Raw genomic sequence first — 56,459 nt, forward strand, 5'->3', positions numbered from 1 at the left:
CAGTAGTGCGGCTGCCTCGCCGGCGGGGCGCAGGCGGGCCGTCACTGTTTTGTTCGCCCCGGTGTCGACCTGCACGTCCGCCACCCCCTTGAACCGCTCCCATGGTCCCTGTGTCAGCCGCACGCTCTGTACCTTCGCGTGCGGTACCAGGGACAGGCGGCGGCGCAAAAGGCCGTGCCGTGCCGCGAACACCGTGTCCGTCACCGTGAGGCCGTACCCCTTCCACCACACCGGGAGGCACCATGCGGCCCGCGCGGGAGGGCGGACGAGCTCAGCCGCCGCCGGCACCTGGACACCTGGCAGAATCCGCGCGATCACGTCCTCCGCGACCTCCCGCGGCGCGACGGGGACCAGAACGCCGTTCGACGAGCCCGCCACGTCGAGCTCCACCCGCACCCAGCCCCGCCGCCGCCACAGCCACGGCTCCACGACGCGCACCGTCTGCACCCGCCCCGGGGGGACCGTCTCGTGCGCCTTGTCGAGCAGGCCGTGGTCTATGCGCAGGCCGTCGGGGGATTCGCCGACCTTCCAGTCGTACTCCCCGATGAACCGCCCCACACTGCTCGCGAACGCGCCGCCCAGCATGGGAAGCCCGGTCGCCAGGACTGTCCACAGGTTGTGGGTGGCGAACCAAAGGAAGGGCGGCACGATGAGTGCGGCGACGAGCATGGCCCATGTGGTTCCGGTCAGCAGCAGGGAGACCGCGAGCATGCGCGGCTGTACGTGCACCAGGTTGTTGACCGGCGCCTCGCCGACCTCGCGGGCCGTCTCGGGCGCGAAACCGGCCGCACGCGCGAGGAGTTCGGCCCGCAGGACCGAGGCCTCCTCCTGGCCCAGATAGGCCAGTTCGTCCTTCTTCTCCGTCCCGACGACGTCCAGTTTGAGCTTGGCGACGCCGACGATCCGGGCCGCGAGCGGCTGCGTCACGTCCACCGCCTGGAGCCGGTCGAGTCGGATGTGCGCGGTGCGGCGGAAGATCAGTCCTGTGCGGATGCGCAGTTCGGTGTCGGTGACGGCGAAGTGCGTGAACCACCAGCTCATGAAGCCGTAGAGGGCCCCGCCCAGCAGGACGGCGGCGATTCCGGCGAGCAGCCCGGTCACGGGGAGCTCGGAAACCCTCCGCTGCGTGCCGTTCGGGTCGTGCACCGCGAAGCCCACGAGGACCGCGACCGGCGCCCAGGCCCGGCGCAGGGGCGTGACGGGGTGCAGACGCCGTTCTCGTACGTCCTCGGCGCCAGGGGCGCGTTCTTCCCCGGCCACCTCCCGTACGCCGCTCACAGCCCCGCCGAGCGGGCCTCGCCCAGCTCGGTGAGCCGGTCGCGCAGCCGCTCGGCCTCCTCGGGGATGAGACCGGGGATCCGGGCGTCCGTGGCGGCCGCCGCCGTGTGCAGCTGCACGCTCGCCAGGCCGAAGTGCCGCTCCACGGGCCCCGACGTCACCTCGACGAGCTGCATCCTGCCGTACGGAACGATCGTTTCCTCGCGCCAGAGCACCCCCCGGCTGATCAGCAGGTCGTCGGCCCGCTCCGCGTACCGCCACGAGCGCCAGTTGCGTCCCAGCATCGGCCAGCCCCACGCCACGAAGGCGAGCGGGATGGCCGCGAAGGCGGCCCACGCGGGTCCGGCGAAGATCCACAGGAGTACCCCGACCGCCGCCGCGAGCGGCACCAGCCACACCACGAGCAGCAGTCGCCGCATCCGCAGCAACCCTCGTGGCAGCCCGGTCCACACCGGCTCCGCGTCTGACTCTTCCGGCTGCGCCGGCCGTGCCGGTCCCGCCGTCCCCGTTTCCATGCCTCAAGCGTACGTAGCGATGTGACAGTCGCGTATGAGCGCGCGTACGAGAGAATGCGCGCATGAGCCCCACGACGGAGACCACGCTCGGCATCGGCGGCGCCGCGGAGAGCACCGACATGGTGCTCAACATCGGCCCGCAGCACCCGTCCACGCACGGCGTGCTGCGGCTGCGCCTCGTCCTCGACGGCGAGCGGATCCAGCAGGCGGAGCCGGTGATCGGCTATATGCACCGCGGTGCGGAGAAACTCTTCGAGGCGCGTGACTACCGGCAGATCGTGGTGCTCGCCAACCGGCACGACTGGCTGTCCGCGTTCTCGAACGAACTCGGGGTCGTCCTCGCCGTGGAGCGGATGCTCGGCATGGAGGTGCCCGAGCGCGCCGTCTGGCTGCGCACGCTCCTCGCTGAGCTGAACCGCGTACTCAACCACCTGATGTTCCTCGGCTCGTATCCGCTCGAACTGGGCGGAATCACCCCGGTGTTCCACGCGTTCCGGGAGCGCGAGGAGCTCCAGAACGTGATGGAGGAGATCTCCGGCGGCCGCATGCACTACATGTTCAACCGCGTCGGCGGCCTCAAGGAGGACCTCCCCGCGGGCTGGTCCACGCGCGCGCGTGCGGCTGTCGCCTCAGTCCGCTCCCGCATGGACGTGTACGACAAGTTGGTGCTCGGCAACGAGATCTTCCGGGGCCGTACGCGCGGCGTCGGCGTGCTGTCCCCTCAGGCGGTGCACGCCTACGGAGTGAGCGGTCCCATCGCCCGCGCCTCCGGAGTCGACTTCGACCTGCGCCGTGACGAGCCGTACCTCGCGTACGGGGAGCTCCAGGACACCCTGAAGGTCGTCAGGCGTCAGGAAGGCGACTGCCTGGCCCGCTTCGAGTGCCTCCTGGAGCAGACCCACAACGCGCTCGACCTCGCCGACGCCTGCCTGGAGCGGCTCGCCGAGCTGCCGCAGGGGCCCGTCAACCAGCGCCTCCCGAAGGTGCTCAAGGCCCCCGAGGGCCACACGTACGCGTGGACCGAGAACCCCTTGGGCATCAACGGCTACTACCTGGTCTCCAAGGGCGAGAAGACCCCGTACCGCCTGAAGCTCCGCTCGGCGTCGTACAACAACATCCAGGCCCTGGCCGAACTGCTTCCGGGCCAGCTGGTCGCCGACATGGTGGCGATCCTGGGGTCGCTGTTCTTCGTGGTCGGCGACATCGACAAGTAATCGACGAGTGATCGACAAGTAGGGGCCGCTCCAGAAGGAGGGGCCGCTCCAGCCCTCGAGCAGGGGCCCGCTCAAGCCTGCAGCGGGTTCGCGATGCCCACCGGCTGGGTCAGCCACCCGAAGTCGCCGAGCCCGCCCTCGGCGGTCAGTTCGGCCGCCTCTCCCGCGCGCGTGAGGGCGCGGACGTACTCCGCCGGATCGCTGGAGGCCAGGGAGAGCGGCGGGCGGCCGCCGCTGACGCCCAGGGCGTGCAGGGCCGCGCGCTGGGTGAGCAGCCGGGCTCCGGGCAGCGCGCACGCGTCGAGTGCCACATGGGCCGTGATGTCGCACGTGCCGTCCGGCACGGGCTTGGTCTCGCGGCCCGCGCGGAAGCCGGTCAGCGTGCCGAAGGGCGGCCGTCCGGCGCGGTCGTGCGCGTAGTCCACCGCGACCGCGAGACCGCGCTCCAGCGTCGCCGCGGCCGCCGCCCACGCCTCGTCCCTGGGAAGCCCGGTCTCCGCGCGCAGGCCGGGCTCCGGGGCGAGCGGCCACCAGCGCGCGAGCCAGGAGGCGTCGGCGCCCTCCACCGTGTCGCCCAGGGATTCAGTGCCGTCGGCGCCCACGAGTACGTGTCGCACCAGGCCGTCGGGGTCCACCTCGACGACGTCCAGGGGGACGTTGTCCAGCCACTCGTTGGCGAAGAGCAGTCCGGTGACGCCGGCGGGCGGCTGGTCGCGCCACCCGATGCGCGGGTCGAGTCCTGCCGGGCGCCCGGCCCGCTCGACGGCACAGGCACGCACGCGTGGCGCCACGTCGGCGGGCAGCGCGGCGAGGACGGCCGCGGTCAACTCGCCTCGCCCTGCGCCAAGATCGACGAAGGCCAACTCGTCCGGGTGGTCGAGCGCCTCGTCCACGCGGCACAGCAGCCGGGCCACCGCGCCCGCGAAGAGGGGCGAGGCGTGCACCGACGTACGGAAGTGTCCCGCGGGTCCCTCGGGGCGCAGATAGAAGCCGTCAGGCCCGTAAAGAGCGGCCTCCATGGCCTTTCGCCAGCCACGCCGCACGTCTCGCCGCTCACCTCGGACCTCGTTCGTCACGCGAGAAGGCTAAGCGGGCCTCCACCTTGGGGAGTACACGCGAGCGGTACGGATCGGACCTCCGGTTGACCCCGGAGGGCCGTCACGCTGCCTACGCTGGGTTACGTGCAGCGCGTCTATGACTTCTTCCGCAGACACCCGACCGGGGTCGATGGCTTCTGGGCCCTCGTCCTGTTCGGGATCTCCGGCGTCGGTCTCGTCTCCATGGCCGCGGCGGAAGGCCGGGAACCCGTCTCGTCCGTCGTCGTCATCCTCGGCATGTCCGTCGTGGTGGCGCTGCGCCGCAAGTACGTCGAGAAGATGCTGGTCCTCGCCGCCGTTCTCGGCGTGGCCCAGCTGATCTTCGACATCCAGACGATGCCGGCCGACTTCGCGATGCTGGTGATCATCTACACGGCCTCGGTCGAGGGCACGAAGTGGGCCTCGCGGTTCGCCCTCATCGGCGGTCTGTGCGCGGCTCCGCTGTCGTCGCTGCGCTGGCCGGAGGAGAGCATAGGCACCTTCAGCAGCATTCTCTTCACGGTCTTCCAGATGGTGCCCTTCGCCCTGGCCTGGGTGCTCGGCGACTCCATCCGCACCCGCCGCGCCTACTTCGCGCAGCTGGAGGAGCGAGCCGACCGCCTGGAGAAGGAGCGGGCCGCGCAGTCCAAGGTCGCGGTGGCGGCCGAGCGGGCCCGGATCGCGCGCGAGCTGCACGATGTCGTCGCGCACAACGTCTCGGTGATGGTCGTCCAGGCCGACGGCGCCGCGTACGTCCTTGATGCGGCCCCCGAGCAGGCCAAGCAGGCCCTGGAGACCATCTCGGGCACAGGACGGCAGGCACTCGCCGAGATGCGCAGGCTGCTCGGCGTGCTGCGCACCGGCGAACACCAGGAGAGCGGTGAGTACGTCCCGCAGCCCGACGTCGAGCAGCTCGACGAGCTCATCGAGCAGGTGCGCACGGCCGGCCTCCCGGTCGACTTCAAGGTCGAGGGAACCCCGCGTCCGCTGCCCAGCGGCGTCGAGCTCACGGCGTACCGCATCGTGCAGGAGGCGCTCACCAACACCCGCAAGCACGGTGGCGAGAACACCGGAGCGAGCGTGCGCCTCGTCTACTTCGACGACGGTCTGGGGCTGCTCGTCGAGGACGACGGCAAGGGCGCCCCGCACGAGCTGTACGAGGACGGCGGCGCCGACGGCAGCGGACACGGCCTGATCGGCATGCGGGAGCGCGTCGGCATGGTCGGCGGCACGCTGGACGCGGGACCGCGGCCGGGCGGCGGCTTCCGCATCAGCGCGCTTCTCCCGCTCAAGCCCGCACATTGACACCTGTCACCGGTACGTCCACGCCATACGCTCTTGACCACGTCCGTTCCATCCGTTCGCTCACGAACCGTTCGCTCACGAAACACATCCACGAAGGGGCCTTTGATGTCGATCCGCGTCATGCTCGTCGACGACCAGGCGCTGTTGCGCACGGGGTTCCGGATGGTGCTCGCCGCACAGCCGGACATGGAGGTCGTCGCGGAGGCGGGCGACGGGGTCGAGGCGCTTCAGGCGCTGCGGACGACCGAGGTCGACGTGGTGCTCATGGACGTACGCATGCCGAAGCTGGACGGCGTGGAGACGACCCGGCGCATCTGCCAGGACGAGAATCCGCCGAAGGTGCTGATCCTGACGACCTTCGACCTCGACGAGTACGCCTTCTCGGGGCTGAAGGCGGGCGCATCCGGCTTCATGCTGAAGGACGTGCCCCCGGGCGAGCTGCTGGCCGCGATCCGGTCCGTGCACAGCGGTGACGCGGTGGTCGCGCCGTCCACGACGCGGCGCCTGCTCGACCGCTTCGCGCCGATGCTGCCGAACGCCGGCGGGCAGCCGCAGCACAAGGAGCTGGAGCGGCTCACCGACCGCGAGCGCGAGGTCATGATCCTCGTCGCCCAGGGGCTTTCGAACGGGGAGATCGCGGCGCGGCTCGTCCTGTCGGAGGCCACGGTGAAGACCCACGTGGGCCGCATCCTGACCAAGCTCGGCCTGCGGGACCGGGTACAGGTGGTGGTCCTCGCGTACGAGACGGGCCTGGTGCGGGCGGGCGGCGGGGCGGCCTGACGGAGGCCGGCGGGGCCGGTACGGGGCCGGTACGGGGTCGGCCGGGTCAGCGCAGGATGCCCTCCAGGAAGTCGCTGCCCAGGCGGGCCACCACGGTGACGTCCAGCTGGTGCATGACATACCGGCCGCGCCGTGCCGTGGTGATCAGGCCCGCCTTCTTCAGGAGCGCGAGGTGCCGGGAGACCTCCGGTGACGTCAGTCCCGTCGCGTGGGCCAGCTCGCCGGTGCTGTAGGGCGCGCGGGCCAGGTTGCGGCACAGCCGCAGACGCACGGGGTGTGCGAGGGCCGTGAGCCGCCGCTCCAGCGTCTCCACCGAGGTGGGCTCGGCCAGGTCCGGGGTGGACACGGGGTAGTGGATCACCGGGCGCCAGCCCGGGGCGTGCAGGACCATCAGGTGCGGCCACGCGAAGTGCGAGGGCACGAACGTGAGCCCCGCGCCCAGGGAGTGGTTCAGGGCCGTCGCGTTGCCCGGGCACAGCTTGTCCGCGGTGATGCGGCGGTTGTCCGCGTCCACCGAGAGGGCCGTCGACACCGAGGTCAGCACGTCGGCGAGGCCTTTGTGGCGCAGTATCTCGGTCTTGTGCCGGGCGTCGGCGGCCAGTTGGACGCGCACCCGGCGCCAGGTGTCCGCGAAGAAGGCCTCGTCGCAGTCCTCAAGGAGGCGGCGCAGCCAGGCCCGGACGGTGTGCGGTTCGGTCAGGAGCCGCTCGGCGAAGTCCAGTTGCCTCGTGCCGCGGGTGGCGGCGAGCTCCAGGGCGCGGGCGCCGCGGGTGGGGTCGGTGAGCGGCGAGGGACCGCCTTCGTTGTACGTCGTGCCGCAGGTGAACTCCAGGGCCGCCATGACGAATCGCTCGTCGTCCAGGCGGTCGAGCAGGTCCAGCTCGTCGGCGAGCGTCGCCCCCGGCCTGCCGTCGCCGTCGACGAGCCCGGCGAACGGCATGAAGACGTCCGAGAACGTGTTCCGCCACAGGAAGTCGGCCTCGCACAGCCGGTCGGCGAGGTCCGGCTTGAGGCAGGCGGTGGTCGCCGTCGCCCAGCCGTGCAGCCCCGGGTGGTGCCCCGGTTCGGCCAGCGCGTGCAGGGCAACGCCCAGCTCCGCAAGGGGCGAAGGGTCGAAGAAGATCCGCTCCTGCGGCAGGCCCGCGATGTCGATGTGCACGCTCATGGACCCATCGTGCACCTCGCCACCGACAACCCGGCGGCCGATTGACGACCGGCGTCAATCGGCGCGACGGGGACGTGCCGGCGGAGGCAGTCTGTGCTGACCGGGCCGTACTCGGCCCGTGCTGACCACGCCCCGCGGCAGCGTCGCCGCCGGGCTGGCATCCACCACGACCCACCCCTCGACCCACCTCTGTGCCGACCCTGCTTCCCGTCGACCCAGCGGTGCCCGATAAGTACTCTTTGTCTAGAGAGGCGACCTCGTCATGAGCATCACGCAGCAGTACCTCCTCGACAGCTACCGCGCCGCCCAGCACGACGAGCGGACCCCGCCCGCACCTGGTCAGCAGGACTGGCAGGTCATCCGCGAGGTGCGCGACTACGGCCGCTTCCGTGCCGTCGTCGAGGAACGCCCCGTCCAGGGACGGTTCCGCGCCGCCGTGGCCCGGTTCATCCGGGGATCCGCCGCACAAACTCCGCGACCGCATCATTGACGTCGTCGGGCGTCCACTCCAGGCCCGCCTCGGTCACGGTGACCTCCGTGACCGAGAGGCCGGGCGGCCCGTCCGGGAACCAGCGCCCGAACAGCTGGGTCTTGGTCTCCTCGGCCTGCGTCAGCGCCGCCTCGGTCAGCGCCTCGGCGTCGTACGGCAGCCAGACCTGGAACTGGTGGGTGTGCGGCCGCTCCGGGTGCACGCGCGACCAGGGGACACCGGCGGCCGCGAACCCTTCGCGCAGCGCGTCGGCGACCACGCGCGCGTGGGCGACGTGGTCCGGCAGCCGCGGGAGCGTGTTCTTCAGGCCGAGCAGGGCGGCGACGGCGGCCGGGTACTGCTGGAAGACCTGGCCGCCGTAGCGGTGCCGCCAGGTCCTCGCCTCGTCGACCAGGGTGCGCGGGCCCGCGAGCACCGCGCCGCTCAGGCCGTCGAGGGACTTGTAGAACGACACGTACACGGTGTCCGCGAGCCCGGCGATCTCCGCGAGGGGGCGCCCGAAGTGCGGTGTGCACTCCCACAGGCGCGCTCCGTCGAAGTGCACGACGGCGTCGCGTTCCCGGGCCGCCTCCACGACCTCTTCGAGCTCCTCCCAGGACGGCAGCACGAAACCGGCGTCCCGGAGCGGCAGTTCGAGCATCAGCGTCCCGAAGGGCTCTTCGAAGTCCCGCACCTCGTCGGCCGTGGGCAGCCGCGGCTCCCTCGTCGGATGTACGGTGCGCAGTCTGCTCACCGCCCAGAGGGCGCCCCCTTCGTGGACCTCGGGATGGGCCTTCGGATGCAGGGCGACGGTCGCGTTGCCGGTGCGGCCCGCCCAGCAGCGCAGGGCGACCTGCTGGGCCATCGTGCCGGTCGGGAAGAAGGCGGCCGCCTCCTTGCCGAGCAGCCGCGCGACCTCGTCCTCCAGGCGGGCGACGACCGCGTTGCCGTAGATGTCGGCGGGCTCGTCCGGGTCCACGACCTCCGAGGCCGCGTCCGCGAGCGCCGAGAGCCGTGCGGTGAGCGGGAGGTGCCCGGACCAGCGGTGCAGGATGCGGGAGGCGCCGAGGGCGGCGGCGCGGCGGCGGGCGGCGAGCAGGTCCTGCTCGCTCACCTCGGTTTCTCCGTCGTGTGAAGTCATCCCCCGAGCATGGCGTGCGGTCGGTCGCCGGTCATACGAATACCCACAGCCTGTGGACAGCCGAGGACGCGGCGCGGACCAATCGCGTTAGCATGACGAGAAATCGTCCGGTACCCCGAGCGGACTGGAACGGGAAGGCGTCATCGCGTGAACGCACCTCATCAGCCAGACCCGCGGGACCGTCCCGCGAGGCTCACGGTGGGCGTCGTGGGAGCGGGCCGTGTCGGCCCCGCGCTCGCCGCGGCACTCCAGCTCGCCGGGCATCGTCCGGTCGCCGCGTCCGGGGTCTCCGACGCCTCCGTACGACGCGCGGCGGCCCTGCTGCCCGACGTCCCCCTCGTCCCGCCGGCCCAGGTGCTCGAGCGCGCCGATCTGGTCCTTCTGACCGTGCCGGACGACGCCCTGCCGGGCCTCGTCGAGGGCCTCGTGGAGACCGGGGCGATCCGCCCGGGCCAGCTCCTGGTGCACACGTCGGGGCGGTACGGCGCCAAGGTGCTGGAGCCCGCGCTGCGCGCGGGCGCCCTGCCGCTGGCCCTGCACCCCGCCATGACGTTCACCGGCACCCCCGTGGACGTGCAGCGCCTCGCGGGCTGCTCCTTCGGCGTGACCGCTCCCGATGAGCTGCGCCTGGCCGCGGAGGCGCTGGTCATCGAGATGGGCGGCGAGCCCGAGTGGATCGCGGAGGAGTCGCGCCCGCTCTACCACGCGGCGCTCGCGCTCGGCGCGAACCACCTGGTCACGCTGGTCGCCGAGTCCATGGAGCTGCTCCGGGACGCGGGCGTGGCCGCCCCCGACCGGATGCTCGGACCGCTGCTCGGCGCCGCCCTGGACAACGCCCTGCGCTCCGGCGACGCAGCCCTGACCGGGCCCGTCGCGCGTGGTGACGCGGGCACCGTCGCCGCGCACGTCGCCGAGTTGCGCAAGCACGCCCCGCAGACCGTGGCCGGATATCTGGCGATGGCCCGCGCGACCGCCGACCGCGCGCTCGCCCACGGACTGCTCAAGCCCGAGCTCGCCGAGGACCTCCTGGGAGTCCTGGCCAACGGCGGGGGCGGGGCCGGCGACGCGGAGGGAGGAGCCCGATGACCAGCCTTGTGCACGCCGCCGAACCCCTGCGTACGCGCGCGCGTGGCGGCCGCCGGGTCGTCGTCATGACCATGGGCGCCCTGCACGAGGGCCACGCCACCCTCATCCGCACCGCACGCGACATCGCGGGCGACGAGGGCGAAGTCGTGGTCACGGTCTTCGTGAACCCCCTCCAGTTCGGTGCGGGCGAGGACCTCGACCGCTACCCCCGCACCCTGGACGCCGACGTCAAGATCGCCGAACAGGAGGGCGCGGACTTCGTGTTCGCCCCGTCCGTCGACGAGGTCTATCCGGGCGGCGAACCGCAGGTCCGGATCAGTGCGGGACCCATGGGCACCCTCCTCGAAGGGGCCACGCGCCCCGGCCACTTCGACGGCATGCTCACGGTCGTCGCCAAGCTGCTGCACCTCACCAGGCCCGACGTGGCGTTGTACGGCCAGAAGGACGCCCAGCAGCTCGCGCTCATCCGCCGCATGGTGCGCGACCTGAACTTCGGCGTCGACATAGTGGGCGTACCCACCGTGCGCGAGGACGACGGGCTGGCTCTCTCCAGCCGCAACCGCTACCTCTCCCCGGACGAGCGGCGCACCGCGCTCGCGCTCTCCCAGGCCCTCTTCGCGGGCCGCGACCGGCACGCCGCGCAGGAGGCCCTGCACGCGCGGGCCGCGCTCGCCCCCGTCACGCACGCGCGCGCCGCCGCCCTGAACGCCCTGGGGGAGTCCCGCGCCGCCGCCGACACCCACGCGCTCGCCCAGTCCGTCACGCCGACCGTGCCCGGCGGCCCCGCGGCCGTCCGCGCCGCCGCCCGCCACGTCCTCGACCAGGCGGCCCGCAGCAGGCCCCCGCTCGAACTCGACTACCTGGCGCTGGTCGACCCCGCCGACTTCACGGACGTACAGCCGGGCCATACCGGTGAGGCGGTCCTCGCCGTCGCGGCCAAGGTCGGCGCGACCCGGCTGATCGACAACATCCCGCTCACGTTCGGAGCCACCCCATGAGTGCCACCGGAATACGGCTGCACGCCCCCGCGCCCGGCTGGTCCCTGGAAGCCGACATCGTCGTCGTCGGCTCCGGAGTGGCCGGACTGACCACGGCGCTGCGCTGCTCGGCGGCGGGCCTGAAGACCGTCGTGGTCACCAAGGCCCGCCTGGACGACGGCTCCACGCGCTGGGCCCAGGGCGGCATCGCAGCGGCGCTCGGCGATGGCGACACCCCCGAGCAGCATCTGGACGACACCCTCGTGGCGGGCGCGGGCCTGTGCGACGAGGAAGCCGTGCGCACCCTGGTCACCGAGGGCCCCGATGCCGTACGCCGCCTCATCGAGACCGGCGCCCACTTCGACACGGGTCCCGAAGGCGCCATCGAGCTGACCCGCGAGGGCGGCCACCACCGCCGCCGCATCGCGCACGCGGGCGGCGACGCGACCGGCGCGGAGATCTCCCGCGCCCTGGTCGAAGCGGTCCGCGCGCAGGGCATACCCACGGTGGAGAACGCCCTCGTACTTGACCTGCTGACCGACGCCGAAGGCCGGACCGCGGGTGTCTCCCTGCACGTCATGGGCGAGGGCCAGCACGACGGCGTGGGCGCGGTCCACGCCCCCGCGGTCGTTCTCGCCACCGGCGGCATGGGCCAGGTCTTCTCGGCGACCACGAACCCCTCCGTGTCGACGGGCGACGGTGTCGCGCTCGCCCTGCGCGCGGGCGCCGAGGTGAGCGACCTGGAGTTCGTGCAGTTCCACCCCACCGTGCTCTTCCTGGGAGCCGACGCGGAGGGCCAGCAGCCGCTGGTCTCCGAGGCGGTGCGCGGCGAGGGAGCCCACCTCGTGGACGCGCACGGCGTGCGCTTCATGGTCGGCCAGCACGAGCTCGCCGAGCTCGCGCCCCGGGACATCGTCGCCAAGGGCATCACGCGGCGCATGCAGGAACAGGGCGCCGAGCACATGTACTTGGACGGCCGGCACTTCGGCGCCGACATGTGGGAGAACCGCTTCCCGACGATCCTCGCCGCCTGCCGTTCCCACGGCATCGACCCGGTGACCGAGCCCATCCCCGTCGCCCCGGCCGCGCACTACGCCTCCGGCGGCGTCCGCACCGACGCGCACGGCCGCACCACGGTCCCGGGCCTGTACGCCTGCGGCGAGGTCGCCTGCACCGGCGTGCACGGGGCGAACCGCCTCGCCTCCAACTCCCTTCTGGAGGGCCTGGTCTACGCCGAGCGCATCGCGGCGGACATCGCGGCACAGCACGCGGAGAAGGCCCTCCCCGCCCTCTACGCCGCCGTGCCCGTCGCTGTGCCCGCGCCCGCGCCGGCCGCCCACTCCGCCACCCCGGCGCACCCCCTGCTGCCCCCCGAGGCCCGCTTCGCCATCCAGCGCGTGATGACCGAGGGCGCCGGAGTGCTCAGGTCCGCCGACTCCCTCTCCGAGGCAGCGGCCCGGCTCGCCCGCATTCACGCCGAGGCAGCGGGCGCGCTCGCCGAGGACGGCAAGACCGCCGAGCCCGGCGTCGACACCTGGGAGACCACCAACCTGCTGTGCGTCGCCCGCGTCCTGGTCACCGCGGCACAGCGCCGCGAGGAGACCCGCGGCTGCCACTGGCGCGAGGACCGCCCCGACCGCGACGACGAGACCTGGCGCCGCCACATCGTCGTACGCCTCAACGCGGACCGGACCCTGGCCGTACAGACCACCGAGACCGCAGACTTCCCTCCGACGACCAGCCCTCAGGAGAAGTGACCGTGAGCACCCCCGACGACCTCCCTCTCGCCCCCACGGGCGGCGGCTGCGGCGATGCCTGCGGCTGCGGCGGAGACGACGCGTACGACCCTCTGGAGTGCGGCCTCGACCCCGCTCTCGCGCAGCTCCTGACCGAGGCGGGGCTCGACCCCGTGCAGGTCGAGGACATCGCGCACATGGCGATCGAGGAAGACCTGGACGGCGGCGTCGATGTCACCTCGGTCGCCACCATCCCCGAAGAGACGGTCGCCACCGGCGACTTCACCGCGCGCGAGGCCGGCACCGTCGCGGGCCTGCGCATCGCCGAAGCCGTCATCTCCCTCGTCTGCACCGACACCTTCGAAGTCGAGCGGCACGTCGAGGACGGCGAGCAGGTGGAGGCGGGCGACAAGCTGCTCAGCGTCACCACCCGCACCCGCGACCTGCTCACCGCCGAGCGCAGCGCGCTCAACCTCCTGTGCCGCCTTTCGGGCGTGGCGACGGCCACGCGCGCGTGGGCCGACGCACTGGAGGGCACGAACGCCAAGGTCCGCGACACCCGCAAGACGACGGCCGGGCTCCGCGCCCTGGAGAAGTACGCGGTGCGCATGGGCGGCGGCGTGAACCACCGCATGTCGCTCTCCGACGCGGCTCTGGTGAAGGACAACCACGTCGTGGCCGCCGGAGGCGTGGAGCAGGCGTTCAAGGCCGTGCGCGAGGCCTTCCCGGAGCTGGCCGTCGAGGTCGAGGTCGACACCCTCCACCAGCTGCGCGAGGTCCTGGACGCGGGCGCCGACCTGATCCTCCTGGACAACTTCACGCCGGGCGAGACCGAGGAGGCCGTGGCCCTCGTGCACGGCCGCGCGATCCTGGAGTCCTCAGGACGCCTCACCCTGGAGAACGCCCGTGCGTACGCGCAGACGGGCGTGGACTTCCTCGCGGTGGGCGCCCTCACCCACTCCTCGCCGATCCTGGACATCGGCCTCGACCTTCGCGCGGCGGAGTGACGACGACATGCTGCTGACCATCGACGTCGGAAACACCCACACCGTCCTCGGCCTCTTCGACGGCGAAGAGATCGTCGAGCACTGGCGCATCTCCACCGACGCCCGCCGCACCGCGGACGAACTCGCCGTGCTCCTCAACGGGTTGATGGGCATGCACCCGCTGCTCGGCGACGAACTGGGCGACGGCATCGACGGCATCGCCATCTGCTCGACGGTCCCCTCCGTCCTGCACGAACTGCGCGAAGTCACCCGTCGCTACTACGGAGACGTGCCCGCTGTCCTCGTGGAGCCCGGCATCAAGACCGGCGTCCCGATCCTCATGGACAACCCCAAGGAGGTCGGCGCCGACCGCATCATCAACGCGGTCGCGGCGGTCGAGCTCTACGGAGGCCCCGCCATCGTCGTCGACTTCGGTACGGCGACGACGTTCGACGCGGTCTCCGCGCGCGGGGAGTACACCGGAGGCGTCATCGCCCCCGGTATCGAGATCTCCGTCGAGGCCCTCGGGGTGCGGGGCGCCCAGCTCCGCAAGATCGAGCTGGCCCGGCCGCGGAGCGTCATCGGCAAGAACACCGTGGAGGCCATGCAGTCGGGCATCCTGTACGGCTTCGCGGGCCAAGTGGACGGCGTCGTGCAGCGCATGGCCCGCGAGCTCGCGGGCCCGGGCGGCGACCCCGACGACGTGACGGTCATCGCGACCGGCGGCCTGGCGCCCATGGTGCTCGGCGAGGCCACGGTCATCGACGAGCACGAGCCGTGGCTGACCCTCATCGGCCTGCGTCTCGTATACGAGCGGAACGTCTCCCGGAGCTGAGAGCCGAGCGTCCCGGCCGAGATCCGCGGCCGGGGCACCGGCTCATAACGGTCGGCTCATAAGCGGGGGTTGCGCACACAACCCTGCGCCCCATACAAGAGTCTGCGCAGGGACGGGACTTGAGAAGGTTCGAGCGGGCGTGGAGCAAATGGGGCGTAGGGGAAGACTGGTCGCGGCCGTGGCGGCCGGGGTGCTGGCAGGCCTTGCCGGTCCTGCCGCGACGGCGAGCACGGCCAGCGGGTCCGAGGGCGGTCGTGCCGTGCACGCGGTGAGTGTCCTGGCCGCGACGCCCGCTCCGTCCACCACCTCGAGCACGACCCCCACGTCATCCCCCACCTCAAGCACGACCCCTGCCTCCAGCACCTCACCGGACAGGGAGGAGCGCGGCCCCGACGGCACCATGGCGGACACCGGAGCGGGCGTGCTCCCCTGGATCGCCGCCGCCGCGGCAGGGGCCCTCGGAGTCGGCGCGGTCGTCTTCGCGATGATCCGCCGCCGCTCGGAGTGAGTGCGTAGGAAGCCACGCCACACATTGGCGTTAACACGCCACACATTGGCGTTAAGCCGATTTTGTCCACTTTGCACGTATCGTCAGTCCATGCCCACGCCATACGGATCTCGCGGCGGCATGGCCTTCGGTGCGGAGGAACTGCGTGTGCTCCGCCGCGCTCTGGGCCTCGCCCTGCATCCCAGCCCCGTCTCCGACGAGGACGTCCAGGACTGCCTACGCCTCGCCGGCGCCGTCGACGAAGCGGTGAGCGAGGGCGCCAGGCTCCGCGCCTTCCTGCTGGCCGACCTCGCCCGCTACCGGACGGCCCTGCCCGGCACCGCAACCGGCTACCTCGCGCTCCTGGAGGACGCCCTCGGCTCCGGCTACCAGCCGGGCGCCGACGATCTCGCCGCGCTGCGCGCCCTGCGCGGCAACCCGGTCGCCGCCGCCCTCCTCGCCCGCTGCCGGGCCGTCGCCGAACAGGCCGTACGCGCCCGTCTCTCGGGCCGGTCCCATGCGACCGTCCCGGCGCCCCGCCCGCTCGTGCCCGCCTCGCGCACACGCCTGCTCGCCCTCCCCGGCGGCCGGAGCGGGGCGGACGACCGTGCGGCGCCGAAGCCCAAGACGCCGAACTCCCCACCGGCGAAACCGGCCACTCCGGAGCCGCCCCGCCCCGTGCCGACCCCGGCCGAGGTCTTCCCTCCCAAGCGCCGTCCCGCGGACCCGCCGCACCAGCGCGCCGCGGGCTAGCTACTCTGGGGGGCATGGAATACGTCTCCGCGCTCCTGCCCCCCGTAGTGATGGCCGTGTTCTTCGGCGGTCTCATCGTGACCATCGTGAAGACCCAGGGCGGCGCCAACAAGGCCAAGGAGGACGCGGCCGTCGACGCCGTGATCTCCCGCGCCGAGGGCGCCCGGCAGACCCCCAAGGCCTGACACCCCACCCAGGGCCGACTGGCGTACGACTCGCTCACATTCCGAGTCGTACGCCCTTTTTGTTGGGGAAATGGCACCTCCGCCACGTCCGTCACGCCATTAGTGACATCTCCCACTATTGTTCTGGTGTGCCTCGCCCCTTGGGAGAACTCGAAGACTCAGTCATGACACGGGTGTGGAAGTGGAACCGCCCCGTGACCGTTCGAGAAGTCCTGGAAGACCTTCAGCAGGAACGGTCCATCGCGTACACCACCGTCATGACCGTTTTGGACAATCTTCATCAGAAGGGCTGGGTGCGCCGTGAAGCGGAAGGCCGCGCCTATCGATATGAGGCGGTCTCCACTCGGGCCGCCTACGCCGCCGCACTGATGAACGAAGCATGGTCGCAGAGCGACAACCCGGCCGCCGCTCTCGTCGCGTTCTTCGGGATGATGTCGGCGGAACAGCGCGAAGCACTCAGTGACGCGATGCGGATCGTGGGCCCGGACTCTCAAACCCCCATCTCCGAAGCGCCGATCTCCCGAGCCCCCGCCACTCAAGCCCCCGGTACTCAAGCTCCCGCCACTCAAGCCCCGGAGAACCCCGGCGAGGCGGAGCCGGAAGCAGAGCGATAGCGTCCGGTCATGCCAGCGGAACCCCCTGAACTCAGCGCTAAAGCAGTCTCCGTACGCCGGGCGCGCACAGCCGATGTGCCGGTCGTACGCAACCTCCTCGACTCCTACACCCGTCAGGGGATCCTGCTCGACAAAGCGACAGTCGCCCTTTACGAGTCCATCCAGGAGTTCTGGGTGGCGGAACGCGATGACAACGCCGAGGTCGTAGGCTGCGGCGCCCTGCATGTGATGTGGGAAGACCTCGCGGAAGTGCGCACTCTCGCGGTGAACCCCGACGTCAAGGGCGCCGGAGTGGGTCATCAGCTGTTGGGGAAGTTGCTCCAGACCGCTCGCTGGCTCGGTGTCCGGCGGGTTTTCTGTCTCACCTTCGAAGTCGACTTCTTCGCCAAGCACGGCTTCGTGGAGATCGGGGAGACGCCTGTCGACGGAGATGTCTACAGCGAGCTGCTGCGTTCCAAAGACGAGGGTGTCGCGGAGTTCCTCGGCCTCGAACGAGTGAAACCGAACACCTTGGGCAACAGCCGGATGCTTCTGCATCTGTGATCGTTCGCCGGTATTCCGAGCTGCCTGCTGCCCCGGTTCCCTATGTCCGAAACGCGCATGTTTCCTGGCTTCTCGGGGCCCCCGGTCTCTCCCGGGGGTTTGTGTTTTTCCAGCAAAAGCGGTTTGCTTTCCGACGTACTGCAGTACTGCATATAACAGGGGGCGGCGATTCCGCGGCTCGTGCCGTGCGATCCCGCCCTAAGTTATCGATGAAAGGAAATCCGGTGGCACAGAAGGTTCAGGTCCTTCTTGTCGATGACCTCGACGGTGGCGAGGCAGACGAGACCGTGACGTTTGCGCTGGACGGCAAGTCGTACGAGATCGACCTCACCACGTCGAACGCGGACAAGCTCCGCGGTCTCCTTGAGCCTTACCTCAAGGGTGGTCGTCGTACCGGTGGCCGTGGTTCGGCCGGGCGTTCCAAAGCCCGTGCCTCCGCCGCGAGCGGCGGTCAGGACACCGCGGCGATCCGCGCCTGGGCGAAGGACAACGGTTTCGAGGTCAACGACCGCGGCCGCGTCCCCGCTTCCATTCGCGAGGCCTACGAGAAGGCCAACGGCTGACGACGGGTCCGTCGCAATCGGACCCGGTGGCACTGCGTTGCCGCCGTGTCCACAAGTCGTACGAGACCGGAGCCCACGGCGGGGTCGCTGTGGGGCATGGTGCCACCCCCCACGCACGACAGGGACGGCAGTGCCGGCAGCGTCGGCTCCACCTCGCACCCGGGCTCTGGGGGTCGCAGCCATACGGCGGCCCCCTGCGTGCCGGACCACCCCGGAGGCGTGGGCGCGTCGATCCGTCCGCCCGCACCAATGGCCGTGAGGTCCAGGGGGATGCCGCCCCACTCCAGCCACTCCAGGAGCCCCGGCAGCTCGTCGGCGCTCCCCGCGGCCACGAAGAGCCGCATCGAGTCTCCACGCAGCGCCACCGGAGCCTTCGGCCCGAGATGGCGCAGTGCGGCGAAACCGGCCTCGGCGGGCAGCTGCAGTACGTCGAAGCGGAGCCCCGTCAGGAGCCGCACCGGCAGCCCGGGAAGGCGGTCGTCCGTCGCCCAGCCGAGTTCGTTCGCGTACCACCGCCGCACCGGGTCGCTCTGCTCGACCGGTACACGGGGCTGGGGAACGGTGAAGGCCATGCAGGGAGCAACCGGCCGGAAGGGTCTCGGGTTACGCAGCGTGGTGTTGCGATTGCGTTCAGTGCCCGGAAAGAGGGCGTAAAGGCGTGTTCGGCCGCGCAAGGGTGTTCGCCCGTAGCGGAGGGAACCGGCGCGCGCCGCATGGAGTGTCAGTCGTTGCGGGTAAGACATCCCTAGTGGGGAGGGGCGACACACGCGCAAGGCCGTCTCACGTTCGCCATCGGCGTAGTGGTGGTGAGGGTAAGTGCTTGGCCTGCGGGAACATCGTCTCGCACCATCGGGTTGGAGCAGTTGTCGGCGTTCGGGGTCAGGAGGCACCTCTTGTTCTCGGCCGGGTGTCGGCAGTTGGAATGAGCGGTCCCCGCTTGCGGGACTAAGCTGCGGAAGGACAGGGAGGGGACAGCCCCCTTACTGCCTGACCGCTCTGAGGAGCGATTAACGATGTTCGAGAGGTTCACCGACCGCGCGCGGCGGGTTGTCGTCCTGGCTCAGGAAGAAGCCCGGATGCTCAACCACAACTACATCGGCACCGAGCACATCCTCCTGGGCTTGATCCACGAGGGCGAGGGTGTCGCCGCTAAGGCCCTGGAGAGCCTCGGGATTTCGCTCGAGGCGGTCCGCCAGCAGGTGGAGGAGATCATCGGTCAGGGCCAGCAGGCCCCGTCCGGGCACATCCCCTTCACCCCCCGTGCCAAGAAGGTGCTGGAGCTTTCGCTCCGCGAGGCCCTTCAGCTGGGCCACAACTACATCGGCACGGAGCACATCCTGCTCGGCCTGATCCGCGAGGGCGAGGGCGTCGCCGCCCAGGTCCTCGTGAAGCTGGGTGCCGATCTCAACCGGGTGCGGCAGCAGGTCATCCAGCTGCTCTCCGGTTACCAGGGCAAGGAGACCGCCACCGCAGGCGGTCCTGCGGAGGGCACGCCCTCCACGTCCCTGGTGCTCGACCAGTTCGGCCGGAACCTCACCCAGGCCGCTCGTGAGTCCAAGCTCGACCCGGTCATCGGGCGCGAGAAGGAGATCGAGCGGGTCATGCAGGTGCTGTCCCGCCGTACGAAGAACAACCCCGTGCTCATCGGCGAGCCCGGCGTCGGCAAGACCGCCGTCGTCGAGGGCCTGGCGCAGGCCATCGTCAAGGGCGAGGTGCCCGAGACGCTGAAGGACAAGCACCTCTACACGCTTGACCTGGGCGCGCTGGTCGCCGGTTCGCGCTACCGCGGTGACTTCGAGGAGCGCCTGAAGAAGGTCCTCAAGGAGATCCGCACCCGCGGCGACATCATCCTGTTCATCGACGAGCTCCACACCCTGGTGGGTGCGGGCGCCGCCGAGGGCGCGATCGACGCCGCGAGCATCCTCAAGCCGATGCTGGCGCGAGGCGAGCTGCAGACCATCGGTGCCACGACGCTGGACGAGTACCGCAAGCACCTGGAGAAGGACGCGGCCCTCGAGCGCCGCTTCCAGCCCATCCAGGTCGCGGAGCCGTCCCTGCCGCACACCATCGAGATCCTCAAGGGTCTGCGCGACCGTTACGAGGCCCACCACAGGGTCTCCATCACGGACGAGGCGCTGGTGCAGGCCGCCACCCTGGCCGACCGGTACATCTCGGACCGCTTCCTGCCGGACAAGGCGATCGACCTGATCGACGAGGCCGGCTCCCGGATGCGCATCCGCCGGATGACCGCGCCGCCGGACCTCCGCGAGTTCGACGAGAAGATCGCGGGTGTCCGCCGCGACAAGGAGTCCGCGATCGACTCGCAGGACTTCGAGAAGGCCGCCTCTCTGCGTGACAAGGAGAAGCAGCTGCTCGCGGCGAAGGCCAAGCGCGAGAAGGAGTGGAAGGCCGGCGACATGGACGTCGTCGCCGAGGTCGACGGCGAGCTCATCGCCGAGGTCCTCGCCACGGCGACGGGCATTCCGGTCTTCAAGCTGACCGAGGAGGAGTCCTCGCGTCTGCTGCGCATGGAGGACGAGCTCCACAAGCGGGTCATCGGCCAGAAGGACGCCATCAAGGCGCTCTCGCAGGCGATTCGTCGTACGCGCGCCGGTCTGAAGGACCCGAAGCGTCCCGGTGGTTCGTTCATCTTCGCCGGCCCGTCCGGTGTCGGTAAGACGGAGCTTTCCAAGACGCTCGCCGAATTCCTCTTCGGTGACGAGGACGCCCTGATCTCCCTCGACATGTCGGAGTTCAGCGAGAAGCACACGGTCTCGCGTCTCTTCGGTTCGCCGCCCGGATATGTCGGTTACGAAGAGGGCGGTCAGCTGACGGAGAAGGTCCGCCGCAAGCCGTTCTCGGTCGTCCTCTTCGACGAGGTCGAGAAGGCCCACCCGGATATCTTCAACTCGCTGCTCCAGATCCTGGAGGACGGTCGCCTGACCGACTCCCAGGGCCGGGTCGTGGACTTCAAGAACACGGTCATCATCATGACGACCAACCTCGGCACGCGTGACATCTCCAAGGGCTTCAACCTCGGATTTGCCGCCGCGGGTGACGTCAAGACGAACTACGAGCGCATGAAGACCAAGGTCAACGACGAGCTGAAGCAGCACTTCCGCCCGGAGTTCCTGAACCGTGTCGACGACACGGTGGTCTTCCACCAGCTCACCGAGGAAGACATCATCCAGATCGTCGACCTCATGACCGACAAGGTCGACGAGCGTCTCAAGGACCGCGACATGGGCATCGAGCTCAGCGGTGACGCGAAGAAGCTCCTGGCCAAGAAGGGTTACGACCCGGTCATGGGCGCCCGGCCGCTGCGCCGGACGATCCAGCGCGAGATCGAGGACATCCTGTCGGAGAAGATCCTCTTCGGCGAGCTCCGCCCCGGCCACATCGTGGTCGTCGGCACGGAGGGTGAGGGCGAGGAAGCCAAGTTCACCTTCCGCGGCGAGGAGAAGGCGGCGCTTCCGGACGTCCCGCCGATCGAGCAGGCGGCTGGTGGCGCCGGGCCCAACCTGAGCAAGGAGGCGTAGCCCGCCGGGCTTACGCCGTAGAGGCTCACTGGGGCTGCCCCGGACCGTTTCTCATGGTCCGGGGCAGCCCCTTTTGCCTTGACCTTTGGCTGCGGGTGCCTTGTGGCTGGTCGCGCAGTTCCCCGCGCCCCCTTACGGGGCGCTCCCCGCCCCCTACGCCGTGATCGTGACCCCCTCCGGGACGTTCCGCATGCGGGGCAGGCGGGGGTTCACTCGCAGCACGCTCAGGTTCGGGAAGCGCGAGAGCCACGAGACGTCCGTGTCGGCCAGCTCGGCGGTGATCCACAGGTGGGTGAGCTGGTCGTGCTCCAGGCCGTCGAGGAGCTCCTCGGTGCGCATCACGCCCACCACCTGGATCCACGGCCGCCCGCCGAGATTCCGCAGCGCCGCAAGCTCGGCGGGGTCGGAGACCGGGTAGTACAGGCCGACCGGGTCGAGGTGGGCGATGATCTCGCGCGCGTACCGCTCGGTGTCGAAGTGCCGCCACGGTCGGACCAGTTCCAACCGGATGGACAGCGCCGAGCGGTGGCGCAGGCGGGCGAGGTAGTCGATGGCGGCGTCGTCCTGGACGCGGGTGGCCGTGATCGCCAGGAGGAGCGCCTGCTGGTCGCTCGGCACCTGCTCGGGGTCCGGCAGCTGCTCGAGGACGATCGGGCCGACCCAGCCGAGGCTGCGGGCGGCCAGTTCCGTCTGGGGCCGCACCAGGTTCTTCGTACGGTCGTGGACGAGCTGCTGCACCGCAGGGTCGAGTTCGGTGACGTGCTCCAGGCAGGCCGCTGCCATCAGGCGCCGGTGGTTCACGTGCGGGCGGCGTAGGTTCGGGGCGGCGGCAAGGAGCCGCTCAAGGAAGTCGGCGCACTCCTCGGGCCGGGCGTGGGCGGCGGCCATGCGGATGACCTCCTCCCACTCGGCGCGGTGCGCGTGCTCGACCAGGGTGCGGAACTGGCCGCGGGCCACTATCTCCTTGGCGGCCAGATAGTCCTGGAAGGTGCGGTGGATGAAGTCCACCGAAAGCCCGGCCTGTTCACGCAGCAGGCCCGTGCGGTGCAGCAGATGGCGGAAGATCTTCTCGCCGTCGCCCTCGGCGCGTGCGGAGGGAATGGCGGGCAGCGCGCCGTCCAGGATGGCGACCACGCGCTCGCGCGGCAGCTCCGAGACGCCCTCCTCCACCATCGCGTGGGCCAGCTTCCGCAGGAGCAGCTCCCGGGGACCTTGCTGGAGCCGCACATCATCGGCGTACAACACGTCGCGCTCGGGGTCGCGGCGCTGGAGGAGCATCTCCAGGGCGGCGTCGTACAGCTCCTTGCGGCCCTTGGGGAGGGAGCCGGAGCGGTCGCGGTTGAGGGCGCAGATCAGGCCGCACATCAGGGGGTTGGTGGCGAGCTGGCGCAGCTCGCGGTAGATGCGCACGGAGTGCAGGAGGCGCTGTTCGTACTCCCGCAGCTTGTCGCGCTCCGCCTGTTCCTTGCACTGGTCGTCGCTCAACGCGGCCGCGTGCCAGTCGTGGACGAAGTGGGTGACCTGGTCGCGGGACATCGGCGCGAGGGAGAGTTCCTTGAAGCCCTCTTCGGCGAGGCGCTCCTGGGCGAGCCAGCCGTCCTCGACGGCGGAGGGGCGGGACGTCACCAGGCAGCCGTTGCCGGAGAAGATGCGAAGCAGGCGGCGCAGCTGGTTGCGCAGTTCGCCGCGGGTGGCCTCCGGGGCCTCGTCGATGCCGTCCACGAGGAGCATGGCGCGGCCCGCGAGGAGGGTGCGTACGACCCAGCCCTCCGGGGCCCGGTCGGCCAGCGGGTGGCGGATGGCGTGCAGGAAGTCGTCCGGGGCGGGGAAGCCCTCGCGGGCGAAGCGGCGTACGGGCAGGACGAAGGGCACGCGGGCGCCCTCGCGTGCCGCGGCCACGGCGAGCCACTGCACGAGGGTCGTCTTGCCCGAGCCCGCGTCGCCGCGAAGGAGCACCCGCTCGTGCCCCTCAAGGGCCCGGTCGGCGAGCAGCACGGTGCGCGGCTCGCCCGGTACGCCGCTGCCGCTGCTCTCCTCGGCCTCCAGGCTGAGGTAGGTGTCCTCCAGGGGCCAGCGGTCCGGCGCGTTGGCGAGGTCCACACCGACGATGGTGAGCCAGCCGTGCTGACGTACGACCTCTTCGCCGTACGCGGCCTCGAAGTCCCGGTCCTCCTGGGAGCGTTCGGGCTGGCGGGAGGCGGCCTCCGCGTCGTTCAGGTCGATGAGCTGGCGGATGCGGCTGGCCCGCTCGGCCATGTGCCGCTGGATGTGCGGGGAGCGCCGGACGAAGTGGTACAGGACGTGCAGGCACACGGCGACGAGCAGCTCGTCGTGGAACCACGCGGCGCCGGGCGAGAGCGCGCGGTCCGCGCCCTGCACGGCGCCCCTCAGACGCCGCGCGTAGTCCTGTGGGCCCAGGCGCACGGCGTCCACGTCCGTGAGGTCCAGTTCGCCGATGGCGAGGAGGGTTCGGGTCAACACGTCGACGACGGAGGCCAGTTCGGTCGTCGGTGTGGAGTGTGCCTCGGCGGCGAGGTGGACGAAGTCCGCGGCGGCGCGGTGCACGTCGTCCGGTGTCGCAGGGGCTTCGGCGCCGCGCCAGGTGGCGAGGGCGGCGATCAGGTCGGGCGTGGTGGGCGGCTGCGCGGGAGGCTGCCGGATGAGCCGTTGTACCAGGGGTGCGGCGAGGGTCGAGGGGATGCGGACAACGGGCTCCATGGACATGGGTGGTCCCTGCGGGTGGGATTTCGTGTGTCGTGAAGGGGCGTTCGTGCGTCGTGGAGCATGCGTGCGTCGTGAAGGGTCAAGGGTAGGTCAACTCCGCCACGGTGGTGGGGTGATGAGCTCGATCCGGTCCGGGATCTGCTGCGCCACGGCCTCGGTCACCTCAGAGGTCACATGGACCCGCTGGAGGTTCGGGAAGGCCGAGAGCCAGGCGAGTCCTTCGACGGGATGGGACGCCTCCAGACTGAGCCGGGTGAGCCGCTCGCGCACGATGAGTTCGGTCAGGTCCTCGACGCGGTAGGCGCCGACGACCTGGATGTCGGCCCAGCCGCCGATGGAGCGCAGGGCGAGCAGGTCCTCGGTGTCGCGCACGGTGACGCGGGCCTGGCGGGTCAGGTGCGCGAGTATCTCGCGGGCGTAGAGCTCGCGGTCGAACCGCGGCCAGGAGGCGGCGAGGGTCCGCTGGACGTCCGCGCTCGGGTGATCGCGGAACTGGCTCAGGAAGTTCAGCGCCGACTCGCTGCCCAACTCGCATGCCGTACGCACCACATGGCGGGCCGTGCGGTCGTCGAGCCCCTTGGCGGAGGGCAGCAGCGAGAGTACGAGCTCACCGCCGGCCTGGGCGAGTTCCTCGGCATCCGCGCTGGATCCCGGGGGCACGAGCAGCCGCACCCCGACCTCCACGAACGAACGGACCGCGGGCGCCACCTCCGCCGCATACGGCAGCCCGGCCGCCGCGAGGAGCTTGCCGCGCGGGGTGCCCCGCTCCACGAGGCGGCGCAGCATCTGCTCGGCCTCCTTCGGGCGCGCGTGGGCGATGGCGAGGAGGACGACGTCCTCCCACTGGTCCTTGTCCGCGTTGTTCAGGAGCAGATCGAAGTCCAGTTCCTGAACTGCCAGACGGGAGCCGAGATAGTCCTGGAACGTGCGGTGGAGGAAGTCGACGCGCCCGTCGGCCGGTTCACGCAGCAGGCCGGACCGCAGCAGGAGCGAGGTGTAGATCTCCTGCGCGTCGCTGCTCAGGTTCAGGGAGGGAAGCGCCTGCGAGATGATGTGCAACGCGTCCGAACGGTCCATCTCCGACCGGCTGTTGCGGATCAGCCACCACGCGAGCCGCTGCAAGAGCTGGATCTGCGCGGCGTACGGAATCCGCACCCCGCCCGGATCATCCAACCCCCGCTCCCTGTCCCGCCGTTCGAGCATCATGGACAGCGCGGCCTCGTAGAGCGACTTCCTGTCCTCGGGCAGGAAGCCGTTCCGGTCGCGGTGCAGGGCGCAGAGCATGCCGCACATCAGGGGGTTGGTGGCGAGGCGGTTCAGCTCGGTCGTGGTCCGTACGGCCTGGAGCAGCAAGGCCCCGGTCGACTCGTCCGCCCCCGCCGCGCTGTGCCAGCGGCGTACGAAGGTGGCGACGTCGTGGCGGGACATCGGGGAGAGCGTGAGTTCGTTGAAGCCGGCGGCGGTCAGCCACTGCTCGGGGACGGCGGAGGGGCGTGAGGTGACGAGCCACAGGTTGCCGGGAAAGGTCCGCGCCAGCTCACGCAGCCACCGCCGGGCGGACTCCCTCCGATCGCCGGCGATTTCGTCTATCCCGTCGACGAGGAGTACGCCGCGCCGGGCACGCAGGACGCGTTCGACCCAGCCGGGCGGCTGCTCGCCCGCGACCGGGCAGGCGACGGCTTCCAGGAAGTTCCCCGGAATGGGCAGCTCGGCTCCCGGCCGCAGGATCCGCCGCATCGGCAGGACGAACGGCACGCGCCCGATGAGATGCGTGAGCCCATGCTCGTACGTCCTGCTCGCCGCCGTCACGGCGAGCCACTGGACCAGGGTGGTCTTGCCGGATCCGGCGACGCCGCGCAGCAGGACCTGGTCGTGCTGCGCGAGGACCTGCTCGGCGGGCACGTGCAGCCCGCTGCCGCCGGGCCCGGAGCGCTCGCGGGTCGCTTCGAGGCTGAGGTAGGCGGTGTCGAGGGGCCACTCGCTGGTACCGGCGTCGAGCCCGTAGATGGTGAGGGTGCCGTGGCGCTCGGCGACGTGGGTGGCGTAGCGGGCTTCGAAGGCGGCGTCTTCGGCGGTCTGGGAGGGGAGGCGGTCGAGAAGGATGTCGACGGTTTGGGCGATGCGGGCCAACTGCTGGGTCTGGGCCACCTGTTGGCGGGCAATGAAGGTGGAGCGCTGGGAGAAGAAGTTGAGGATGTGGAGGGAGGCGGTGCGCAGGAGCTGGAGGTGGAACAGCTCGGCGCTTTCGCTGAGGCCGAAGGAGATGACGACGGAGCCCGCGTTGGAGCGCAGAAGCCCCGCGAAGCCTTCCGGCCCCAGGGCGACGGCTTCGTAGTCCTCGATGGTGATGGTGCCGAGGGCGGTGAGGGAGTGGGCCAGGGCGTTTCTGACGGCGAGGGCTTCGGCCGCGTCAATGGGCTGTTCGTGAGGCCCGGCGGCTTTGAGCGCCCTGCGGACCAGCTCGTCGGCGATCTTGTCGACGTCCTTCGGCGTGACGCTGCGCTTCTCGCCGCTGAAGGAGACGAGCGAGGCGATGCGCACGGGTCTGTCGATCAGGGCCGCGCCCGGCTGGTCCGCCACGAACAGCTTCTTGATGAGCGGCACGACGACGCCGGACGCGATGCGGGCGCCCAGCGCGCTGGCTTCGACCATGTGTCGAGGGTAGGTGAAGAGTTTCTGTGCCGAGGGGAGTTGGGCGGTGCAGAAGGCCCGCTCGGGTGCCCCGGGCGGCGGGGCAGCGGGACTTTTCTGCAATCTGATGGCCTCGGCGCCAGTCAGCGTCCTCAGCCGAGCTTCGCGCCGTACACCTTGTCGACCGTCATGGTGATCAGCACCCGCTGGTCGGACACCATGACCGCGCGGTACTCGTCCCAGTCCGGGTGCTCGCCGGCCGCGGCGCGGTAGTAGTCCACCAGGGCCCGCACCTCCGGGCCCTGCGGGTCGGTTCCGGGGCCGACGAGGGTGGCGGTGCACTCGGCGGTGGCCCAGGAACGGCCGTCGGGGCCCGTCACCTCCAGCGTGGCGCGGGCGTCGCGCCGCAGGTTCGCGATCTTCGCGGTCCTCGCCGTCGTCGACACGCGGATGAGGCCCGCGGAGCGGTCGTACGACGGCGTGACGGGCGAGAGCTGGGGCCGCCCGTCGGCCTTGATCGTGGCCAGCACGCCGAGGCTGCTCTGCGCGAGCAGGGCGTGGGGGTCGAAGTGCGCGTCTGTCGTCATGTGGGGGCCAACCTGTCGGCGGGGGCGGGGTATTCCGGTGGCCGGCCGATCCGGGGCCGTGCCTGGTGGGGAGACAGGCGTTCAGGAAACCGGTGGAGCGGGGGCGTCGCGTGCCACTACCGTGCTGGCGGACCGAGTCGTCTGGGGAAGGGCGTGCCGTTGTACACCGTGTGAGTTTTTCCGAGCGCTGATTCGTCGCGCGTCGCGCCTGCGCGCCGCGCTGTCTTTTGCTGCGGACTTCTCACTGAAACCGGTGTACTTCGTGCTCAATCGCTGGGTGGTCATGCCCACCTGCCTGCCTACCGTCCTCCGCCGTTGCCCCGACTGCGCGTCCGAACGCTTCCGGGCGAACGGCAAGTTTCGCGTCAACGCCAACCACAAGCTCCTCGACGCCTGGCTCCTCGTCCTGTGTACCGGCTGCGGGGAGACCGCGAAGCTCACGGTTCTGGAGCGGGCGCAGGTGCGCTCCATACGTCCTGAGCTGCTGGCGCGGATGCACGACAACGACCTTGTTCTGGCGGGCGAGTTGCTGCAGGACCCGGTCCTGCGGCGCCGTAATCGCGTCGCCCTCGACTGGGGCGATGCCTGGCGCCTCGACACCGGCGGATCGGATCACCTGGGCCGCGAGGCGATCGACATCTCGGTCCGCTTCGCGGCGCGGATTCCTGTCCGGCCGGCGCGACTGATCGCCGAAGGCTGCGGTCTTTCGCGGGCCGAGGTCGAGAGGCTGATCGTGGAGGGAAAGCTCGTCTCGGCGGTCCGGCTGAGCGGAAAGCTCTCCGGCGACTTCACCTTCACGCTCAAGCGCTGAGCCTCGCTCGTTGGGGCTGATGGCCTGGTCAGGGGCCTGTCCGGCAGTCCGCCGTGCAGGCCCCCGCGGCTGCTCGCGGGTGCGTTAGGCGGATGTTAGTGGGGTGGGAGCCCTGCGTTAGTGGCCTCGATCAGAGTCGGTGTTGTTCCCAAGGGGGAACGACACCCACCCACTACCTTCCGGGGGATCCGCCATGCGTTCCAACACCACCGCCCGCGCCACCCGCCGCCGCAACCTGCGCTTCGCCGCCGCAGCCCTCACCGTCGCCGCGAGCCTCTCGCTCACGGCCTGCAACGGCGATGACGTCACGGGGCAGGGCGACCCGTCGGCCGCGTCCAGCGAGTCCTCCTCCGGCGGCGGTTCGGAGCAGGGTGGTTCCGGCTCGGGCGGCACTGAGCAGGGCGGCGGCGGGAAGGACACGGCCGGGAAGAGCTCGGGCGGGCAGGGCACTGCGGCCGGGAGCGATGCGGGCAACGTCGAGCGGGCCGAGAAGTGCCGTACGGATGATCTCGACATCTCGGCGACGGACAGCACCATCGACGGTGACGACAAGGGTTCGGTCGCGGTGACGTTCAAGAACCCCGGTGACCGGGGCTGCCTGCTCTCCGGGTTCGCGGGCATCGACCTGAAGACCAACGCGGGGAATCTGTCCGCCACGCGTGAGGGGAAGCCCGCCGACCAGATGGTCCTCACGGGCGGGGAGTCGGTGTCCTTCTACGTCAGCTACCCGATGAACGACACGGGCGGCTCCGGGGTCCGGGTCACGGGCCTCGTGGTGACCCCTCCCGGTGAGACGAAGTCGTACTCCCTGGAGTGGCCGGGCGCCGCCACGCTGCCCGCGAGCGACGGCTCCGGCTCCTCGGTCAACGTCGGCCCGATCGGCAGCGCCGGCCAGGGCGGCGAGTCGTAAGCCGCCTGGCTTTGAGCGGTAACCAACATCACGCCGGGCCCCGACAGCTCACGAGGGTACGTACCAGAGCTGCGAGGGCCTCGGGTGTTGTGCTGAGGATTACCTCCGGGGTGTCGCTCTCCCGGAGGTGGATGGTCCTGGTGTCGTGGTCGGCGGCCACGTGGACGCGGTAACCCCTGCCCAGCCGCAGAAGCGCACTGCCCGATCCAAGTCCCCGTGCCGGGGGGCGACTTGTTCGCGAAGGGTAGTAGGCCACTGCGGCCGGGCCACCCAGCACCTCACCCGTCATAGCGAACGAACCCCTACGCGCGCCTTGGAGGCGTCTCATGGGCGTAACCGTGCATGACCTCGTATGTGGGGCCGAGCGACACGAACTCCCGCGCGCCTACACCCTGTTCGCCCCCGTCGGACCCAGCTCACCCAAGATCTGCCGCGACTTCGTACGCAGCACGCTGCTCACCCTGGGGCTCGGTCACCTCGCCGAGGCCGCCGCGCTCTGTACGTCGGAGCTGGTGACCAACGTCCATCAGCACACGAAGGGTGACGTGCACGAGGAAGAGCGCCGCCCGCCTGGGGGGACGGTAGTTGATCAGTCCCGGTGACGCCCACCGGGGGTGGCAAGGGGGTGTGGTTTCAGCTCAATCGGTAGTGGCCGGGTAGACGTCGACCTCGACCCCGTCAGGGATCGCGTCGAGGCCGGTCACCTGGATGTCCGGGACGATCACGTGCCGGAGGGCCGGCGGGAGGGGGGCGGCGCTCAGGTCCAATGTCTCCTCGCCCGGCCGCGTGGTCACCTGCAGGCGGGTGACCGTCGGGAAGATCTCCGCCAGGTGGGGTGTCGCTGCCTGCCAGCCGTTGGTGCTGGTCAGGATCAGTTCCTTGAGGGCCGGCAGACGCAACGGGGGAGTCGCGTGGGCGAGGACGGAAGGCGTCAGGCTCAGGCATTCGAGCCGGGGGAGGTCTTCGAGGTGCTGCCAGTCGGCCGCGGTGTTCGGGCCGTCGTCGGAACCGAAGATGATCCAGGTCAACTCCCGCCACCTGCGCATGCGGTGGGAGTCACCGAGCGCGTCCCAGCTGCCGACGATCCCGAGCGTCCGCAGCGGAGCCTCGGCCGGGATGGGCGCGAGGCTCCACCACCCGCTGTCGAGGGAGAGATTGAGGAAGCGCAGTGAGTCAAGGCGGCGCAGGCCGTCGAGCGCCTCGGTCGTGAGCTGGTCAGGGGCGATCTCCAGGGCCAGCGAGGTGGGGACACAGGACGCGATCAGTCCCGACGCGGCCTCGGCGGAAACAGAGCCGCGGATGTCCAGGTGCTTCGGCCGCAGGCCCAGCCGTTCGAGCTCTCCGACCTGCGCGTCGCTCTGGAGCGAGAAATGCGTTGTACCGTCGTCGAGTTGGGCGATGACCTGTTCCGCGTAGGGGCGGGCCTCATATCTGCCCCAGCCCCACATGAGCTGGCTGCGCACCCGCCAGGACGGATGCCGCGCGAACCGCGCGAGGAACGGGATCGCCGCGTCCGACGCGACATGCGTAGCGGTCACCGCCACGTGGCGAGCCTCGTCCCTGCTCAGGGCGTCCGGACCCGGCAGCAGGTCAAGAACCATGGGCCCGATCGCCGCCAGCTCACGAGCTTCCTTCGTGCCGCGCGGCGGGATGAGCGCCGCCATCCGCCGCTCCACCTCCCGCCGCACATCCGGCGCCAGCTCCGCCGCGTGCTCCAGGCAGGCCGCCGCCATCAGATGGACCTTGTTCCGTGCCCGTACGTCGGTGTGCGCGTCGCCGAGTTCGATCAAGTCGCGGAAGATCTCCGCACGTTCACGTGGCCGCGCCTGCGCCACGGCCATCCGGATGACGTCCGCCCACTGGTCGTCCGTGGCCTGCCGCACCAGGAGGCCGAAGTCCCCTTCGTCCACCACGGCCCGCGCGCCCAGGAAGTCCTGGAAGGTGCGGTGGATGAAGTCGACCGTGCCGGGGCTCGGTTCGCGGAGCAGTCCGCTGCGGTGGAGGAAGTGGGCGTACACGGCCTGCGCGTCGCCGAGGCCGGTCAGTTCCGGGACCGACGGCAGAGCGTCGGCGATGACCGTCTCCGCGCGCGAACGGTCCATCTCCGTACGGCCGTTGCGGATCAGCCAGTACGCGAGACGCTGCAGCAACTGGAGCTGCGGCTCCTCGCGAACCTCGGGCATCCCCATGTCGCGCTCGCGGTCGCGGCGGACGAGCAGCATGGACAGCGCCGCCGTATAGAGATCCTTGCGGCTCAGCGGCAGGAAACCCCTGCGGTCGCGGTGCAGGGCGCAGATCAGTCCGCACATCAGGGGATTGGTCGCCAGGAGGCCCAGGTCGGGCTTGGCGGACACGGCTTGCAGGAGCTGGGCCTCGTACGAAGCCAGCGCGTCATCCTCCTCCGGTACACCGGCCGCGGCCGCCCCGTGCCAGCGGCTGATGAAGGCGGTGACCTCCTTCCTGCCCATGGGGGACAGGGTCAGCTCCGCGAAGCCCTCCTCGGCCAGCCAGTCCTCCCGTACCGCCGCCGGCCGCGACGTCACCAGCCAGCGGTTGCCAGGGTGGGCGTCGATGAGGTCCGTCAGCCACTCCCGCGTGCGGGCGCGCTCCGACTCCGGGATCTCGTCGATGCCGTCCACCAGGACCAGGGCGCGGCCCGCCGTCAGTACGCGGGACTCCCAGCCCTTGGGCTGCGTGCCGGCCAGCGGGGACCCGACCGCCGAGAGGAAGTCCGCGGGGGCGGGAAGGCGCTCGCCGTGCCGGGTGAGGGTACGGAGGGGGAGGACGTAGGGAACGCGGTCGTAGAGGTACGTCATGCGGTCGTCGTCCGGGGCGGGGCTCGCGGCGCTGACCGCGAGCCACTGGACGAGTGTCGTCTTGCCGGAGCCCGCCTCGCCGCGCAGGAGCACCCGGTCGTGCTCGGCCAGTGACTGGTCGGCGGGGCGGGGCGTGGGGGCGATCGGCGCGCTCCACAGTCCTTCGGCGTACCCGGGCGGGTAGGTCGGACGCGGGGCCTGCGTCCGATCCGTCGCCTCCAGCGACATGTACGCGGCGTCCAGCGGCCACTTCCCCGGCGTACGGGGCAGATCGATTCCGAAGATCGTCAGCTTCCCGTGCTTCTTCGCGACGTACGCGAGATACCGCTGCTCGAAGGCCACGTCCTCCGCCCCGGGAAGGGGGCTGCGGGCGATCAGTTCGTCGATCTTGGCGATCAGTTCCGACTGGCGGCGGCTCTGTTCCACCAGTGTCCGGGCCACGAAGGCCGAGCGTTGCGTGAAGAAGTGCAGGATGTGCAGGCACGTCATGTCGAGCAGGCGGTCGTAGAAGTACGCCGTGTCGGCGGACAGGTCACGGTCGGGGTTGCCGCTCGCCCGGCGCAGGCGCAGCGCGAGGGCGTTGTGGCCGAGCTCGACGGCCTGGACGTCCGTGAGGGCGAGGTCGCCCAGCGCGTGCAGGGTGCGGGCCAGCGCGTCGACGACCGCCTGCTCCTCGTCGGCGGGGACGGCGCGCTCGCCGGAGGCCCGTACGGCCTGGCGCACCAGCTCCGCCGCAAGCCTCGCCAGGTCCTTGTCGGTCAGCTTTCGCTTCTCGCCCCGGAAGGACACGAGCCCCGAAAGCCGGACGGGTCTCTCCACCAGGCCCGCGCCCGGACCCTCACGTACGAAAAGGCGCTTGACCAGGGGAGTGACGACGCTCGACGCGAGTCGGGTGACGGAGCCTACGGCCGCGGGATCCATGCGCCGCAGCGTAGCGCCGGTCACATTCCGGGGGTTGTGGATCTCGGGGGCCGGTGACATGACGCACAGGCGATATGTCCGGTACTAGACGGAATAGTGGTGACACCGAGAGGGGTGGTGGGGACCTTCAGCACGCAACCCGCGGGACCTTGGGGGCGTCGGGGGAGTTCACCCCCGGGACCTGCCGGCGCTGGCCGGAGATGCCCTGTCGAAGTGTGGTTAAACCTGGCTGCGGCCGCTAATTCCGGCAAGTAGTTTAAGGGGTAATTGTCGGGATTTGTCGGTGTCAAGGGGTCGAAAGACGGGCGCTTGACTACGGCATTAGGTAGTAGATGGGGTGTTTGAGTGGTGGGCGGGGCGCGGGTTACCAAGGTGAGGCCCCGGCGGAACGCAGCGAAGCGTGTGGCCGGGTCCCTTTGTGTCCCACGTGCCTCGCAGCGACATGCGGCGGTGTCACGTACACGCTCCCCATCCCGGAGGTCATCCGCCATGTCGAAGCGCGCCACGTCCCACCAGTCCGGCCTGTCCCTGCTCCGTACGCGGACGGCCGTCGTCACCGTCGCGGGCCTCGGGCTCGGAGCGTCGGCCGTTCTCGGTTCCGGCGTCGCGTCCGCCGCGGACGCCAAGAACAGTGCGCTGCCCGGCGTCTCCGCGAACTCGATCTCGGCTCAGGCCGACGCGCAGGCCAAGGCCGCGTCGAAGGCCAAGCAGGCCGCTGCCAAGAAGGCCGAGCAGGCCAAGCAGGCCGCCGCCAAGAAGGCCGTCGCCTGGCAGGACCCGGTCGACAAGTACACGCTCTCCGCGACCTTCGGACTCGGCGGCAACATGTGGTCCAGCAAGCACTCCGGCCAGGACTTCGCCGTGTCGATCGGCACCTCCGTCGAGGCCGTGCACAACGGCACCGTCGTCAAGGCCGGCGGCAACGGCGCCGGTGACGGTCCCGCGTACGGCAACGCCATTGTGATCAAGCACGACAACGGCACGTTCTCGCAGTACGCGCACCTGTCGAAGATCGACGTCCGCGTCGGCCAGACCGTCGGCACCGGCCAGCACATCGCCGCGTCCGGCAACACCGGTAACTCCAGCGGCCCGCACCTGCACTTCGAGATCCGTACGACGCCGAACTACGGCTCGGCGGTCGACCCGGTCGCGTTCCTGCGCTCCAACGGTGTCACCGTCTGACGAGCGAGTGTCTAGGCGCCTTCGTGCGCCTGTGTCACCAGATCGATGGCGACCTCGAGGATGGCCTTGCGCTTCTCCTCGGGGTCGCCTTCGGCGTCCTTGAGCACGAACATCCCGCCGTGCATCGTGAACAGCGCGCTGAAGCAGCGCACCTGGGTCGTCATCGGCGCGTCCGGCTCCCTCAGGATGTCGAGCAGGCTGAGCATGCGGTCCTTGAAGGTCTCACCCGTCTTCAGGTCCCGCATCGTCGCCTGGTTCTCCTGCATGAAGCGGAAGAGCGGGGACGCGTCCGTGAGGATCTCGCTGTAGCGGGTCAGGATCGTCCGCTTGACGTCCAGCGTGCGCGGCTGCTCCTTGCCCCACTCCACCAGCTCGTCGATGGGCCTGGTCAGGTCCTCGAAGATGCTGGTGAGGATGTCCTCCTTGGTCTTGAAGTGGTAGTAGAGCGCTGCCTTCGTGACGTCCAGACGCTCCGCGATCTCACGCAGTGACGTCTTCTCGTAGCCCTGCTCGGCGAAGAGTTCGAGGGCCACGTCCTGGATGCGCTGGCGGGTGTCCCCGCGGCGCTGCTGCTTGCCCGTGACCATCTTTTTGCTCCTCGGCTCCCTCGACTCGAATCCTTGGACCCGATTTTACTTACTTGACGCCCGGCTAGTTAGGGGTTTAGTTTCCCTCAGTGTAGCCAGCTTGTCGGTCGGCAAGTAAGTAGGCGCAGCACCAGTACGGAGTCGGGGTAACCGGGGAGTGGGGAACATGGCGGACATCAGGAAAAAGCCGGGGGAGCAGGCGAAGCCGGACGGGCATCCGGTGGAGCGGACCAAGGAAGCACCACAGCCGCGCAGTGTGCGCGTCGTGATGATGGCGCTGATGGTCACGATCCTGCTCGCGATGCTCGACAACATGATCGTGAGCCCCGCGATGCCGACGATCGTCGGTGACCTCGGCGGCATGGAGCACCTGTCGTGGGTCGTCACCGCGTACATGCTCGCGACCGCGGCCTCGACTCCCATCTGGGGCAAGCTCGGCGACATGTACGGGCGCAAGGGCGTCTTCCTCACCTCCATAGTGGTCTTCCTGCTCGGTTCCGTGCTCAGCGGAATGGCGCAGGACATGGGCCAGCTGATCGGCTTCCGTGCCGTGCAGGGGCTCGGCGCGGGCGGTCTGATGGTCGGCGTCATGGCGATCATCGGTGAGCTCGTCACGCCGCGGGAGCGCGGCAAGTACATGGGCATGATGACCGGCGTCATGGCGGTCGCCATGATCGGCGGGCCGCTCGTCGGTGGCACCATCACCGACCACCTCGGCTGGCGCTGGGCCTTCTACATCAACCTGCCGCTCGGCGCCGTCGCGCTCGCCATGGTCACCGCCGTGCTGCACCTGCCGAAGAAGAAGGCGAAGGGGCGCATCGACTACCTCGGTGCGGCGCTGCTGACCGTGGGCATCAGCTCGCTCGTGCTCGTCACCACGTGGGGCGGTACGGAGTACGCCTGGACCTCGACCGTGATCATGGAGCTCATCGCGATCGGCGTCGTCGCGCTCATCAGCTTCGTCATCGTGCAGAAGAAGGCCGCCGAGCCGATCCTGCCGCTGCACATCTTCCGCAGCCTCAACTTCACGCTCATGTCGGTGATCGGCTTCATCACCGGGTTCGTGATGTTCGGCGCGATGCTCTTCCTGCCGCTCTACCAGCAGGCGGTGCAGGGCGCTTCGGCCACCAACTCGGGGCTGCTGCTCCTGCCGATGCTGCTCTCGATGATGGTCGTCTCGTTCTTCTCGGGGCGGTTCACGACCTCCACCGGCAAGTACAAGATCTTCCCGATCGCCGGCACCGTACTGATGGTCCTCGGGCTGTTCCTGCTGTCCACGATGGACACCGACACCTCGCGGTTCATGGCGGGCGTCTACATGGCGGTGCTCGGCGCGGGCATGGGCTGCCTGATGCAGATCACCATGCTGGTCGCGCAGAACAGCGTCGAGATGAAGGACATGGGCGTCGCGTCGTCCTCGGCCACACTCTTCCGTACGCTCGGCTCCTCGTTCGGCGTCGCGATCATGGGCGCGCTGTTCAACAGCCGGGTCGAGGACACGATGGCCTCGCGGGCCGGGGAGCTCGGCGGCAAGGTCACCGAGCAGTCGGCGCAGCTGGACGCGGACAGCCTGCGGCAGCTGGCTGCGCCGGTGCGGGACGCGTATCAGCACGCGGTGTCGGCCGGTACGCACTCGGCGTTTCTGCTGGGCGCGGTCATCGGGGTCGCGGCGCTTGTCGCTGCGCTGTTCGTCAAGGAGGTTCCCCTGCGGGGAGCCGGCCCGAAGGACGCCGAGCCCAAGGGCTCCGGCTCCGGGGAAGCGAAGGACTCCGGCTCCGGGGCGCAGAAGCCGGCCGAGGGCGCGGCTGGGGACGCCGCGGGTGGTCCGCGGGACGCGGTTGCAGAGGTCGTCTGACCCGCGGTCCGACTCCCCTCGGCTGAACGGGCCCCGGCACCTTCTGGTGCCGGGGCCCGTTGCTGTGCGTGCCGCCATGCTGCCTCGGCGCCCCCCGGCTTCGGCGTCGTGCCCACCCGCTCCGCCCTGCGGAACGCCTGCCCACCACGGCGGCTGCCCGCGCTACTTGTACTTGTCCGGCAGCCGCAAAATCGGGAAGCTGCCCGTGTTCGTCGGGGCGTGTTCCGGGAGCCAGAGGACTGCCACCGCGCCCTCCGCCGGGTCATCCGGGCCCGCGCCCGCGGGCGTCACGTTGCGGAAGGTGAGCCTCGCGCCGAGCACCCGCGCCTGGCCCGCGGCGATCGTCAGACCCAGGCCGTGGCCGACGCCCGCCCGGTCCGTGCTGCCGGTGCGGAAGCGGCTCGGTCCCTCGTCCAGGAGCCCCGCGGGGAACCCGGGGCCGTGGTCGCGGACCCGCACCACGCGGCCCTCGACGCTGACCTCGACCGGCGGCTTCCCGTGCTTGGCGGCGTTGGCGAGGAGGTTGCCCAGGATGCGCTCCAGGCGGCGCGGATCGGTGGTGACCTCCGACTCGTGCACCACCGTCACGCTCACGTCCGAGTTGAGCACCGCGATCCGCCGCGTCACGAACTCGCCGAGCATCAGGTCCTGCAACTCGGCCCGCTCGGCCGCGCTGTCCAGACGGGCCACTTCGAGCACGTCCTCCACCAGCGTGCGCATCGCCTGAGCCCGGTCCCTGACCAGCTCGGTCGGGCGGCCGGGGGGAAGCAGTTCGGCGGCCGTGAGCAGGCCCGTCACCGGCGTACGCAGCTCGTGTGCGATGTCCGCCGTCACCCGCCGCTCGGCTTCGAGGCGCTGCTTGAGCGCGTCCGCCATCGCGTCCACCGACCGCGCGAGGTCATCGGTCTCATCGCGTACGACGCCGCCGATGGCATCTCGTACGCTCACGTCCGTCTGCCCCTGCGCCACCTCCTGCGCCGCGGTCGCCGCCTTGCGCAGGCGCCGCGAGAGCTGGCCGCCGATGAGCACGCCGAGCGCGCAGCCGCCGAAGACCACCGAGATGGAGCCGATGACCAGGGCCTGGTCGAGGTCCTTCATGACGGTGGCGCTGCGGTCGGTGAAGCGGGTGTGCAGCGACAGGATGTGGCCGTCGCTCAGCGGCACCGCCGCCCAGATGTCCGGCACACCGCCCGCGTGGTCCTCCACGTAGGTCGCGCGACGCCCGGTGAGCACCTTCGCCAGGAGGTCCTTGGGCATCTCCGGGTCGTCGATCTTCATGCCGAACTGGCCCGTGCGCCCGGACGTCTCGTAGATCCGCTGGGCGAACATGATTCGCTCGTCCTGCACGTCACGCGCGTTGTCGAGCATCGAGACACGCGCCGCGTTGTGCACGACCAGGCTCAGCGCCACCGCGACCAGCGCGCCGACCAGCGCGATCGCCGCGCTGATCTTCCAGCGCACGCCGGTGCGCAGGCCGGAGCCCAGCCTCGCGCGGAGTCGGGCGCTCAGCGCGGCCACCGAACCCCTGCTCATATGTGTCCCCCGAGATGCGCCCCGCCGTCCGGCCGTACCGCGCTGTTGAGATCAACCATGCCGTCGGTTCACGCCTTGAGCTTGTAGCCGAAGCCGCGGACCGTCTCGATCCGGTCCTGGCCCACCTTCGTGCGCAGCCGCTGGACATGGACGTCGACGACGCGGGTGTCACCGCCCCAGCCGTAGTCCCACACGCGCTCGAGGAGCTTGTCGCGGGAGAGGACCGTGCCGGGCGCGGACGAGAACTCGAGCAGCAGGCGCATCTCGGTCGGGGTCAGGGCCACCGGAGCGCCGTCCTTGCGGACCTCCATGCCCTCCGTGTCGATCTCCAGATCGCCGAAGTGCAGCACGCCGCCGTCCGGTGAACCCTCCTCACCCGAGGCGGGCGCTCCCGAGTCGGGTCCGCTCGCGTGCCCGAAGCGCCGCAGCACGGCTCGGATCCTGGCCACCAGGACGGCGCCGTCGAAGGGCTTGGTCACGTAGTCGTCGGCGCCCGCCTCAAGGCCGAGCACGACGTCGATGGAGTCGGCACGCGCCGAAAGCATGATCACGGGGACCGTGGACTCGTCGCGGATGCGGCGGCACAGCGAGACGCCGTCCAGGCCCGGCACCATCACGTCGAGAAGCGCGATGTCCGGGCGGTCGGCGCGGAACGCCTCAAGGCCCTGCAGGCCGTCGGGCATCGCGGTGACGACGAAGCCGTCCCGTTCGAGCGCGAGCTGCGTCGCCTCGCGGATGACGTCGTCGTCCTCGACGAACAGGACATGCGTGTGCTCTGCCATCGGGTGCTCTCAGTTCTCCGTCGGAGCGGGTGCGTCGCCGCCCGCCGCGCTGCTGTAGTGATTCCGGGTGCGATCCATCTCCTTGAAGTGGTCCGCGGCCCACTGGTACGTGATGACGTCCTCGACGGACGGATACGACACAGGATCATCGTCGTCGTACACCTGCTTGGTCACCAACAGGTCGCCCCGGTCGATCTCCGCGTAGACGGGTGGCTCCTCGTCCTGGAAGACATTCTCGTACTTCTTGCCCTCGGTGCGATACACGTAAGTGCTGGTTCCGACCGCGTCGTCGCAGGTCATGATGTTCACGACGACATCGGACGCGGCTCCGCCGGTCAGGTTGCCGTAACTGACGTCGACCGGATACTCGTCGGCCGCGCAGGGCTTCAGGTCGCGCTTGACCGCCCGGCTCACCTTCGGGTCGTCCTTGACGAGCCTCACCGCCTCGGTGGTGGAGGGCGGCGAGGGCGCGGACTTCGTGGCAGGTGTCGGGGACGGCGTCGCGGACGGGGAGATCACCGTTTCGCCCCGGTTGCCGGGGCCCTCGTCCCGGGCGCCGGAGCCGCCGGTCGAGCATGCGGTGAGGAAAAGGCCTGAGGCGGCGAGCGCGACCACTGCCGCACTCCCCGCCCTGATCGTCCTGCCAGCCCGGGTGCTTAGGCCGCGCAACGCTCCCGCTCCTCACGTTCGAGCGCGCCGGTGGCGGGCTCCTCGCGGTGCCGGCTCTCGCGGTCCTGGCTCTCGTGGTCCCGGCTCTCCAGCTCCTGGCGGAGCCGTGCGAGCGCCCGGTGCAGCGTGCTCTTGACCGTTCCCGCCGACATACCGAGTGCCGCGGCCGTCTCCTCTGTGGACATCTGCTCCCAGTGTCGCAGCACGACGACACTGCGCTGCTTGGGGGCGAGCACCTTCATGATGTCCATCAGGAGGGCGCGGTCCGCGTGCTGTTCGGTGGAGTCTTCCACGCGGGCGTCGGGCATCTGCTCGGTGGGGACCTCTTCGAGCTTGCGGGCCCGCCACCACTCCGTACGCGTGTTGATCATGACGCGGCGCAGATAGGCGTCCGCGAGCCGCTTGTCGGCTATGCCGTCCCAGCGGCCGTACGTCCGCACGAGCGCGGTCTGCAGCAGGTCCTGGGCGTCGACGGGGTCGGGGACCAGGCGCCGGGCACTGCGCAGCAGGGCGTCCTGCCGAGTGCGGACGTACTCTTCGAACTCGAGCACCTCGCCGTGCGCCATACCCAACCGCCTCCGTTCGCCGACCACCGCTGCTTGTGCGGTACGGCTATGACGCTACGGAGGCGTTGTCACGAGGCTGTGCGGAGCAGCCACCGGGGGGCGCACGGCCTTCCGTCGGTTGTGTAACAGATGTAGGCGGGTCGTAAAGCGGGGGCGTTTCGTGGTGTTCTGGCGTCGCTTCTCAGGTGAGAGGCAGGCGGTAGAGCCCATCGGGAAGCGGCTCGACGAGCCCGTCGGCGACGAGCCCGTCCAGCGCGCGGGCCCGCTGCACGGGTTCGTCCCATACGCGGTCGAGGGCCGCCTGCGGCACGGGAGCCACGGCCTCGCGGAGCACCGCGAGAAGCTTGCCGCGGACCTGGCGGTCCGTTCCCGCGTACGTCTGGCCCCGGCGGGCCGGGCCTACGTGCGCGGGTTTGCCGGCCGTCTGCCACGCGCACTGCGCGGCGATGGGGCATCGTCCACAGCTCTCGTTCTTGGCGGTGCAGACGAGGGCGCCGAGCTCCATGGAGGCGGCGGCCCAGCGGGACGCCGTGCGCTCGTCCTCGGGGAGGAGGGCGCGGGCGAGCTTGCGCTCGGCGGCGGTGGTGGCGTTCGGGGGGTACTGGACGCCGGTCACGGCACGAGCGAAGACCCGACGCACATTCGTGTCGAGGACGGCGTGCCGCTGCCCGTAGGCGAACGACGCCACGGCCGCCGCGGTGTACTCACCGATGCCGGGCAGCGCGAGCAGCTGCGCGTGCTTGGTCGGTACGTCGCCGCCGTGCCGTTCCGTTATGGCGACGGCGGCGCCGTGCAGGCGGAGCGCCCGGCGGGGGTAGCCGAGCCGTCCCCAGGCGCGGACGGCCTCACCCGGGGCTTCCTTGGCGAGGTCGGCGGGGCGGGGCCAGCGGGCGATCCACTGCTCGTACACGGGCAGGACGCGGCTTACGGGCGTCTGCTGCAGCATGAACTCACTGACCATCACGCCCCAGGGCCCGGCGTCGGCCCGACGCCACGGCAGATCACGGGCGTTGGCGTCGAACCAGGCGATGACGGGACCGTGCAGGGCCTCGCCGGCGGGCTCGGGGCTGTCGGACATTGGCATGGGCTTCGTGGGCGCAGTCATGGCAGGACGATCCTGCCACGGGGGTGGCGGAGGGCGGGCCAGGCGGGGCCTTCTCGACCCGTTTCGCTTCTCGGGGTGGGGGCGTATGGCGGCGCCCACCGGCTGCACCACAAGCGCAAAACACCCGCCCCGAGCTGCGGTACGCATCCCGCCCCACCTCGGTCGTGCCGCTTTCCCCTGGCCGTGTGCTGCCGTGCGCGTGCCCGGCCACCCCTGGTTGTGCCGCTTTCCCCTGGCCGTGTGCTGCCGTGCGCATCCCTCCCGCCCCGGTTGTGCCGCTTTCCCCCGGCCCCGTGCTGCCGTGCGCGTGCCCGCCCACCTCGGTTGTGTCGCTTTCCCCCGGCTCCGAGCTGCGGTACGCATCCCTCCCGCCCCCGGTTGTGTCGCTTTCCCCTGGCCGTGTGCTGCCGTGCGCGTGCCCTCCCACCCCTGGTTGTGCCGCTTTCCCACACCCCGCTCCGAGGTGCCGTGCGCGCGCCCCCTCACCCTGGTTGTGCCGCTCTCGCGGAGCGCCCGCCCAGAGCTGCCGTACGCCCCCCCGCCCACCCCGGCTGTGCCGCTTTCCCTCCCGGCCCAGAGCTGCCGTACGCCCCCCCGCCCACCCCGGCTGTGCCGCTTTCCCTCCCGGCCCGCGCGGAGCGCCCGCCCCGAGCTGCGGTACGCATACCCACCCACCCCGTGCCTGCGGGTCGCCCACCCACCCCGGCCCATCCCCCTGACCCGGGGTAATCGGGTGGGCGGGTGGGAGAGCTTGTTCGTGGAGGGGTGGATGCGGGGTGATCGGGTGGGTGGGGGGGAGAGCCTGTGCGGAGCGAGAAGTCGGGGGTCACGGCATGACTATCGGCAGGGGTGCTCACCGGGAGTGGGCAGTAGCGTCCGGGGGGTGGAGAGTGCATGGGGGCGGGACGCCCTCCTCTGGGTGGCGCTCGCGGCGCCCGCGCTGAGCGCGGACCGCCTGGGCCTGAACGAGCCCCGGGCAGCGTGGCAGCAGGCTGCCGGGATCGTCGTCCTGGGACTGGCCGCAGCGACCTGGCGCCGGTGGCCGCAGGGCGCCTTCGCGGCGGCGGCAGCGCTGGGCCTCGCGGCGGCGCCCTCCCTGTTCACCCTCTCGTACGGCCCCGCCCTGGCGGGGTTCGCCCTGCTCATGGGGCGCAGAGCCGACCGCGCCAGGCCCGCCCTCCTCGCCTTCGGGGCCACCGCCCTCATCGGCACCGCCAAGATCGTCGTACGCGACGTCGATCCCGTAGTGGAGTGGCTCGTCCTGACGGGCACCCTCCTCTTCGGCGCCGTCTTCCCCTGGCTCGCGGGCCGTTACCTCCGCCAGGGCCGCGAACTCGCCGCCGCCGGCTGGACCCGCGCCGCCCAGCTGGAGCGCGAGCAGCGCATCGTCGCCGACCGGGCCCGGCTGCGCGAACGGGCCAGGATCGCCCAGGACATGCACGACTCCCTCGGACACGAACTGAGCCTCATCGCGGTGCGGGCGGGCGCCCTCCAGGTGGCCGCCGATCTGCCGGAACGGCACCGAGGCGCCGTAACCGACCTGCGCGTGGCCGCGTCGGACGCCACGGACCGGTTGCACGAGATCATCGGGCTGCTCAGGGAAGAGGGGGACGAGGCCGCGCCCCTCGCCCCGGCGGGCGAAAGCGTGCGGGCCCTGGTGGAACGGGCCGCGGATTCAGGGCTGCCGGTCCGGTACATCGCGGGGGGAGAGGACGAACGTACGGAATTGACCGCCCCGGAGGGGGAGACCGGCCGCACCGTCTACCGGATCGTCCAGGAAGCCCTGACCAACGCCGCCAGACACGCCCCCGGCGCACCCATCACGGTGGAGGTGCGGGATGTGGCCGTCGTCGTTGCCAATGGAGCCGCCCAGAGGCCGGGTTCGGGGCCCGGCGCAGGATCCGGCCTCATCGGCCTGCGGGCCAGGGTCGAAGACCTCGGCGGCACCATCGAAGCAGGGCCGCACGGCGACGGCTTCCGGGTCCTCGCACGGCTCCCTGCGGAGGGCGCCGCCCCGAAGCCGCGCCCGACGCCCCCCGTGCCCGGCCTCGCGTACGCCCGCAGGCGGACCCTGCTGGCCTTCGGCGCCGCCCTGGCCACCGGGGCCCTGCTGGTCGGCGGCGCCCTCGCCTGGTACGCGTACTCACGGTCGAACGCCGTCCTGGAACCGGCCGACTTCGCACGGCTGACGAGCGGTCAGGCGCGAGCCGAAGCCGAACGGCTGCTGCCCGACAGAGCCGCGTCCGACCCTCCCGAGGAGCGCGCGCCGACCCCGCCGCCCCAAGGTGCCGACTGCCGCTACTACCGCGCCAGCGGTGAACTCTTCGTCACTGTCGAGCACTTCAGGGTCTGCTTCAGGGACGGAGTCGTCGTGGAGAAGAGCGTGATCCCCAAGGCCGGATCGAAGGCCGGAGCCAAGGAGCAGGCCACAGCCAAGGAGCAGGCCAGAGCCAAGGAGAAGGAGTGGGTGCGGTGATCCGCGTACTGCTGGCCGACGACGAGGCGATGATCCGCGCGGGCGTCCGCGCGATCCTGGGCGCCGGCGACGACATCGAGGTCGTCGCGGAGGCGGGTGACGGGAGAGAGGCCGTGTCGCTCGCCCAGGCCCACCGGCCGGACGTCGCGCTGCTCGACATCCGCATGCCGGGCCTCGACGGCCTGGCCGCGGGCGAGGAGATCGTACGGACGCTGCCCGGCACCGCCGTCGCGATGCTGACGACCTTCTCCGAGGACGCGTACGTCGCGCGAGCGCTGAGCGGCGGAGCCACCGGCTTCCTCCTGAAGTCGGGCGACCCCCACGAACTCATCGCGGGCGTACGCGCGGTGGCCGGCGGCGCCGCGTTCCTCTCGCCCAAGGTGGCCCGTCACGTCATCGACGGCTACGGCGCGCAGCGCACGGTCCGCGGCGCCGAAGCCCGCGCCAGGACCGCGGCCCTCACCCCGCGCGAGCGCGAAGTGCTCGGGCTCGTCGGGGAGGGGCTCTCCACCCCGGAGATCGCCGCCCGGCTCCACCTGGTCGAAGGCACGGTGAAGGCGTACGTGAGCGCGGTCCTCGACCGGCTCGGGGTCAAGAACCGCGTCCAGGCGGCGATCGTCGCCTACGAGGCGGGACTTGTGCCGCTCTGAGACTCAGCGGCTCAGCGGCTCAGCGGCTCTGAGGCTCAGCGGCTCCGAGATTCAGCGGCTCCGAGACTCAGCGGCGACGCGCCGCGGGCCGCCGGTGCGATGTCGAGTGCGACGTCGGACTCCCCGGCCCCGCGAACCACCTGACGACGCCCGTGGACGAACCGCGCATCGCCTCGATCAGCCGCCCGACAGGGCGCGTTGCCAGACGTACGAGGAGGAAGGCGAGCGCGGCGCCGAGGAGTAGGCCCACCGCTACGTCATGCGGATAGTGCACGCCCACGAACACCCGTGAGAACGCCATGAGCACGGCCATCGGCAGCGTCAGCGCCGCGATCCGCGGCCAGGCGAGCGCGAGACCGACGGCGGCGGCGCCCGCGATCGTCGAGTGGTTGCTGGGGAAGGACCAGTCGCCGTACGCCGGGCACTCGACGATCGAGGGGAGCGCACCGGCGACGGCCCGGCACGGACGCTCCTCGTCGACCGCGGACTTGAGCAACTCACTGCAGACGTACGCCACCGCCGTGACGAGGGGCGCGAGAACAGCTATCGCGAGGGCGCGCGGTTCGCCGCGCCGCGCCCGCCACCAGGCGACGATGAAGAGCACGCCGAAGAGCAGCAGGCCGAGCTCCGTCCACACCTCGGCGAGATGCTGGAACCAGGTAGGGGTGTCGTGGGCGAAGTCGGTGACATCGCGATAGAGATCGTCGTCCATGGTGTCCATGATTACGGACGGTACGGAGTGGGACCGAATCGTCACATCCGGCGATCGTCCGGTCACGCCCCCTGACGAAAGACAGGGGTACGGAAAGCGGAGCTAGTCGTTCCGTGATGATGATCCGTAAACTTTGTGGCTCTGGGCGGCGGGTGGGGCAGGACAAGGCGCGGATGTCTCGTAAGGTTTGGGCCGTGGGATCTCTGCGCAATCCGGTCGGGCCGCTTCCCTCCACCATCTACTGGCGTCGGAGGGCCGTTCTGCTGTCCTTGATCGGACTGATGGCGCTCCTGGTCGTGTGGGTGCTCACCATGGGTGGTGGGGGCAAGAAGGATGGCGCCGACGGCCCTTCGGGCTCCGGCCCCGCCACGTCCATCACTCCCGGCCCTTCCAGCTCCGGGCCGGCCATCAGTGAAAAGCCGGGCGGGCGCGACGAGTCGGGCGACGAGGGTGACGGCGATTCCGGTTCCGGTGGCTCCGGCGGCGGCTCCGGCGATTCCGAGGGCTCCGACGGCTCGGGTGACTCCGGCGGCGGTGACGGCAGCGGTTCGGACGACGGCGCCAAGGGGGGCGGAGGGTCGGGCGGACAGCTGCCCGCGGGGTCGAGCCTGCCCAACTGCGTGAGCGGCGACGCGAAGTTGAAGCTGCGCAGCGTCCACAACAGGTACGAGATCGGCGAGAAGCCGAAGTTCGAACTCATCGCCCTGAACAGCGCGGACAAGTCCTGCAAGGTCGATCTCGGCGGCAAGAAGACGGTGTTGACGATCACTCAGGCCGACGGCGACAAGGAGGTCTGGTCCTCGGCGGACTGCCCCGCCGGTGGCGGGAGCCTGTCGCTACGGGTGCCGGGTGACGGGCGCGTGACCCACACCGTGGAGTGGGACCGCCGGGAGAGCGAGCCGAACTGCGCGACGCCTTCGGCGGGAAGCGCGTCCCCCGGTACGTATCTCGTCGAGGCCAGGTCCCCCGGCCTCGGGTCGGTGAAGACGTCGTTCGTACTTGAGGACAGCTGACCGCTGAGTAACGGGTGGGTGGGCGGAAAAATCCCCACCCACTCAGCAGCACCCGCTAGACGTACCGCTCCAGAATCGACGACTCGGCAAGGCGTGAGAGGCCCTCCCGGACACTCCGGGCCCGCGCTTCCCCCACCCCGTCCACCGTCTGCAAATCATCAACGCTCGCAGCGAGAAGCTTCTGCAGCCCCCCGAAGTGCTCGACAAGCCGGTCAATGATCGCGCCGGGAAGCCGCGGCACCTTCGCGAGCAGCCGGAAGCCCCGCGGCGACACTGCGGAGTCCAGCGCCTCCGGAGAGCCCGTGTAGCCCAACGCCCGTGCCACGGTGGGCAGTTCAAGCAGCTCCGCATGACTCAGCGCGTCCAGCTCGAAGAGCGCCTCCTCGACCGTGCGGGACCGCTTGGCCGTGGGCTCGGGGACATAGTCCCGGACGACCAGCTCGCGCTCGGGTTCGACGCCCGCGATCAACTCGTCCAGCTGGAGGGAGAGAAGCCGGCCGTCCGTGCCGAGCTCCACCACGTACTCGGCGATTTCCGTGGCGATGCGGCGCACCATCTCGAGGCGCTGTGCGACCGCCGTGACATCGCGGACCGTCACCAAGTCCTCGATCTCCAGGGCGGAGAGGGTGCCCGCCACCTCGTCGAGGCGGAGTTTGTAGCGCTCCAGGGTCGCCAGGGCCTGGTTCGCGCGGGACAGGATCGCCGCCGAGTCCTCGAGGACCTTGCGCTGCCCGTCCACGTAGAGCGCGATGAGGCGCATCGACTGGGAGACGGAGACGATGGGGAAGCCCACCTGTTTGGACACGCGGTCCGCGGTGCGGTGCCGGGTGCCCGTCTCCTCCGTGGGGATCGTCGGGTCGGGGACGAGCTGCACGCCCGCCCGCAGGATCTTGGTGATGTCCTTGTCGACGACGATGCCGCCGTCGAGTTTGCAGAGCTCGCGCAGCCGGGTCGCCGTGAACTCGACATCCAGGATGAATCCGCCCGTACACATCGATTCGACGGTCTTGTCCCAGCCGAGGACGATGAGCCCTCCGGTGTTGCCGCGCAGGATGCGTTCCAGTCCGTCGCGCAGGCCCGTGCCGGGCGCGACCGCGCTCAGGGAGGCCCGCATCAGCCCGTCGGCGCCGGAACTCCCACCGGGCTTGCCGGGAGCTGACGCCCGGTCGTTGGCTGCCACTGCACTCCTCGGGTCGCGGGTTGTCCAAGCCCCGGTCCGTACCTTTGCTTCGTACGGATGGGCGAGACCAGGGCAAAGTCTACCGGCGCTCTTCGGCCTCCCGTGGGGCCTCTCTGCGACGCGACCTCGGAAGGACACGCAGCGCGTCCCCCATGTCGGCGACTTCGGTGACCTTCATACCGGCCGGGATCTTGCCCGGGTCGGCCGGGACGAGGGCGTGCGTGAAGCCCAGCCGGTGTGCTTCGGCCAGCCTGCGCTGCACTCCCGTGACCCGTCTGACCTCGCCCGCGAGGCCCACTTCGCCGATCGCGACGAGATTTTTCGGCAGCGGGGTGTCGCTCGCCGCGCTGGCCAGGGCGAGGGCGATCGCGAGGTCCGCGGCCGGCTCGGAGAGCTTCACGCCGCCGACCGTCGCGCTGTAGATGTCGCGTTTGCCGAGCGCGGTGATGCGGCCCCGCTGCTCCAGGACGGCCAGCATCATCGAGACGCGGGAGGTCTCGAGGCCGGAAGTGGTGCGCCGGGGTGAGGGGATCTGGGAGTCGACGGTGAGCGCCTGGACCTCGGCCACCAGGGGGCGGCGGCCTTCGAGCGTGACCGTCAGGCAGGTGCCGGGGACGGCCTCCGTGCGGCGGGTGAGGAAGAGGCCGCTGGGGTCGGTGAGGCCGGTGATGCCCTCGTCGTGCAGTTCGAAGCAGCCGACCTCGTCCGTCGTCCCGTACCGGTTCTTGACGCCACGGACGAGACGCAGGCGTGCGTGGCGGTCGCCCTCGAAGGACAGGACGACGTCCACGAGGTGCTCGAGGAGCCGGGGGCCCGCGATCGCGCCGTCCTTGGTGACATGGCCGACCAGGAGCGTGGCCATGCCGCGCTCCTTGGACGCGCGGATCAGCGCGCCCGCCACCTCACGGACCTGGGCCACGCCTCCCGGCGCCCCGTCGATCTCCGGGGACGCGATCGTCTGGACCGAGTCGAGGATCAACAGGGACGGCTTCACCGCGTCCAAGTGGCCCAGAACGGCGGCGAGATCGGTCTCCGCCGCCAGATAGAGGTGGTCGTGGATCGCCTTGATGCGGTCGGCGCGCAGGCGGACCTGGCTCGCCGACTCCTCGCCGGTGACATAGAGCGTGCGGTGCTCGTCGCTCGCCGACTTCGCCGCGACGTCCAGGAGCAGCGTCGACTTGCCGACGCCCGGCTCGCCCGCGAGGAGCGCCACGGCGCCGGGGACGAGCCCGCCGCCCAGGACGCGGTCGAACTCGGGCACCCCGGTGGTGCGTGCGGTCGCCTGGCGGCCGTCGACCTCGCCGATGGGCAGGGCGGAGGAGGTGACGCGGCCGGGGGCGGTGGTGCGGACCGCGGGCACGCCGTACTCCTCGACCGTCCCCCAGGCCTGGCACTCGGGGCAGCGGCCGAGCCACTTGGCCGTCTGCCAGCCGCACTCGGTGCAGCGATAGGACGGCCGGTCTTTGCCGGACTTCGTACGGGCAGCCATGAACCGAACCGTAGCGGGCGCCACTGACAGCGGCGCACGCGATCCGGATCGCTCCGGGGCGCGAGTCACGGAACCAAGGGCTCCTGTCCCCTTTTGAGGGATCTGTTCACCCGTAAGGATTAAATGTGCTCAAGGGGGAGGAGGGACCCGGCATCATCCGCCTAACTTCGCACGGGTGATGAGCAGCAGCCCGGAAACCCCCACCCAAGCAACCGGCGCACACCGGGCGCATCGTGACGCGCGCCCGCGCGTTGTGCCCCGCTCGGCGCCGCAGGCGCCGCCCGCGCGCTATGAGCCCTACCTGGACGGCCTGTTCACGTACTGCCTGTCCGTGCTCTGCGATCACGACGCCGCGACCGCCGCCCTGGGCGACGTCCTCACCATCGCCGAGCGCCGCGGCTCACGCGGCCCCGCCACCGAGGCCGAACTGAAGTCCTGGCTGTACGCACTCGCCCGCTGGGTCTGCCTGCGCGCCCTCGCCGACGCCAAGCGCAAGCGGCAGGGCGGCGCGCACGCCTCCGGAGCGGCCTCTCGCGCCCCGAAGGCCGCCGAGGCCCCGAAGACGACCGATTCCGACACACCGCCGGACGAGGCGGAGCGGCAGCGGCACCGCGAGCTCGCCCAGCTGGCCTGGCCGGAGGCCGCCGGGACCACCCCCGAGCAGCGTGAAGCCCTGGAACTCGCCGTACGCCACCAGCTCACCCCCAAGGAAGTCGCCGCGGTCATCGGCATGGACCTCGTGAGGACCCGCGACCTCCTCGCCTCCGCCGCCTGCGAGGTGGAGCGCACCCGGGCCGCGCTCGCCGTCGTGGAGACCGGCACCTGCCCGATCGTCGCCCGCCTCACCGGCGACAACCAACTCCTCCTCGGCACGGCCCTGCGCCGCGAGCTCGTCCGGCACGTCGACGACTGCCCGCGCTGCCGCCGCACCGCCGAGCGCGCGGGATCGGGGGCCTGGCCCGGCACGGCGGCGTCCCCTGCCGCCCTGCCCGTCATCGAGGCCCCGCGGGCCGCCGTGCACATGGCGATGGCGCATGTCCCGCGCGCGCGGGGCGGCGGTCCGCGCTTCGACCGGCACGGATTCCCGATGGACCCCAAGGACCACGCGGCCCGCCGCGACCGGATGCGCGCGCGTGCCGTGACGACGACGGTCGTCGCCACCGTCGTGGCCGCCCCGGTGCTCGCGCTCTGGGCGGCGTACCGGGGAGCGCCGCTGACCGGCGAGGGCCAGGACGGCCGCTCGGTCAGCGCGAGCGAGGCCGGGGCCGACGGGATGAACGGCGACCGCAGACGCGAGGACTACGAGAACGCGGGCAACGCCCACACGCCCCCCGACCCCCGCTTCACCGCGGGCAGCCGCTCACCGGACGTCTCCGTGGAAGTCATCAGCGCCGGATCGTCCCCGTCACGCTCAGGGACCGGCGCGGGCCGCCTCACCGTCGATGCGCAGCCGAGCGGCGGGACAACGCTGATCACGCTCTCCGCGTCGGGGGGCGAACCGGTCCACTGGTCGGCGAGCACGGGGGCGTCCTGGCTCTACCTGAGCCGGTCCTCCGGGACGCTCGCACCGGGGGAGACGTCCACGATCCGCGTGTACGTCGACCACGAGCGGGAGCCCGCAGGGCACTGGAGCGCACGGGTCTCCATCGCGCCCGCGGGAGCGATCATCTCGATCGGCGGGTACGGCGCCGGATCGGGCCGCCCGACACATCCCGGCCCCCGGCCGACCCCGATCCCACCGAAGCCGAAGCCGACCCCGACGACCCCGGACCCGACGCCCACGCCGACGCCGACGCCGTCGGATCCGACCCCTACCCCGACGCCCACGCCGTCGGAACCGGGGGAGTCATCGCCCCCGCCGAGCGACAGCGGCGACCCGAGTCCGAGCGAGGGCTAATTCCTCCCCAACCCCGCCCCTTCCCGGCTGAGACGTTCGCGGCTCCGCCGCGGGCAACTCGGCGAAGCCGGTGACAGCGGCACGCAAGGCCTCGGGGCAGCAGATGTCAGCGAGAGGGATCCGCCGGATGCGGCGCAAGCAAAGGCAGCTGCGAAGCCAGTCGCTCCTCGCACAGCTCCGCGAGCCGGGCGTAGCCCTCCTTGCCCATCAGCTCCGTCAGCTCGGGGCGATAGGAGACGTACACCGGGTCACCGGCGCCGTGCGCCGACGTCGCCGACGTGCACCACCAGTGCAGGTCGTGGCCGCCGGGGCCCCAGCCCCGCCGGTCGTACTCCCCGATGGACACCTGGAGGATGCGTGTGTCATCGGGCCGGTCGATCCACTCGTACGTCCGCCGGACCGGCAACTGCCAGCAGACGTCCGGCTTCGTCTCCAGGGGCTCGCGCCCCTCCTTCAGCGCCAGGATGTGCAGCGAGCAGCCCATGCCCCCGGCGAAACCGGGACGGTTCTGGAAGATGCACGAGCCGTTGTACGGACGGGTCTGGCGCTCGCCGTCGTCGTCCGTCGACACCCACCCGCTCACCGTGCCGATGTCGTGGTGCTGCCAGATGTCCGGTGTGAGCCGCGCCACGGACTCGGCGACCCGCTTCTCGTCGTCCTCGTCCGAGAAGTGCGCGCCCAGCGTGCAGCAGCCGTCGTCCGCCCGGCCCGCCTGGATGCCCTGGCAGCCACTGCCGAAGATGCAGCTCCACCGAGAGGTCAGCCATGTCAGATCGCAGCGGAAGACCTGCTCGTCGTCCGCGGGATCAGGGAACTCCACCCAGGCGCGGGCGAAGTCGAGCCCCTTCTCGTCCGGCGGCGACGTCAGCACCTTCTCCGGCTTCCCCGACTTCTTCTTCGACTTCGTTTTGTCGGTCTTCGCCTTTTTCGTCTTTGGCACGTCTCCAGGGTATGCGCGCTGTACCCGGTCCGAGGACCAGCGACCGCCGGACGCGCAGTAGCGTTCCGTATATGAGACTCGGTGTCCTCGACGTAGGTTCGAACACGGTGCATCTGCTGGTGGTGGACGCCCACCCCGGCGCGCGCCCGCTGCCCGCGTACTCGCACAAGGCGGACCTGCGCCTGGCCCAACTCCTCGACGAGGCCGGGGCGATCGGCCCCGAAGGCGTCGACCGCCTCGTGGGCACCGTCCGTGACGCGATGGAAGCCGCGGAGGACAAGGGCGTGGAGGATCTGCTGCCGTTCGCGACCTCCGCCGTACGCGAGGCCAGCAACGCCGATCAGGTCCTCGCCCGCGTCAGGGAGGAGACCGGCGTCGACCTCCAGGTCCTCACCGGTGCCGAGGAAGCCCGCCTCACCTTCCTCGCGGCCCGCCGCTGGTTCGGCTGGTCGGCGGGAAAGCTCCTGGTCATCGACATCGGCGGGGGCTCGCTCGAAATCGCGTACGGAATCGACGAGGAGCCGGACGCCGCGGTCAGCCTGCCGCTCGGCGCCGGCCGTCTGACCTCCGCCTGGTTCCGCCAGGACCCGCCGGACCCCGCCGACGTGAAGGCGCTGCGGCGGCACGCGCGCGCCCAGATCGCGCGCTCGGTGGGCGAGTTCAGCCGCTTCGGCGCCCCGGACCATGTCGTGGCGACGTCGAAGACGTTCAAGCAGCTGGCCAGGCTCGCGGGCGCCGCTCGCTCCGCCGATGGCCTCTACGTCCAGCGTGAACTGAAGCGGAAGTCCCTGGAGGACTGGGTTCCGCAGCTGGCCGCGATGACGGCGGCCGAGCGCTCCGAGCTGCCCGGAGTCTCCGAGGGGCGGGCCGGACAGCTGCTGGCCGGGGCGCTCGTCGCCGAGGGTGCGATGGATCTCTTCGGGGTCGAGACGCTGGAGATCTGTCCGTGGGCGCTGCGCGAGGGCGTGATCCTGCGCAGGCTCGATCACCTGCCGTCGACCGGGGCGTAGACGTACGTCACATACGGCCCGGGTGTGCGGGAGACCACCCGGACCACCTCCCCCGCGTGCGGGCGCGGCCCGTACGCTGTCCCTCGTGGCAGAACCAGTGGTGCGCATCCCGGATGCGAAGGTCGCCCTGTCGACGGCCTCGGTCTATCCGGAGTCGACGGCGACGGCCTTCGAGATCGCCGCGCGCCTCGGCTACGACGGTGTCGAGGTCATGGTCTGGACGGATCCCGTCAGTCAGGACATCGAAGCCCTGCGCAGACTCAGCGACTATCACCAGATCCCGATCCTCGCCGTGCACGCGCCATGTCTCCTGATCACCCAGCGCGTGTGGTCGACGGACCCCTGGGTGAAGCTCCAGCGCGCGCAGACCGCCGCCGAGAAGCTGGGCGCCTCGACCGTCGTCGTGCACCCGCCCTTCCGCTGGCAGCGCGGATACGCGAACGCCTTCGTCGACGGAATCTGGCGGATGGCGGACGAGACGGACGTCCGGTTCGCCGTCGAGAACATGTACCCGTGGCGCTACCGCGACCGCGAGATGCTCGCCTACGCCCCCGACTGGGACGTCACCAAGGACGACTACCGCCACTTCACGGTCGACCTCAGCCACACCGCGACGGCCCGCACGGACGCGATGCAGATGATCGACCGCATGGGCGACCGCCTCGGACACGTCCACCTCGCCGACGGCAAGGGCTCCGCCAAGGACGAGCACCTGGTGCCCGGCCGCGGCACGCAGCCCTGCGCCGAGCTCCTGGAGCGCCTGGCGACGAGCGGCTTCGACGGGCACGTCGTCATCGAGGTCAATACGCGCCGCGCGATGTCCAGCGCCGAACGGGAGGCCGACCTCGCCGAGGCCCTCGCCTACACGCGGCTGCATCTGGCGTCCGCGGTGAAGGTGCCCCGCTCGTGACGGCTCCGGCAGCCGGCGGTGCGGCTCCGCGCCGCAGGGGGCGTCCTTCGCGTACGCAGTCCGCCGAGGGCCCTGCGATGCGGGACCGCATCCTGGAGGCGGCCCGCACCGAGTTCTCCGCCCGGGGGTACGAGAAGACGTCCGTGCGCGGGATCGCCAAGGCCGCCGGGGTGGACTCGGCGCTCGTGCACCACTACTTCGGTACGAAGGAGCAGGTCTTCGAGTCGTCGATCGAGGTGGCCTTCGCGCCCGCGCTCGACGCGCCGTCGTCGATCGAGGACGGCCCGCTCGACGGCGTCGGAGAGCGCCTGACCCGCTTCGTCTTCGGCGTCTGGGAGAACCCCGCGACCCGCGTACCGCTCCTCGCGATCGTGCGCTCGGCGGTGAACAACGACACGGCGGCGGCCGTCTTCCGCCGCCTCATCGCGACGCAGCTGCTCGGCAGGATGGCGAGCCGCATCGATCAGCCGGACGCGGAGCTGCGGGCGGAACTGGCGGCCGCGCAGCTGGTGGGCACGGCGATGCTGCGGTACGTGATCCAGGTGGAGCCGCTGGCATCGGCGGACCCGGAGGCGATCATCGCGCGGATCGCGCCGGTGGTGCAGGGGCATCTGACGGGGCCCTGAGCACGCTTCTGCACGGGCCGCTCACCGAGACGGCCGTCCCGCTATTCGGACAGCCTGTCCAGATCGTGGAGCGTCGGCGTACGCTCGAGAACAGTCGATCCTTATGTCTCTCCAGATCCCTGAAGGAGCGAGCGACGATGCCCGAGCTCAGGTCCCGCACAGTCACCCACGGCCGCAACATGGCGGGCGCACGCGCCCTAATGCGTGCCTCCGGTGTACCCGGCGCGGACATCGGGCGTAAGCCGATCATCGCCGTCGCCAACTCGTTCACCGAGTTCGTGCCGGGCCACACCCACCTGCAGCCGGTCGGCCGGATCGTCTCCGAGGCGATCGTCGCCGCGGGCGCCATCCCGCGCGAGTTCAACACCATCGCGGTCGACGACGGCATCGCGATGGGCCACGGCGGCATGCTGTACTCCCTGCCCTCCCGCGACCTGATCGCGGACTCGGTGGAGTACATGGTGGAGGCGCACTGCGCGGACGCGCTGATCTGCATCTCCAACTGCGACAAGATCACCCCCGGCATGCTGAACGCGGCCCTGCGCCTCAACATCCCGACGGTCTTCGTCTCCGGCGGCCCGATGGAGGCCGGCAAGGCCACCCTGGTCGACGGCACGGTCCGAAAACTCGACCTGGTCGACGCGATGAGCGACGCGGTCAACGAGAAGATCTCGGACGCGGACATCCTCCGTATCGAGGAGAACGCCTGCCCGACCTGCGGCAGCTGTTCCGGCATGTTCACCGCCAACTCCATGAACTGCCTGACCGAGGCCATCGGCCTCTCCCTGCCGGGCAACGGCTCGATGCTCGCCACGCACACCGGCCGCAAGGCGCTGTACGAGCGGGCGGGCGCCACGGTCGTCGAGATCGCCAAGCGGTACTACGACGGCGACGACGAGTCGGTCCTGCCGCGCAACATCGCCACGCGCGCCGCCTTCGACAACGCCATGGCCCTGGACATCTCCATGGGCGGCTCCACGAACACGATCCTGCACCTGCTGGCCGCCGCGCAGGAGGCCGAGCTGGACTACGGCCTCGCCGACATGGACGAGGTCTCGCGCCGCGTGCCCTGCCTGGCCAAGGTCGCCCCTAACGTGGCGCCCGGCGGCACGTACTACATGGAGGACGTGCACCGTGCGGGCGGCATCCCCGCGCTCCTCGGCGAGCTGTACCGCGGGGGTCTCCTGAACGAGGACGTGCACGCGGTCCACTCCAAGTCCATCAAGGACTGGCTGGACACCTGGGACGTCCGCGGCGGTTCGCCTTCCGCCGAGGCGGTCGACCTCTGGTACGCGGCCCCGGGCTGCGAGCGCTCGGCCACGGCCTTCTCCCAGTCGAAGCGCTGGGACACCCTGGACACGGACGCCGCGGGCGGCTGCATCAGGGACGTGGCTCACGCGTACTCGAAGGACGGCGGCCTGGCGGTCCTCAAGGGCAACCTCGCGGAGGACGGCTGCGTCGTGAAGACGGCGGGCGTCGACGAGTCGATCTGGACGTTCGAGGGCCCGGCGGTGGTCTGCGAATCACAGGAAGAAGCGGTCGACAAGATCCTCAAGAAGCAGGTGCAGCCGGGCGACGTGGTGGTCATCCGCTACGAGGGCCCCAAGGGCGGCCCCGGCATGCAGGAAATGCTCTACCCCACCTCGTTCCTGAAGGGCCGCGGCCTCGGCAAGGCCTGCGCACTGGTCACGGACGGCCGCTTCTCCGGCGGCACTTCGGGCCTGTCGATCGGCCACGCGTCGCCCGAGGCGGCGTCCGGCGGCACGATCGCCCTGGTCGAGGACGGCGACCGCATCCGCATCGACATCCCGAACCGCGGCATCGAACTCCTGGTCCCGGAGGCGGAGCTGACCGCCCGCCGCGAGGCACTCGGCGGCGTCTACGCCCCCAAGGCCCGAGAGCGCAAGGTCTCGGCAGCGCTGCGGGCGTACGCAGCCATGGCCACAAGCGCGGACCGCGGCGCGGTGCGGGACGTATCAAGGCTGGGCTAGACGCCGGCCTTGCCCGCCCGCCGCCCGGGCCTGCCTGCCTTCCGCCCGGGCCTGCTCCCGCCTTCCGTCCGGGCCTGCCTGCCTTCGGCCCGGGCCTGCTTCCGCCTTCCGCCCGGGCCTGCCTGCCTTCCGCCCGGGCCTGCTTCCGCCTTCCGCCCGGGCCTGCTCCCGCCCTCCGCCCGGGCCTGCCTGCCCTCCGCCCGGGCCTGCCCGCCTTCCGTCCGGGCCTGCCCGCCTTCCGTCCGGGCCTGCCCGCCTTCCGTCCGGGCCTGCCCGCCTTCCGTCCGGGCCTGCTTCCGCCTTCCGCCCGGGCCTGCTCCCGCCCTCCGCCCCCCATGCCCGGGCCCCTACCCCACGCCTGCCCCTGCCTCCGACGTCTTCTCCGGCCCCAGACGCCTGCCCCGGCCCCTGCCGCACGCCTGCCCCGGCCCCCGCCCCCGCCCTCACCCGGCGGGGCGGGTTGTCTCAGCCCGTCCGGCGTTTGAGGACGAACTCGGCGGAGCCGGTGATTGACGGTGAGCAAGGCTGCCGACGATGACGACCACCAAGGCCCCCGCGCCGAGCGGGTTTTCGGGAAGGGGCGGGGTCGGGGAAAGGAACTCCCCACTCCGCAACCGCCCCGCCACCCCCACGCGTCCC

Annotated in this window: 49 protein-coding genes; 29 read left to right on the forward strand and 20 right to left on the reverse strand. The window is 70.9% G+C overall.

The window, feature by feature from the left end:
* Positions 1-1,260: PH domain-containing protein (locus tag ACZ5WE_RS13645; protein WP_469157291.1), on the reverse strand; the 1,260-nt coding region annotated here is incomplete at its 3' end.
* 14 nt (positions 1,261-1,274) lie between these two features.
* The gene (locus ACZ5WE_RS13650; RefSeq protein ID WP_467686125.1) at positions 1,275-1,793 is read right to left on the reverse strand and encodes a PH domain-containing protein; all 519 of its coding nucleotides are present in this window, start codon (positions 1,791-1,793) and stop codon (positions 1,275-1,277) included.
* Positions 1,794-1,855: 62 nt separating this feature from the next.
* On the opposite strand from ACZ5WE_RS13650, the gene ACZ5WE_RS13655 reads away from it, so the two are divergent.
* Positions 1,856-3,007, forward strand: a complete 1,152-nt coding sequence (locus tag ACZ5WE_RS13655) for an NADH-quinone oxidoreductase subunit D (protein ID WP_467686127.1) — start codon at positions 1,856-1,858, stop codon at positions 3,005-3,007.
* 71 nt (positions 3,008-3,078) lie between these two features.
* On the opposite strand, the gene ACZ5WE_RS13660 is transcribed toward ACZ5WE_RS13655, so the two are convergent.
* Entirely contained in the window at positions 3,079-4,026 is a 948-nt protein-coding gene (locus ACZ5WE_RS13660; protein WP_467686259.1) for an SAM-dependent methyltransferase, read from the reverse strand.
* A 162-nt stretch (positions 4,027-4,188) separates the two neighbouring features.
* Here ACZ5WE_RS13660 and ACZ5WE_RS13665 point away from each other — a divergent pair, with 162 nt between their 5' ends.
* Positions 4,189-5,388: a sensor histidine kinase gene (locus ACZ5WE_RS13665; RefSeq protein WP_467686129.1), complete on the forward strand. Its 1,200-nt coding sequence runs from the start codon at positions 4,189-4,191 to the stop codon at positions 5,386-5,388.
* A 105-nt stretch (positions 5,389-5,493) separates the two neighbouring features.
* Entirely contained in the window at positions 5,494-6,168 is a 675-nt protein-coding gene (locus ACZ5WE_RS13670) for a response regulator transcription factor (RefSeq protein ID WP_367044040.1), read from the forward strand.
* Positions 6,169-6,214: 46 nt separating this feature from the next.
* On the opposite strand, the gene ACZ5WE_RS13675 is transcribed toward ACZ5WE_RS13670, so the two are convergent.
* Complete coding sequence (locus ACZ5WE_RS13675; RefSeq protein ID WP_467686261.1) at positions 6,215-7,327, reverse strand: DUF5937 family protein; 1,113 nt, start codon at positions 7,325-7,327, stop codon at positions 6,215-6,217.
* Between the two features lie 268 nt (positions 7,328-7,595).
* Between ACZ5WE_RS13675 and ACZ5WE_RS13680 the strand changes: the two genes are divergently transcribed.
* Entirely contained in the window at positions 7,596-7,823 is a 228-nt protein-coding gene (locus tag ACZ5WE_RS13680) for a hypothetical protein (protein WP_467686131.1), read from the forward strand.
* Here ACZ5WE_RS13680 and ACZ5WE_RS13685 read toward each other — a convergent pair.
* Positions 7,780-8,943, reverse strand: coding sequence for a threonine aldolase family protein (locus ACZ5WE_RS13685; protein ID WP_467686133.1), 1,164 nt, complete (start codon positions 8,941-8,943; stop codon positions 7,780-7,782). The genes ACZ5WE_RS13680 and ACZ5WE_RS13685 overlap by 44 nt on opposite strands.
* 147 nt (positions 8,944-9,090) lie before the next feature.
* On the opposite strand from ACZ5WE_RS13685, the gene ACZ5WE_RS13690 reads away from it, so the two are divergent.
* The 11 genes from ACZ5WE_RS13690 (at position 9,091) to ACZ5WE_RS13740 (ending at position 17,708) form a co-directional block, all read left to right on the forward strand.
* Entirely contained in the window at positions 9,091-10,029 is a 939-nt protein-coding gene (locus tag ACZ5WE_RS13690) for a Rossmann-like and DUF2520 domain-containing protein (protein WP_467686135.1), read from the forward strand.
* Positions 10,026-11,027 (forward strand): pantoate--beta-alanine ligase, encoded by a 1,002-nt coding sequence (panC, locus tag ACZ5WE_RS13695; protein ID WP_467686137.1) that lies wholly within the window; start codon positions 10,026-10,028, stop codon positions 11,025-11,027. The genes ACZ5WE_RS13690 and panC overlap by 4 nt, the downstream gene beginning before the upstream one ends.
* Entirely contained in the window at positions 11,024-12,763 is a 1,740-nt protein-coding gene (locus ACZ5WE_RS13700; protein ID WP_467686139.1) for an L-aspartate oxidase, read from the forward strand. The genes panC and ACZ5WE_RS13700 overlap by 4 nt, the downstream gene beginning before the upstream one ends.
* A gap of 2 nt (positions 12,764-12,765) precedes the next feature.
* Positions 12,766-13,749, forward strand: a complete 984-nt coding sequence (gene nadC / locus ACZ5WE_RS13705) for a carboxylating nicotinate-nucleotide diphosphorylase (RefSeq protein ID WP_467686141.1) — start codon at positions 12,766-12,768, stop codon at positions 13,747-13,749.
* Between the two features lie 7 nt (positions 13,750-13,756).
* Complete coding sequence (locus tag ACZ5WE_RS13710) at positions 13,757-14,563, forward strand: type III pantothenate kinase (protein WP_467686143.1); 807 nt, start codon at positions 13,757-13,759, stop codon at positions 14,561-14,563.
* A gap of 148 nt (positions 14,564-14,711) precedes the next feature.
* Positions 14,712-15,071 carry a hypothetical protein gene (locus ACZ5WE_RS13715; protein WP_467686145.1) on the forward strand — a complete coding sequence of 120 codons (360 nt, stop codon included), beginning with the start codon at positions 14,712-14,714 and terminating at the stop codon, positions 15,069-15,071.
* A 120-nt stretch (positions 15,072-15,191) separates the two neighbouring features.
* The gene (locus ACZ5WE_RS13720) at positions 15,192-15,803 is read left to right on the forward strand and encodes a hypothetical protein (protein WP_467686263.1); all 612 of its coding nucleotides are present in this window, start codon (positions 15,192-15,194) and stop codon (positions 15,801-15,803) included.
* 14 nt (positions 15,804-15,817) lie between these two features.
* Positions 15,818-15,988 (forward strand): hypothetical protein, encoded by a 171-nt coding sequence (locus tag ACZ5WE_RS13725; RefSeq protein WP_202121271.1) that lies wholly within the window; start codon positions 15,818-15,820, stop codon positions 15,986-15,988.
* A 128-nt stretch (positions 15,989-16,116) separates the two neighbouring features.
* Entirely contained in the window at positions 16,117-16,602 is a 486-nt protein-coding gene (locus ACZ5WE_RS13730; RefSeq protein WP_467686147.1) for a BlaI/MecI/CopY family transcriptional regulator, read from the forward strand.
* 9 nt (positions 16,603-16,611) lie between these two features.
* Positions 16,612-17,145: an amino-acid N-acetyltransferase gene (locus ACZ5WE_RS13735; RefSeq protein ID WP_393396926.1), complete on the forward strand. Its 534-nt coding sequence runs from the start codon at positions 16,612-16,614 to the stop codon at positions 17,143-17,145.
* Positions 17,146-17,369: 224 nt separating this feature from the next.
* Positions 17,370-17,708, forward strand: a complete 339-nt coding sequence (locus ACZ5WE_RS13740) for a histone-like nucleoid-structuring protein Lsr2 (protein ID WP_467686149.1) — start codon at positions 17,370-17,372, stop codon at positions 17,706-17,708.
* Here ACZ5WE_RS13740 and ACZ5WE_RS13745 read toward each other — a convergent pair.
* A complete protein-coding gene (locus tag ACZ5WE_RS13745; RefSeq protein ID WP_467686151.1) occupies positions 17,687-18,280 on the reverse strand; it encodes an SCO3374 family protein in 594 nt (197 codons plus the stop codon). The two genes, ACZ5WE_RS13740 and ACZ5WE_RS13745, sit on opposite strands and share 22 nt — an antisense overlap.
* 441 nt (positions 18,281-18,721) lie before the next feature.
* On the opposite strand from ACZ5WE_RS13745, the gene ACZ5WE_RS13750 reads away from it, so the two are divergent.
* A complete protein-coding gene (locus ACZ5WE_RS13750) occupies positions 18,722-21,247 on the forward strand; it encodes an ATP-dependent Clp protease ATP-binding subunit (protein WP_467686153.1) in 2,526 nt (841 codons plus the stop codon).
* Positions 21,248-21,400: 153 nt separating this feature from the next.
* On the opposite strand, the gene ACZ5WE_RS13755 is transcribed toward ACZ5WE_RS13750, so the two are convergent.
* The 3 genes from ACZ5WE_RS13755 to ACZ5WE_RS13765 form a co-directional block, all read right to left on the reverse strand.
* Positions 21,401-23,971, reverse strand: a complete 2,571-nt coding sequence (locus ACZ5WE_RS13755; RefSeq protein ID WP_467686155.1) for an NACHT domain-containing protein — start codon at positions 23,969-23,971, stop codon at positions 21,401-21,403.
* A gap of 90 nt (positions 23,972-24,061) precedes the next feature.
* The gene (locus ACZ5WE_RS13760) at positions 24,062-26,623 is read right to left on the reverse strand and encodes an NACHT domain-containing protein (RefSeq protein ID WP_467686157.1); all 2,562 of its coding nucleotides are present in this window, start codon (positions 26,621-26,623) and stop codon (positions 24,062-24,064) included.
* Between the two features lie 131 nt (positions 26,624-26,754).
* A complete protein-coding gene (locus ACZ5WE_RS13765) occupies positions 26,755-27,189 on the reverse strand; it encodes a PPOX class F420-dependent oxidoreductase (protein WP_467686159.1) in 435 nt (144 codons plus the stop codon).
* Positions 27,190-27,451: 262 nt separating this feature from the next.
* Here ACZ5WE_RS13765 and ACZ5WE_RS13770 point away from each other — a divergent pair, with 262 nt between their 5' ends.
* The 3 genes from ACZ5WE_RS13770 (at position 27,452) to ACZ5WE_RS13780 (ending at position 29,512) form a co-directional block, all read left to right on the forward strand.
* Entirely contained in the window at positions 27,452-28,000 is a 549-nt protein-coding gene (locus tag ACZ5WE_RS13770; RefSeq protein ID WP_467686265.1) for a DUF1062 domain-containing protein, read from the forward strand.
* Positions 28,001-28,193: 193 nt separating this feature from the next.
* Positions 28,194-28,910: a DUF4232 domain-containing protein gene (locus tag ACZ5WE_RS13775; protein ID WP_467686160.1), complete on the forward strand. Its 717-nt coding sequence runs from the start codon at positions 28,194-28,196 to the stop codon at positions 28,908-28,910.
* Positions 28,911-29,236: 326 nt separating this feature from the next.
* Positions 29,237-29,512, forward strand: coding sequence for a hypothetical protein (locus tag ACZ5WE_RS13780; RefSeq protein ID WP_467686162.1), 276 nt, complete (start codon positions 29,237-29,239; stop codon positions 29,510-29,512).
* Positions 29,513-29,548: 36 nt separating this feature from the next.
* Here ACZ5WE_RS13780 and ACZ5WE_RS13785 read toward each other — a convergent pair whose 3' ends face one another.
* Positions 29,549-32,647, reverse strand: a complete 3,099-nt coding sequence (locus tag ACZ5WE_RS13785) for an NACHT domain-containing protein (RefSeq protein WP_467686164.1) — start codon at positions 32,645-32,647, stop codon at positions 29,549-29,551.
* A gap of 489 nt (positions 32,648-33,136) precedes the next feature.
* Here ACZ5WE_RS13785 and ACZ5WE_RS13790 point away from each other — a divergent pair, with 489 nt between their 5' ends.
* On the forward strand, positions 33,137-33,829 hold the full coding sequence (locus tag ACZ5WE_RS13790) for a M23 family metallopeptidase (RefSeq protein ID WP_467686166.1): 693 nt from the start codon (positions 33,137-33,139) through the stop codon (positions 33,827-33,829).
* An 11-nt stretch (positions 33,830-33,840) separates the two neighbouring features.
* Here ACZ5WE_RS13790 and ACZ5WE_RS13795 read toward each other — a convergent pair whose 3' ends face one another.
* A complete protein-coding gene (locus tag ACZ5WE_RS13795) occupies positions 33,841-34,416 on the reverse strand; it encodes a TetR/AcrR family transcriptional regulator (RefSeq protein ID WP_467686167.1) in 576 nt (191 codons plus the stop codon).
* 166 nt (positions 34,417-34,582) lie between these two features.
* Here ACZ5WE_RS13795 and ACZ5WE_RS13800 point away from each other — a divergent pair, with 166 nt between their 5' ends.
* Positions 34,583-36,271 carry an MDR family MFS transporter gene (locus tag ACZ5WE_RS13800; RefSeq protein WP_467686169.1) on the forward strand — a complete coding sequence of 563 codons (1,689 nt, stop codon included), beginning with the start codon at positions 34,583-34,585 and terminating at the stop codon, positions 36,269-36,271.
* A gap of 162 nt (positions 36,272-36,433) precedes the next feature.
* Here the strand turns inward: ACZ5WE_RS13800 and cseC are convergent, their stop codons facing one another.
* From cseC to ACZ5WE_RS13825, 5 genes are all read right to left on the reverse strand, one after another.
* Positions 36,434-37,804, reverse strand: a complete 1,371-nt coding sequence (cseC, locus tag ACZ5WE_RS13805) for a two-component system sensor histidine kinase CseC (protein WP_467686171.1) — start codon at positions 37,802-37,804, stop codon at positions 36,434-36,436.
* A gap of 68 nt (positions 37,805-37,872) precedes the next feature.
* A complete protein-coding gene (cseB, locus tag ACZ5WE_RS13810; RefSeq protein ID WP_467686173.1) occupies positions 37,873-38,586 on the reverse strand; it encodes a two-component system response regulator CseB in 714 nt (237 codons plus the stop codon).
* 9 nt (positions 38,587-38,595) lie between these two features.
* Complete coding sequence (locus tag ACZ5WE_RS13815; protein ID WP_467686175.1) at positions 38,596-39,255, reverse strand: hypothetical protein; 660 nt, start codon at positions 39,253-39,255, stop codon at positions 38,596-38,598.
* On the reverse strand, positions 39,243-39,821 hold the full coding sequence (locus tag ACZ5WE_RS13820) for a SigE family RNA polymerase sigma factor (RefSeq protein WP_467686177.1): 579 nt from the start codon (positions 39,819-39,821) through the stop codon (positions 39,243-39,245). The genes ACZ5WE_RS13815 and ACZ5WE_RS13820 overlap by 13 nt, the downstream gene beginning before the upstream one ends.
* A gap of 181 nt (positions 39,822-40,002) precedes the next feature.
* A complete protein-coding gene (locus ACZ5WE_RS13825; protein WP_467686179.1) occupies positions 40,003-40,926 on the reverse strand; it encodes an HhH-GPD family protein in 924 nt (307 codons plus the stop codon).
* A gap of 883 nt (positions 40,927-41,809) precedes the next feature.
* Here ACZ5WE_RS13825 and ACZ5WE_RS13830 point away from each other — a divergent pair.
* Together ACZ5WE_RS13830 and ACZ5WE_RS13835 are read left to right on the forward strand one after the other, a co-directional pair.
* Entirely contained in the window at positions 41,810-43,402 is a 1,593-nt protein-coding gene (locus tag ACZ5WE_RS13830; RefSeq protein ID WP_467686181.1) for a sensor histidine kinase, read from the forward strand.
* Positions 43,399-44,052 carry a response regulator transcription factor gene (locus ACZ5WE_RS13835; protein WP_467686183.1) on the forward strand — a complete coding sequence of 218 codons (654 nt, stop codon included), beginning with the start codon at positions 43,399-43,401 and terminating at the stop codon, positions 44,050-44,052. The genes ACZ5WE_RS13830 and ACZ5WE_RS13835 overlap by 4 nt, the downstream gene beginning before the upstream one ends.
* Before the next feature lie 67 nt (positions 44,053-44,119).
* On the opposite strand, the gene ACZ5WE_RS13840 is transcribed toward ACZ5WE_RS13835, so the two are convergent.
* On the reverse strand, positions 44,120-44,773 hold the full coding sequence (locus tag ACZ5WE_RS13840; protein ID WP_467686185.1) for a phosphatase PAP2 family protein: 654 nt from the start codon (positions 44,771-44,773) through the stop codon (positions 44,120-44,122).
* Between the two features lie 185 nt (positions 44,774-44,958).
* Here ACZ5WE_RS13840 and ACZ5WE_RS13845 point away from each other — a divergent pair, with 185 nt between their 5' ends.
* Positions 44,959-45,777: a hypothetical protein gene (locus ACZ5WE_RS13845; protein WP_467686187.1), complete on the forward strand. Its 819-nt coding sequence runs from the start codon at positions 44,959-44,961 to the stop codon at positions 45,775-45,777.
* Between the two features lie 55 nt (positions 45,778-45,832).
* On the opposite strand, the gene disA is transcribed toward ACZ5WE_RS13845, so the two are convergent.
* Positions 45,833-46,957 (reverse strand): DNA integrity scanning diadenylate cyclase DisA, encoded by a 1,125-nt coding sequence (gene disA, locus ACZ5WE_RS13850; RefSeq protein WP_467686189.1) that lies wholly within the window; start codon positions 46,955-46,957, stop codon positions 45,833-45,835.
* 79 nt (positions 46,958-47,036) lie between these two features.
* The gene (gene radA / locus ACZ5WE_RS13855; RefSeq protein WP_467686190.1) at positions 47,037-48,446 is read right to left on the reverse strand and encodes a DNA repair protein RadA; all 1,410 of its coding nucleotides are present in this window, start codon (positions 48,444-48,446) and stop codon (positions 47,037-47,039) included.
* A 178-nt stretch (positions 48,447-48,624) separates the two neighbouring features.
* Between radA and ACZ5WE_RS13860 the strand changes: the two genes are divergently transcribed.
* Positions 48,625-50,343 (forward strand): BACON domain-containing protein, encoded by a 1,719-nt coding sequence (locus ACZ5WE_RS13860; RefSeq protein ID WP_467686192.1) that lies wholly within the window; start codon positions 48,625-48,627, stop codon positions 50,341-50,343.
* A gap of 106 nt (positions 50,344-50,449) precedes the next feature.
* Here the strand turns inward: ACZ5WE_RS13860 and ACZ5WE_RS13865 are convergent, their stop codons facing one another.
* Entirely contained in the window at positions 50,450-51,283 is an 834-nt protein-coding gene (locus ACZ5WE_RS13865; protein ID WP_467686194.1) for a DUF3109 family protein, read from the reverse strand.
* Between the two features lie 71 nt (positions 51,284-51,354).
* On the opposite strand from ACZ5WE_RS13865, the gene ACZ5WE_RS13870 reads away from it, so the two are divergent.
* The 4 genes from ACZ5WE_RS13870 (at position 51,355) to ilvD (ending at position 55,820) form a co-directional block, all read left to right on the forward strand.
* Positions 51,355-52,293: a Ppx/GppA family phosphatase gene (locus ACZ5WE_RS13870; RefSeq protein ID WP_467686196.1), complete on the forward strand. Its 939-nt coding sequence runs from the start codon at positions 51,355-51,357 to the stop codon at positions 52,291-52,293.
* A gap of 85 nt (positions 52,294-52,378) precedes the next feature.
* Positions 52,379-53,203 carry a sugar phosphate isomerase/epimerase family protein gene (locus ACZ5WE_RS13875; RefSeq protein ID WP_467686197.1) on the forward strand — a complete coding sequence of 275 codons (825 nt, stop codon included), beginning with the start codon at positions 52,379-52,381 and terminating at the stop codon, positions 53,201-53,203.
* The gene (locus tag ACZ5WE_RS13880) at positions 53,200-53,829 is read left to right on the forward strand and encodes a TetR/AcrR family transcriptional regulator (RefSeq protein ID WP_467686199.1); all 630 of its coding nucleotides are present in this window, start codon (positions 53,200-53,202) and stop codon (positions 53,827-53,829) included. The genes ACZ5WE_RS13875 and ACZ5WE_RS13880 overlap by 4 nt, the downstream gene beginning before the upstream one ends.
* A 137-nt stretch (positions 53,830-53,966) precedes the next feature.
* Positions 53,967-55,820 carry a dihydroxy-acid dehydratase gene (ilvD, locus tag ACZ5WE_RS13885; RefSeq protein ID WP_467686200.1) on the forward strand — a complete coding sequence of 618 codons (1,854 nt, stop codon included), beginning with the start codon at positions 53,967-53,969 and terminating at the stop codon, positions 55,818-55,820.
* The last annotated feature ends 639 nt before the right edge of the window (positions 55,821-56,459 follow it).

The sequence above is a fragment of the Streptomyces sp. NPDC033180 genome, from assembly GCF_055577645.1.

What these genes read in the sequence shown, in the direction of transcription:
- ACZ5WE_RS13650 (WP_467686125.1), bottom strand. Translation starts at nt 1,793, where the DNA reads ATGGAAACGGGGACGGCGGGACCGGCACGGCCGGCGCAGCCGGAAGAG.
- ACZ5WE_RS13655 (WP_467686127.1), top strand. Translation starts at nt 1,856, where the DNA reads ATGAGCCCCACGACGGAGACCACGCTCGGCATCGGCGGCGCCGCGGAG.
- ACZ5WE_RS13660 (WP_467686259.1), bottom strand. Translation starts at nt 4,026, where the DNA reads ATGGAGGCCGCTCTTTACGGGCCTGACGGCTTCTATCTGCGCCCCGAG.
- ACZ5WE_RS13670 (WP_367044040.1), top strand. Translation starts at nt 5,494, where the DNA reads ATGTCGATCCGCGTCATGCTCGTCGACGACCAGGCGCTGTTGCGCACG.
- ACZ5WE_RS13680 (WP_467686131.1), top strand. Translation starts at nt 7,596, where the DNA reads ATGAGCATCACGCAGCAGTACCTCCTCGACAGCTACCGCGCCGCCCAG.
- ACZ5WE_RS13685 (WP_467686133.1), bottom strand. Translation starts at nt 8,943, where the DNA reads ATGACTTCACACGACGGAGAAACCGAGGTGAGCGAGCAGGACCTGCTC.
- panC (WP_467686137.1), top strand. Translation starts at nt 10,026, where the DNA reads ATGACCAGCCTTGTGCACGCCGCCGAACCCCTGCGTACGCGCGCGCGT.
- ACZ5WE_RS13700 (WP_467686139.1), top strand. Translation starts at nt 11,024, where the DNA reads ATGAGTGCCACCGGAATACGGCTGCACGCCCCCGCGCCCGGCTGGTCC.
- ACZ5WE_RS13710 (WP_467686143.1), top strand. Translation starts at nt 13,757, where the DNA reads ATGCTGCTGACCATCGACGTCGGAAACACCCACACCGTCCTCGGCCTC.
- ACZ5WE_RS13715 (WP_467686145.1), top strand. Translation starts at nt 14,712, where the DNA reads ATGGGGCGTAGGGGAAGACTGGTCGCGGCCGTGGCGGCCGGGGTGCTG.
- ACZ5WE_RS13720 (WP_467686263.1), top strand. Translation starts at nt 15,192, where the DNA reads ATGGCCTTCGGTGCGGAGGAACTGCGTGTGCTCCGCCGCGCTCTGGGC.
- ACZ5WE_RS13725 (WP_202121271.1), top strand. Translation starts at nt 15,818, where the DNA reads ATGGAATACGTCTCCGCGCTCCTGCCCCCCGTAGTGATGGCCGTGTTC.
- ACZ5WE_RS13735 (WP_393396926.1), top strand. Translation starts at nt 16,612, where the DNA reads ATGCCAGCGGAACCCCCTGAACTCAGCGCTAAAGCAGTCTCCGTACGC.
- ACZ5WE_RS13745 (WP_467686151.1), bottom strand. Translation starts at nt 18,280, where the DNA reads ATGGCCTTCACCGTTCCCCAGCCCCGTGTACCGGTCGAGCAGAGCGAC.
- ACZ5WE_RS13750 (WP_467686153.1), top strand. Translation starts at nt 18,722, where the DNA reads ATGTTCGAGAGGTTCACCGACCGCGCGCGGCGGGTTGTCGTCCTGGCT.
- ACZ5WE_RS13755 (WP_467686155.1), bottom strand. Translation starts at nt 23,971, where the DNA reads ATGTCCATGGAGCCCGTTGTCCGCATCCCCTCGACCCTCGCCGCACCC.
- ACZ5WE_RS13760 (WP_467686157.1), bottom strand. Translation starts at nt 26,623, where the DNA reads ATGGTCGAAGCCAGCGCGCTGGGCGCCCGCATCGCGTCCGGCGTCGTC.
- ACZ5WE_RS13765 (WP_467686159.1), bottom strand. Translation starts at nt 27,189, where the DNA reads ATGACGACAGACGCGCACTTCGACCCCCACGCCCTGCTCGCGCAGAGC.
- ACZ5WE_RS13775 (WP_467686160.1), top strand. Translation starts at nt 28,194, where the DNA reads ATGCGTTCCAACACCACCGCCCGCGCCACCCGCCGCCGCAACCTGCGC.
- ACZ5WE_RS13780 (WP_467686162.1), top strand. Translation starts at nt 29,237, where the DNA reads ATGGGCGTAACCGTGCATGACCTCGTATGTGGGGCCGAGCGACACGAA.
- ACZ5WE_RS13785 (WP_467686164.1), bottom strand. Translation starts at nt 32,647, where the DNA reads ATGGATCCCGCGGCCGTAGGCTCCGTCACCCGACTCGCGTCGAGCGTC.
- ACZ5WE_RS13790 (WP_467686166.1), top strand. Translation starts at nt 33,137, where the DNA reads ATGTCGAAGCGCGCCACGTCCCACCAGTCCGGCCTGTCCCTGCTCCGT.
- ACZ5WE_RS13795 (WP_467686167.1), bottom strand. Translation starts at nt 34,416, where the DNA reads ATGGTCACGGGCAAGCAGCAGCGCCGCGGGGACACCCGCCAGCGCATC.
- ACZ5WE_RS13800 (WP_467686169.1), top strand. Translation starts at nt 34,583, where the DNA reads ATGGCGGACATCAGGAAAAAGCCGGGGGAGCAGGCGAAGCCGGACGGG.
- cseC (WP_467686171.1), bottom strand. Translation starts at nt 37,804, where the DNA reads ATGAGCAGGGGTTCGGTGGCCGCGCTGAGCGCCCGACTCCGCGCGAGG.
- cseB (WP_467686173.1), bottom strand. Translation starts at nt 38,586, where the DNA reads ATGGCAGAGCACACGCATGTCCTGTTCGTCGAGGACGACGACGTCATC.
- ACZ5WE_RS13820 (WP_467686177.1), bottom strand. Translation starts at nt 39,821, where the DNA reads ATGGCGCACGGCGAGGTGCTCGAGTTCGAAGAGTACGTCCGCACTCGG.
- ACZ5WE_RS13825 (WP_467686179.1), bottom strand. Translation starts at nt 40,926, where the DNA reads ATGACTGCGCCCACGAAGCCCATGCCAATGTCCGACAGCCCCGAGCCC.
- ACZ5WE_RS13840 (WP_467686185.1), bottom strand. Translation starts at nt 44,773, where the DNA reads ATGGACACCATGGACGACGATCTCTATCGCGATGTCACCGACTTCGCC.
- radA (WP_467686190.1), bottom strand. Translation starts at nt 48,446, where the DNA reads ATGGCTGCCCGTACGAAGTCCGGCAAAGACCGGCCGTCCTATCGCTGC.
- ACZ5WE_RS13860 (WP_467686192.1), top strand. Translation starts at nt 48,625, where the DNA reads ATGAGCAGCAGCCCGGAAACCCCCACCCAAGCAACCGGCGCACACCGG.
- ACZ5WE_RS13870 (WP_467686196.1), top strand. Translation starts at nt 51,355, where the DNA reads ATGAGACTCGGTGTCCTCGACGTAGGTTCGAACACGGTGCATCTGCTG.
- ilvD (WP_467686200.1), top strand. Translation starts at nt 53,967, where the DNA reads ATGCCCGAGCTCAGGTCCCGCACAGTCACCCACGGCCGCAACATGGCG.